Consider the following 55,872-nt stretch of genomic DNA (forward strand, 5'->3'; position numbering starts at 1 on the left):
CAAAAAATGGGTGGTCAGGCGAGTATCATCATGAATCCGCTTGAAACGCCTCGTGATGCCACGCGTATGCTGAGACAAGTGATCGATACGTGCGGAAAACTGGATATTTTGGTCAATCAAGCAGCACAAGGAACGGAAGCGGAGCTTGACGCCGCACACCCTAATGAGTGGATGGACGAAGTGGAAACCGCTGTGAATACTGTCTTTCTTTCCAGTCAAGCTGCCGTATGGCACATGGTTGACCAGAAAAAAGGCTGCATTATTAATATATCGTCATCAGGCAGTATCACAGGTGATGGCGGGATTTCACATGCGACATCGAATTCTATGCTGAATGCCATGACAAAAGGGCTGGCGCGAGAATTTAAAGACAAAGGGATTCGGGTGCTCGCTTTATTGCCGCCGCCTCTCCATTTGATTCCTAATGCAGAGCAAATCAAGGAGTCTGTGGCCCATATGACGGTCTTTTTAAGTACATCATATGGCGCATTTACTGATGGTGCAGCGATTATGCTTGACGGGGGTGAGAGTGCTGGCTAATGATCAAAAAACAGTTCTCATCGTTGGCGGTGCCCAAGGGATTGGAAAGGAAATTGCCGAGCGTTTTTTAAAAGAAGGTCACAGAGTGGCTGTGTCCGATATAGATGAACAAGGACTTTCGCTTTTAAAAAAACAGCACTCTGAGCTGCTGACATTTCAAGCTGACGTTTCATCGTGGGAAAGTGTTCAGCAGATGGTCTCAGCAGCTGAAAGGGAGCTAGGCGGCATTGCTCATCTTGTGTATTCAGCAGGGATGACAAAATCACTTCCTTTTTTAGAAGTCGATTTTTCACTTTGGAAAAAGACACTGGCTGTGAACTTGTATGGTCTTTACTATTGCATCAAAGCGTCAGCACCTTATATATGTGAGCGGCAAGAAGGAAGCATTGTCGTGATTGGATCAGGATCTGCTATAACTGGCTCAGGCGGTGGAATTCAGTATTACGCCTCAAAAGCAGGTGCTTTTGGCCTGATGCGCTCGCTTGTAAAGGAATTAGGGGCACACCATGTGCGTATCAATGTGATTGCACCCCGCGTGATTGAATCTCAAATGCTTGATACGCTCTATCCTACTGAGGTGGAGAAAAGGCAGCTACAATCGCTCATTCCTGTCGGGAGATTAGGAAGACCAGACGATATCGCAGGACTCACTTTATTTCTTACAAGTGACGAGGGAAGCTATTTACACGGACAAATTATTCTGTTAGACGGCGGGAGAACGTATCAGCCAAAATATACGGAGGGAAAAAGAGCGGAGAGGTAATCGCTCTTTTTGTCATTTTCATAACAATTGTGCCAATTAGAAACGAATGTTTGGTATACTGGGAATCATAGTATATTAAAAGGATGATGTCACATGCTGAATTGGGAAGAAAGACGACAGCTCGTCAAAGTTGCTCATCTTTATTATACAGACGGGTGGACGCAGCAGGAAATCGCAAAAAAGCTCAATGTCTCAAGACCAGTCATTTCAAAGCTCTTACAAAAAGCAAAAGATGTGGGAATTGTTGAGGTGTACATTAAAGACGAAAGTATTCATACGGTGGAACTGGAAAAGCAGCTAGAAACAACTTTTCAATTAACAGATGCTGTCGTTGTCCCAAGCGTCGGGACAATGTCTGAGATGGTGAAACGGGCAGTCGGTCAAGCAGGCGCCTATTATTTATCTAAAAACATGAAAGACGCGGAGAAAATCGGTATTTCATGGGGAACTACACTAGCTGCGCTTGTAAAGGAATACCCGTTCGAGCGAAGAAACGATGTGAAGGTCATTCCATTAGAGGGCGGAATGGGCAGGCAGGCAGTCGACATTCATGCCAATCAGCTGGCATATGAGCTGGCAAAGAAAATGAATGGCACGTGTTCCTATTTATATGCCCCGGCGATTTTAGAAACAGAAGAATTAAAAGAGCGGCTCATGGCAATGCAGGATATAGAAGCTGTGCTTGAAGAAGGTAAAAATGTAGATATTGCCCTCATCGGTATTGGCAACCCGCATAAAGGTTCAACGTTAAAAACAGTTGGTTACTTAAAAGAAGAAGATTTATCTGGTTTAAGGCAATCAGGGGCTGTTGGTGATATTGGCTTTCGTTTCTTTGACGGTCAAGGCAAACCTGTCCAAGATGAACTGAACCAAAAGGTCATTGGTTTATCACTGGAGCAGTTAAAGAGCGTCAAAACGGTCATCGCTGTTGTAGAAGGAACCCATAAGGCTGAAAGTATTTTAGGGGCTTTAAATGGCGGCTTTATTCAAGTACTGGTGACAGACGAACTAACGGCCGCAGCCATTTTAAAGGAAGCTTCCGTCCAATAAACGGCTAATACCCATCGAATTGTATAAAAAGAGCAACATCAAACGAGAAAGGAGCTGTGTATCTTGAAGAAAACCGAAATGGAAGCGAACCTACATTGTACTCGGTGCCAAGAAGAGACCCTCCACAGCATCGTTTATGTGAATGATCAGATGAAAAGCGTTGAGTGTACAGAGTGTCATCAGAAGATCAGTGTGAAAGTCGACATCATGAAGGAATTTTACAAAGAAGTATACGAAAAAATTGCGACAAAGCCAAAGCGGATGACGCAGGAATATAAGGCGAATTTGAATGGATTTATCTCAAGACTCCCAATCCGCGTGCTTAGTAAGCCATACCGGCTCATGAGATATTTAAACGAATCATACAAAGTGATTAAGCAATATAAAAAAAAGCAGAGCTGATTAGCGCTCTGCTTTTTTGTGTGTTTTTTTCATATAATAATAAATAGGCAGTCCAGCAATCCCGATCAGCATAGAGATGAGACAGCTTTTCCAGTCGGTGATCATGGTGCTGATTAAGACGAATAAAGAACCGATAATCGCAACGATTGGTGTGAGCGGATAAAGTGGTACGCTATAAGCACGCTCGATTCCTTTGTTTTGTTTTCTCAGTTTAAAGACTGCGAAAAAGGCCATGACATAAAAGATGTAGATCATGAAGATCGAAACCTCTGACAGCTTTTCTGGATTGCTGACGACCATAAACACAATGGCGATCAAAATTTGTACAAATACAGCAATCCACGGTGTTTTAAATGTAGGGTGAATACGTGAAATCGCGTTTGCGAAAGGAATTTGCTTTCGCTCTGCCATCGCGAAAATCACACGTGGGAATGAAAGAACCTTTCCGTTCAAACAGCCAAAGATACTAATGATGATGCCGATACTAATGACCTTACCGCCGATTGGTCCAAAGAGCATTGTCGCAGCAGTACTTGTCGCATTTTCTCCAAGCTGTACGATTTGATCTGCTGGTAACACGTGCAAAAGAGCGACATTAATAAAGAGATAGCAAGCCGTGACGATTAAAATCCCGCCTGCCATTGCACGAGGAAGCAGCTTCTCTGGGTTTTTCATCTCACCGCCAAGTGCTGCAAGCAATATCCAGCCGTCATAGGCAAACAACGTAGCCAAGATCGCTGCACCGAAGTTCATTTGAGCGATGCTATCGTTGACAGCCATAAAAACATTTTCGTTTCCTTTCCATAAGCCAAACACAATAATAGCGGCAATCGGGACAAGCTTTCCGATGGTGGTCAGCCCTTGAACAAAACCGCCGTATTTTGTTCCCATGATGTTAATGAAACATAAAAATAAAACAGTGATAATGCCAATTGTTGTCGACCATAAAGAAGATAGAGAAAATAAATTAGCTAACAATGAACCAAAATAAAGACCGAGCGCACCGATGATGGCAGGTCCGTAAATGATAATCTGCACCCAGCCGCATAAATAGCCCCAAAACTCACCATACACTTCTTCAAGGTAGGCATACAATCCGCCAGTCCGAGGGATTTGTGTACCAATTTCAGCAACAGTGAGTCCGCCTGCAAGGGTTAAAATGCCGCCTAGCAGCCAAGCGAATAATGCGATATCTGAGCTTCCTGAATAGGAAAGGACGTTGCCTGGCTTCATAAAGACGCCGGACCCGATAATAGTCCCGATGACAAGAGATAGGGCGAAAAATAAGCCGATGTCCTGTTTTAACGCTGGTTGTTCTTTGTTCATTACTCGCGACCTCCTGCATCACTTTCGTACGTTACTGTGACATGTATTTCGTTCATTGTAATACGATTTTAGGAAAACAAGAATTAAAAAAATTTTCTGATTTTCGTATTTGTATTTAAAAGTGTTCGTTTATTGGAGATATCAGGGTGAATGTTTCGTTAAAAACGAACAATAAAAGATTATTTTTGATTTAATGTTAATTTTATCGTTAGAAACCGAACATCTAGCCAAATGGTTGACTTTTCTTGAAAAATGACCTATTTTATTCATAAGGATATTATCTTGAATTCGAGATATTTAGAAATAGGAGTGAACGTAATGAAAATCAATGGAATTCACCACGTATCTGCATTAACAGCCAATGCTCAAAAAAATGTTGATTTCTACCGCCAGATTCTTGGCTTAAAACTTGTAAAGAAAACGGTCAATCAGGATGACCCATCTATGTATCATTTATTTTATGGAGATGAGGTCGCTTCACCGGGAACGGAGCTCACATTCTTTGAAATTCCAATGCTCGCTCGTCGTTTGAAAGGAACAAACGCGATCACAAGCACAGGCCTTCTCGTTTCTTCTGAAGAAGCACTTTCATTTTGGGAAAAGCGTTTTGAAGAGACAGACGTACAGCAAGAAACGGCTTCCTTGAGAGGGGGCAGACCTGCCTTGCGCTTTCAAGATCCAGAAGGGCAGCAGCTATTTTTAACAGTAGAACCGAACGCACAAGAAGCAGGCTCACCGCCAGTGCATGATGATATTCCGGCAGAGTTTGCCATTAGAGGTTTGGGTCCAGTGGAATTAACTGTTGCAGAAGCGGACAAAACGATCCGTGTTTTAACAGACATCCTTGGCTTCACCGAAAGAGCGCGTGAACAATCAAATGATGGTGAGATCGTGACCATTTTTGAGTCAGGAAATGGCGGTGCTGGAACAGAAATTCATGTGATCGAAAAAACTGAAGGGCCTTCTGAGCGTTCCGGCAGAGGAAGTGTGCATCACGTAGCCTTTCGCGTGGAAGATGCAGAGGAACTGGAAAAATGGTATGACAAAATATCAAAAGCAGGCTTCACGAACTCTGGTGTTGTGGAACGTTTCTACTTTAAAGCCCTTTACTTTAGAGAACCGAATGGTATCTTATTTGAAATTTCAACAGACGGCCCTGGATTTACAGTCGACGAAGGAGTAGATGAGCTTGGCGATCAATTAGCCCTTCCGCCATTTCTAGAGCACAAACGAGCAGAAATAGAACAAAGATTAACGCCAATTCAGTCATCATAAAAAAGCAGCTCATGATGAGCTGCTCAGCGTATAGACAAACCCTCGCATTCTTTGTCAGATCTGCAAAGGTTTTCTATCACGCTGAAAAGAAAAAAGGGCTAAAATCATCTTGATTTTAGCCCTTTTACTTTTTGCATTAGGAACTTACCTGCTTAGATTCAGTTTGTGTTAATGTCACCTTCTTCGTTTCTTCTTTTCCGTTTCGAATGAGTGTGATGCTCACGGTGTCTCCAACTTTCGTATTCGTGTATAGTTCATGACGTAATTCACTTCCGGTTTTGATTTGTTTCCCATTGATGGCGGTAATGACATCCTCTGACTTTAAGCCGGCTTTGGCGGCAGGTGAGCCTGCGGCGATTTCTTTGACGTATACGCCTTGATCAAGCCGACTATTTTTGAGACCGGGTGTTTCTTTCTGATACACGTCCGGGACTTGTTCGAGATCCAGCATGCTGATGCCGATATATGGACGCTCAATCTTTCCTTTTGCGAGAAGCTGATCGGCGATTGGTTTGACATCATTGATTGGAAGCGCGAATCCAATGCCTTCAACACCTGTTTCAGAAATTTTCATACTCGTGATCCCCACAACCTTTCCATCTGTCGTAAGAAGCGGGCCGCCGCTGTTTCCTGGGTTAATAGCTGCATCTGTTTGAATGACATTAATGCTGCTTTCACCTGAGGATGTGTTCATCGAGACTGTTCGGTCGACACCGCTGACAATTCCTTGTGTCACGGTTCTTGATAGATCTTCACCAAGCGGGTTTCCGATCGCGATGACGGTTTCCCCAGCACGCAGCGAGGAGGAATCGCCTAATGCCGCAACCTTCGTTACGTGACTGCTGCTAATTTCTACAACAGCTAGGTCAGTCAGCGGGTCAGCTCCAACCAGTTTACCTTTGGCGGTTTTGCCATCGTGTAAGGATACTGTGAGTTTATTTGCCCCTTCAATGACGTGGTTATTTGTTAAGACATAGGCTTTACTGCCGGATTTTTTGAAAATCACTCCTGAGCCTGTACCTGTTTTTTCCTCTTGACTGCTTTTATTTTGCTGTGATTCATCAAAAGGCGTATTGAAATCGCCGAAGCTCGTGTCTGTTTGACTTTGCGCTTGGTAGTTTGTAATGCCGACAATGGCTGGTGATACATTTTCCACCATGCTGGAGATGCTGCTCGATGAATGTGATGTTTGGACGGCGGTTGTTTTTGACGAATTGGCACTTGTATCATTTGTCGATACCACTGCTGAATTATGTGCTGTGTTGTCTGATGCGTGCTGGGCATATGGCGAAAGGACGTACACACCTAACGCCAGCGTACCGCCTACAACACCGCTGACAAATGGCTTAAACCAGCCGTTTGGCTTCTTCTTTCGTTTTTGTGGCTGCTCCGTTGTTTGAAGTTCTTGAGAAGGTTGTTGTTCATTTTTGTGATGTGTCATTTAAATCACTCTCTTTCATCATTTTTTCATGTATGGGTTTAAGGGGTTTTACCTTTTGTTGTGGATACTGACTTGATCGTAAGAAAAAAGTGTGGGATAAAAATGAAAACATTGTGGGAAATTGTTAAAATAAGTAGTGAATCTAAGCAAAATAGAGGAGATTAAACTGTGAAGACAATTGGAATCATTGGATATGGAAGCATGGCTGATATGATGGTGCAAAAATGGCTGGAAAAAGAAGTGCTCGATGCACATCAAATCATGATCCACACAAGAAGTGAAACGGACCGCCTGCTTCAACTTAAAGACAAGCATCAAGAAATAAACATCTGCTCATTAGAGGAACTTTCTGCGTCATGTGATGTACTTTTTATCTGCGTGCCGCCGCTTGCTGTACTTGATGTACTCGATCAACTGTCTTCAGCAGCCAAATCGGTGCATATTGTGTCAGTAGCCGCGGCTGTGACGTTAGACAAGTTATCAAAGCATACGACTCAACCAATATCCAGATACATCCCAACGCTCACGTCAGCTGTTGGAACGGGCGTTTCCCTCGTTGCGCATGGTGAAACTGCTGGAGAGGAAGAAAAGGCGCGTTTGCACCGCCTGCTTTCAGCTTTTAGCATCGTACGTGAAGTTGAAGAAGACAAGTTCGATGCGGCGAGTAACTTGACGAGCTCATCTCCTGGTTTTATCGCTGCTCTTTTTGAAGAAATGGCGAGAGCTGCTGTGAGAAATAGTGAGCTTTCCTTAGAGGAAGCGTATGAATTTTTAACGTATGCCCTTTTAGGCACAGGTCAAGTCCTTGTAGAACGGGGCCTCACCTTTGCTGAAACCGTCGATAGAGTGGCGACAAAAGGGGGCATTACAGGAGAAGGCGCCGAGGTTATTCAAAAGCAGGCACCTCAGATGTTTAATGATCTATTTACACAAACGATGAAGAAATATGAACAGCTGAAATCACAGATTAACGAAGCAGACAAACACCACTAAAGACATAGTTAGTGGTGTTTTATTTGTTAAAAAAATCCTTTGTCGTACAGTCTTTTGATCTATAATATCTGAGTCTAATTTCCTTATTTTCAGACATTGTATTGAAAAATCGATCAAGTAATCATATAATTTTTTAGAAAATTTAGAAAAATATACACAAATTTTAAGTTTAATTTAAGGGGGATGGGAATGAAGCTCTATGTATCTGTCGATATGGAGGGGATTACTGGTCTAGCTGATCATACATTTGTCGATGCCCGTCAGCACAATTATGAACGGGGCAGAAAGATCATGACGGGTGAAGTGAATGCCTGTGTGGAGGCACTTCTTCAGCATGGCGCAACCAATATTTTGGTCAATGACAGTCATTCTAAAATGAATAATTTGTTGATTGAAGAATTGCATGAAGAAGCATCTCTTATATCTGGTGACGTCAAGCCTTATTCAATGGTTCAAGGGTTAGATCAAACCTATGATGCTGCTGTTTTTTTAGGCTATCATGCGAGGGCGTCTATGAAAGGTGTGATGTCCCACAGTATGATTTTTGGTGTTAGACATTTTTACATAAATGATCATCCAATTGGTGAAATGGGCTTTAATGCGTATGTTGCAGGCTACTATGGTGTGCCGGTGATTCTTGTTTGCGGAGACGATCAAGCAGCTCTTGAAGCAGAGAAGCTGATGCCTGGTGTGAAAACAGTGGCAGTGAAAGAGACCATATCAAGATCTGCTGTGAAATGTCTCACTCCTGCCAAAGTCAACCAACAAATCTCACAGCAAGTGGAAGCCGCAATGAAACAGATTCATCACATCAAGCCGCTGACGCCTCCTGATCAGCCGCTGCTGAAGATTGAGTTTGCCAATTATGGACAAGCTGAATGGGCGAATTTAATGCCTGGTACTGCCATTATTGAAGGGACAACAACGGTGACGTATCAAGCAGAGAATATATTAGAAGCCTACCAAGCGATGCTTGTCATGACAGAGCTTGCCGCACGTACAACATTTTGTTAAGCGAGGGGGAGACGGCAGATGACCAGCTTTTTGCTCAAGCGTTTTATTGCGATGATTGCCACGATTTTAACGATTACGACGTTAACGTTTATTTTAATGAAGGTCATCCCAGGATCGCCCTTCAATGAAGAACGAAATACAAACGAAACCGTCCAGCGAAACCTCGAAAGCTACTATCACTTAGACGAACCACTGTATGTTCAATATGTCATCTATTTAAAATCCATCGTTACCTTTGATTTTGGTCCTTCCATTAAAAAGCCTTCTGAAAGTGTCAATGATCTATTGGCGAGAGGCTTCCCAGTCTCATTAGAACTTGGTCTTATCTCAATATTGATTGCTGTCATCTCCGGCATCCTGCTAGGGGTCATGGCTGCCCTCCGGCACAATGGCTTGATTGATTATATCGGCATGACCATTGCTGTTTTCGGTATATCCATTCCAAACTTTATCTTTGCTACCTTATTAATTCAGCAGCTTGCTGTGAATTTGAAGCTCTTTCCTACAGCGATGTGGACAAGTCCGATGCATATGGTGCTGCCAACCATTGCTCTTGCCGTTAGTCCGATGGCCATTATTGCCCGGTTAACAAGATCGAGCATGATTGAAGTGCTGTCTCAGGACTATATTCGCACTGCTAAAGCAAAAGGACTTTCTCCCTTTAAAATTGTGTTTAAACATGCACTTCGAAATGCGCTTTTGCCTGTTGTGACCATTCTTGGCACACTTGTCGCAAGCATTTTAACAGGAAGTTTTGTCATTGAAAAAATATTTGCGATTCCTGGCATGGGAAAATACTTTGTCGAGAGTATTAACAACCGTGATTATCCTGTCATCATGGGAACCACTGTTTTTTACAGCATCATTTTAATCACACTTCTTTTCATTGTCGATGTGGCGTATCGCCTGCTTGATCCAAGGATTCAGCTGCATCAGAAAGGAGGAAAGGCATGAGTATACATTTGCAGCAGGATCAACCGAATCCGCATCATGAAGTGCCGGACGAATGGTTTTCTCCGAGAGAGCAAAAGAAAACGGAGGCCCATGCCATTAAAAGACCCTCTCTTTCGTATTGGGCAGACACATGGAGGCGACTGAAGCAAAATAAGCTTGCGATGTTTAGTTTATCGGTATTGATTTTACTTTTTATCATGGCACTATTAGGCCCATTGCTTGCACCTAATAGCGTGACAGAGCAGCGTCTTTCGATGCAAAATCTGCCGCCATCCGCTGCTCACTGGTTCGGAACGGATGAGCTTGGACGAGATGTGTTCACGCGTACATGGTACGGGGCGCGTATTTCTTTATTTGTAGGCGTCATGGCAGCCCTGATTGATTTTGCCATCGGCGTGATCTATGGAGGCATTGCCGGTTATAAGGGCGGGAGATATGACCATGTCATGATGCGAATCGTCGAGGTGCTCTACGGTCTTCCTTATTTACTTGTTGTCATTTTATTGATGGTTCTGATGGGGCCAGGGCTCGTCACCATTATTGTAGCGCTCACTGTCACCGGATGGATTGGAATGGCAAGAATCGTGAGAGGTCAAGTTCTTCAGCTGAAAAGCCAGGAATATGTCCTTGCCTCAAAAACCTTTGGTGCAAAGAGCCTTCGTATCATTCGCCGCAACCTGCTGCCGAATACGATGGGGCCGATTATCGTTCAGATGACCTTAACTGTACCAACCGCGATATTTGCAGAAGCGTTCCTAAGCTTTCTTGGTTTAGGCATTCAAGCACCGTTTGCAAGCTGGGGCGTGATGGCAAATGATGCGCTGCCGACAGTGCTGTCAGATAACGGGCATTGGTGGCGTTTATTTTTCCCTGCGTTTTTTATTTCGCTCACGATGTTTTGCTTTAACAATTTAGGTGATGGCTTGCAAGATGCGCTTGATCCGAAGATGAAGAGGTGATGGCGCTTTGAAAAAAGTTCTACAAATCATCGATCTGCACGTCAGCTTTCGGACATATGGCGGCTCAGTTCGAGCGGTACGCGGGGTGAATGTGGATGTATATGAAAAAGAAACCCTTGCCATTGTAGGAGAGTCAGGCTGCGGGAAAAGTGTGACTTCACAAAGCATTATGAGGCTGCTGCCAGCTTACAGCGCTCATGTTGATCGGGGAGAAATCTGGTTTGAAGACCGAAATTTGCTGTCATTATCTGAAAAAGAAATGCGCGCCATACGAGGTGTCGATATTTCGATGATCTTCCAAGATCCAATGACCGCACTGAACCCAACCTTGACGATAGGGGATCAGCTCATGGAGGCGGCAAAGGAGCATCAAAAGCTGACGAAAAAAGAAGTGAAAGAAGCCGCCATTCGGATGCTTGATTTGGTCGGCATTCCGCAGCCGAAGGAAAGGTTAAAGCAATACCCTCACCAGTTCAGCGGGGGAATGAGGCAGCGGCTCATGATTGCCATGGCACTGATTTGCGAGCCCAAAGTGCTGATTGCTGATGAACCGACGACCGCACTGGATGTGACCATACAGGCACAAATATTAGAGCTGTTTAAAGAGATTCAGAGAAAAACAGGGGTCACCATTATTTTAATCACACATGATTTAGGGGTCGTCGCCCAAGTCGCAGACCGGGTAGCCGTCATGTACGGAGGGAAAATGGTGGAGGTCGGAACGAGGCGAGATATTTTTTACAGTCCGCAGCATCCCTATACAAAAGGACTTCTGCAATCCGTTCCAAGACTTGATATGAAAGATGAACTCATTCCAATTGAAGGAAGCCCGCCTGATTTATTTGCTCCGCCAAAGGGCTGTCCGTATACAGATCGCTGCCCGTCCGCCATGAAGGTGTGTGATCATATCATGCCGCACGAAACGCAGCGGTCACCTACCCACAAAGTGCATTGCTGGCTCCAAGATGAGCGAGCGAATCAAACCGTTTTATCTTCAACACAAAGGGGGAGTTTTTGATGAGAAAAAAGGGATGGATCATCAGTATATGTTTGTTCACGATCATGCTGCTCGCAGGATGTACAGCCAATGAGCAAGCAGGGAAAGGATCATCAAGCAATCAGGGTGAAAAGAAAATATTAACCTTAAATAACGAAAATGAACCGACGTCGTTTGATCCGCCGATTGGTTTTAATAATGTATCGTGGCAAGGACTCAATAACTTAATGGAGGGATTAACAAGACTGAATGAAAAGCACGAACCATCTCCTGCAATGGCGGAAAAATGGGAGATATCAGAGGATGGAAAAACGTACACGTTCCATTTAAGAGATGGCATCAAGTGGTCAAATGGTGATCCAGTGAAAGCGAGTGACTTTGAATATGCGTGGAAGCGGCTGCTTGATCCGAAAACAGGCTCATCTGCATCGTTCCTAGCCTACATGATTGAAGGCGGAGAGGCATTTAACAGCGGAAAAGGAAACAAAGAAGACGTGAAAGTCAGCGCTGTAAATGACAAAACGCTTAAGGTCACACTGGCATATCCGCAGAAATCGTTCTTAAATATGACCGCAAACCCTGCTTTTTTTCCTGTCAATGAACAGGTAGCTAAGAAGGACCCAAACTGGGCAAAAGACGCCAAAACCTTTGTCGGAAATGGACCGTTCAAGCTGACAGAGTGGAAGCATGATGAGAGCTTCACAATGGAAAAAAGTGAGACGTATTGGGACAAAAAAACAGTCAAGCTGGATCAAGTGAAGTGGCTGATGATCAGTGATCGAAACACAGACTATCAAATGTATCAATCAGGAGATTTAGATACTGCCTTTGTCCCAGCAGAGCAAAGTGAAAATCTGCTGAAAAATAAAGATATACAAATTGAAGACCAGGCTGGATTGTTCTTTTATCGTCTGAATGTGAACATGGAACCTTTTCAAAATAAGAACATCCGCAAAGCTTTTCAAATGGCGATCAACCCGCAAGATATCGTGGATTATGTAACGAAAAATGAAGAGAAGCCAGCACGTGCCTTCGTCTCGCCAGGCATTCTTGATTCAAAGGGTGAGGATTTCAGAAAAGCTGGCGGTGATCTTTTGAAGAATGATAAGAGTGAAGCTGCGAAGTTATTAGAAAAAGGGCTGAAAGAAGAGAACTATTCAAAACTGCCAGCCGTCACATTGACATACAGTACAAAGCCTGAGAACAAGAAAAAAGCTGAAGCCATCCAGCAGCAGCTGAAAGAAGCGCTAGGTGTAGATGTGAAGCTTGCAAACATGGAAGCCAATGTGTTTGCAGAAGATCAAAAGGCGCTCAAATTCCAATTCTCACAAAGTTCATTTTTAGCAGACTATGCAGATCCGATCAATTTCCTAGAGAGCTTTCAAACAGGGAATGCGATGAACCGGACAGGATGGTCAAACGATACCTATGATCAGCTGATCAAAAAGGCGAGCCAGGAAGCAGACGAGCAAAAGAGAAATAACATTCTTCATGATGCAGAGGCACTTCTCATTGAAGAAGCACCGATCATTCCGATTCATTTTTATAACCAAGTTCATTTACAAAAAGAAGGAGTGAAGGGGATTGTCCGTCACCCTGTTGGGTATATCGATTTGAAATGGGCACAAGTAGATGGAGAGTAATATTAGGATCAAAAGACGCTTTTAGATAAAAGCGTCTCAGCGTGTAGACAAACCCTCGCATTCGTTGTCAGTCCTGCGCGCTGGTGCTCACGAATGACAAATTCGCTCCGCGCCAGTGCTCGTCCTTCCTAGACTGCAAAGGTTTTCTATCACGCTGAAAAGAAGACAAAGGGCTAAAATAAACATCATTTTAGCCCTTTGTCAACAATCTAAGACGCTTTTAGATAAAAGCGTCTGTTCCTTTATTCGTTCATGTTATGAAGCAGAAACCCATAGATTGAAAGAAACAAAGAGAAAGAGGGGATATGGCATGAGCCAGCTGCCAGTGGCACTTCAAACAGGGGATACGGTGGGGATTATTGCACCAGCAAGTCCGCCTGATGAGCTGAAATTAGCAAAAGGGATTGCCTTTTTAGAAAGCCTCGGGCTAAAGGTGAAAAAAGGGAAGTATTTGGGCCGCCGGTATGGATATTTAGCAGGTCATGATCATGAAAGAGTGGAGGATCTTCATCGTATGTTTCAAGATCCAGAAGTGAAGGCGGTTATTTGTGCTTGCGGAGGATACGGGACTGGAAGACTTGCGGAAGTCATTGACTATGACCTGATTCGCCGGAATCCAAAAATCTTTTGGGGCTATAGTGATATTACGTTTTTACATACGGCCATCCAGCAGCAGACGGGTCTTGTGACGTTTCATGGGCCAATGCTTTCCTCTGATGTGGGACTTGAGGAGGTCCATCCTTATACGAAAGATACCTTTTTACAGCTGTTCGCACCGAAAGCCTTTACGTATGCGCACCACTTGTCACCCCTTCATACTTTCTATCCGGGCACCGCTTCAGGTGAGATTGCAGGAGGAAATCTTGCCCTCATCGTGACAACACTTGGTACGCCTTTTGAAATCGATACGAAGGGAAAGCTTTTGTTCATTGAAGATATTGACGAAGAACCCTATAAAATCGATCGAATGATGCAGCACCTCACATCTGCTGGAAAATTGGATGATGCGGCTGGATTCATCATTGGAGATTTTCATCAATGTGAGCCAAAAAAGAAAGATCAGTCCCTCACATTGAATCAAGTATGGGACACCTATATTGTCCCGCAAAAGAAACCTGCACTTGGGGGCTTCCGGATCGGTCATTCTTCGCCAAACTTTGCCATTCCAATGGGCACGCAGGCTGCATTAGATGCGACAGGAAAAAAACTGCACATTTCTCCAGGCGTTGCAGCGAAAGAGGCGATCAAATGAAAATCGTTGATGTTCGTACATGTAGAATGAGTGTACCGCTAAAAAAGCCTTTCAAAACCGCTTTACGAACGGTGTATGACGCAGCATCTCTGATCGTTATCATCACATATGATCAAGGTGACGTCAGCTACGGAGAGGCAGTCCCGACAACAGTGATTACAGGTGAAACGCTGGAAAGCATCGACTATGCCATCTGCGAAGTGATCAGACCGAGTTTGCTTGGAGCTTCCTTGTCAGAATATGAACAAATTTTTTCTCATATGAACCGGGTGCTCGCTTGCAACACAAGCGCAAAGGCAGCGGTTGACATGGCCATTTATGATGGCTTAGCGAAACAGGCAGGACTTCCACTTTATCAATACCTTGGCGGATATCGCAGTCAGCTTGAAACCGATTATACGGTCAGTGTAAACCGTCCGCTTGAGATGGCGGAAGATGCGAAGCAATACGCAGCTGAAGGCTTTCAGACATTAAAGATCAAGGTAGGAAAAGATGATATAGATACGGATATTCAGCGTATCAAGCGAATTCGAGAAAAGATCGGGCCGGATATTCAGATTAGACTCGATGCGAACCAGGGCTGGACGTGGAAGGAAGCGGTCGTAGCCATTCGGAAAATGGAGCCAATGAATATCGAGCTAGTCGAGCAACCAGTGCCAAAAGAAGATATCGAAGGCCTACGCCGTGTGACGGAGGCAACAGATACACTGATAATGGCAGACGAAAGTATTTTTAGTTTTCATGATGCGATCAAGGTGCTTGAAACGAGAAGCTGTGATTTAATCAATTTAAAATTAATGAAATCAGGCGGCATAAAAGAAGCCCTAAAAATCAATGCACTGGCAGAAGCATACGGCGTAAAGTGCATGATTGGCAGCATGATTGAGTCAAAACTTGGCATTACAGCAGCCGCTCATCTCGCCGCCAGCCAGCCAAATATCACCCGCTATGATTTTGATGCCCCGCTCATGCTAAAAGAGGACATGGTGGACGGAGGAATCGTGTACAAAGGAAAAGATATCTTTTTCCCGCCGCATCATGGGTTAGGCATTCAAGGAGTGAAAGGAGTCTCATGATGATATTTGAATCAAAGGTTGCAGTTGCGAACGTATGGACAGCGCCGCAGTCACCGAGAGAAATCGATCAAAAGGTACTTCAGAGCTCCTTCAAATTCAAAGAGTGGATTGACAAGCAAACATATGAAGAAAAACTGGCTTTATGTGAAGAAAATCTGATCCAGTCGCAAGTACTGCTCGGTGAACGAGTCATTGGCTTAGAAGAAACAGACGGCTGGATGAAAGTCGTTATTCCGCAGCAAGCCAGCCGGAAACACCCACAAGGCTATCCTGGCTATATACCTGCGAACCAACTAAAGCAAGTGACAGAAGGAAGTGCACCAACTATATCTCATATCGTTTGTCAGAAAAAAGCCATGCTCTATCGAAACGGGCAAGCGGACATGGAAATTAGTTTTTTAACAGAGCTCACAGCTGTAGAAGAAACGAGTGATTGCTTTCGTGTTGTCACACCAGCAGGGACGAGAGAAATCAATAAAGCAGATGTGCAGCCAGTTTCATCCATTTTTTCTATGGCCGGCAAAGATGTTGTAGACAAGGGAAAACAATTTATTGGTCTTTCGTATTTATGGGGCGGCATGAGCAGCTTTGGCTATGACTGTTCGGGCTTTGCTTACAGCATGTATAAAGCGTGCGGATATCTTTTGCCGAGGGATGCAAGTGACCAAGCAGTGCAAGGAACACCGGTCGCATCAAGCCATTTAGAACAAGGCGACTTATTGTTTTTCGCCAATGACAACGGAAAGGGAGCAGTCCGCCATGTTGGGATCTACGCAGGTGACGGTATGATGCTTCATTCGCCTAAAACCGGCAGAGAAATTGAACTTCTTTCCCTTGCTGGCACTTCATATGAAAAAGAATGGGCAGGTGCAAGACGGTATTTGCCAAGCGAGAGGAGCAAAGGTCATGGCAGTTGAACCACTTTTACAAGTAAACAATCTCAAAAAACATTTTCATCTATCGAAAGGAAGAACGCTAAAAGCGCTAGACGGTGTCTCCTTTCAGCTGAAACAAGGCGAAACATTTGGCCTTGTTGGCGAGTCCGGCTGCGGGAAATCCACACTTGGAAAAGTGCTTATGCGCCTTTATGAACCGACAGATGGAGAAGCTTTGTATGAAGGGAAAAGCCTTCATCACCTTTCACAAAAAGAATCCTTTGATTTTAATCGGCAAATTCAAATGGTGTTTCAAGATCCGTATTCCTCCTTAAATCCGCGGCTATCTGTAAAAGATATTATGCTGGAGCCAATGGAGATTCATAACCTTTATGGGAGTCAAAAGAAAAGGGTTGCCCGGGTGAAAGAACTACTGGAAGCTGTTGGACTTAGCTATGACTTTGCCACGCGCTATCCTCATGAATTCAGCGGAGGGCAGAGGCAGAGAATCGGTATTGCAAGAGCACTCGCCTTAGCGCCGAAATTTATTGTGGCAGATGAACCAATTTCTGCACTAGATGTCTCCGTTCAAGCGCAGGTCGTGAATTTGCTGAAGAAACTGCAAAAGGAGGAAGGGCTGACATTTCTCTTTATTGCGCATGACTTGTCGATGGTCAAATATATTAGCGACCGAATCGGTGTCATGTATTTAGGTCATCTCGTCGAATTGACTAGCAGTGATACGTTATATCAAACACCGCTGCACCCCTATACACAAGCATTGCTGTCAGCGATCCCCATTCCAGATCCTGACGTGGAGGACAAGCGCAAAAGGTTCATTTTAAAGGGAGAAATTCCAAGTCCAGTGAACCCGCCAAGCGGCTGTGTATTTCGAACAAGGTGTCCTGCAGCGATGGATGTGTGTGCTGAAAAAAAGCCAACATTACAAGCAGTAGAAGAAGGGCATGATGTCGCCTGTCATTTATACGATCGGACATAAAAATAGGCAGATAAAAAGCCAGCAAGTAGACAAACTGTTCTACACGCTGGCTTTTTTAGTGAACGTACGCCGAATCGGCAATGTGCAGCATCTAAAAGAGCCGCCAGATTTAATGATTTCTGAAAAATCCACTTCAATGACAGTGTAGCCGTGAGCGGTTAATGCAGCATTTGTTTCTTGATTGATGGGCAAACTGATCACTTTTTTCTGTCCAATGGATAAAACGTTTGGGCCGAGTGTGAATTGCTCTTGTTCGCTTATTTCAATTAGATGATAATGCATGTTGAGCAGGTGAAGATCCTCTTTTTTGAACGCTTCTGGATAAATCAATATCTCATCATGAGAGAGAATATTCATCACACAATCGAGATGCAAAATGTGAGCAGGAAGATGAATGGGAATGATATCATGATCCGGCAGTTCTTTTTTAAGCTCATGAATAGCGGCTGGATTTGTTCTTTTGCTCGTTCCGACAAATACGCGTCTTTGATCCACAAGCACATCGCCGCCTTCAATCGTTCCATTTGTCAGGGTAACAGTCTTCAACCCATTTCCCTGTGCCCACTCTTTTAACAATTGTTCTTCTCCTTGCCTAACTGGAGCGGCCATGCTTGAAACAAAGAGTGTATGTCCAATCGTAAACCCAATATCCCGGGTAAACACTTGTTCAGGAAAGCGGTCATTTGCAGGAAGCATAATGGGGCGTACTTGATGGTCTTTTAGGGTTTGGATCAATTGCTTATGCTGAGTAATGGCTTTCATTTGAGAAATATTTTCTCTTGCAAAATGTTTTTGGGTTTCGTTGATGATCTGTTTGATTTCCATATAGATGGGACTGCATAAAAGGACTTCTTGTAAATCGTCATATTCACTCATGCATTGCGGCATTTTGTGTATTTGTTCTGCTCTCATAGAATCCATCAAATGGCCTCCTTGTTTGTTCATAGTTCTATTATTCCTCGTTCTAGTCATAGTTGAAACATTTCCGAAAGAAAATCTCTCACAGGAGACTAAAGCAAAATGTTTAGACAAACCTAAAAGAATAGTGTTTAATAAAAGTCGTTCCGCATTCACGAAAACAGCAAGAAGGAGCTATGATGATGAGTGAAGAAAATTTTAAATACTGCAAGGAATCAAAAGTTGTCAAAACCAGCAGGGTATTCCCTCTCGATACGAATAATCACCAAACCTTATTTGGTGGAAAATTAATGAGTTATATAGATGACATTGCCTCCATCTCGGCAGCAAGGCACAGCCGATGTGAAACGGTCACGGCATCAATGGATTCAGTTGATTTTTTAGAGCCGATTGGACAAAAGGAGTCGGTATGTTTAGAGTCCTATGTCACATGGGTGGGTACGTCTTCTATGGAAGTGTTCGTCAAGGTCATCAAAGAAAACTTGATGTCTGGAGAGCGCAGACTCGCAGCGACTTCATTTCTTACCTTTGTGTCGTTAGATGACAATGGGAAGCCTAAGAAAGTCCCACAAGTCATGCCGGAAACAGAGGAAGAAATCATGCTGCATCAAACCGCAAAACAGCGGGCTGAAGAAAGAAAAAGCCGCCGAAAGCATAGCAAGGCACTGGCTGACGCACTTGGGACAGATAAACCATGGGCGTAAAAATCACCCTTTAAGCGGTGATTTTTTTCTAGAACGGTATCTTGCATGGCAAGATAGTGTGTGGTAAGATGATGCTATCTTGTGATGCAAGGTACTGGAATCGGAGGAACAAAGATGACAACATCCACACAAATGCTAAAAGGAATTTTAGAAGGCTGCCTGCTGTCGATTATTTCAGAGGGTGAGATTTATGGATATGAAATGACGAAGAAGCTCGCTCATTATGGATTTGATCAAATTAGTGAAGGCAGTATCTACCCGATTCTGCTGCGTATGCAAAAGGAACAGTTTGTGACCACTGTCACAAAAGCATCAGCAAGCGGGCCGAAAAGGAAATACTATACGCTCACACAAGCTGGAGAACAAGCGCTCACAGAGTTTATGACCCGCTGGAGTGAGCTTTCAAAAAATGTGAACTGTTTACTACAAAAAGGGAAGTGAGATTATGGTATCAAAAGAAACAAGACACATCTTACTAGAGCTGAAATTTTATCTCATATCAATGGGAAAAAATGAGGGCGAAATTGATGAGCTGATGGATGAGCTAACGACACATGCGGTTGAGGCTGAAAAAGATGGCAAAACAGGGGAGGCTGTGTTTGGCGGAGATCCGAGGGGCTATGCTGATGAACTCGCAAAAGAGCTGTCAGGAAACCATAAAGACTGGGTTCCTTTCGTCAGTGCCTTCTTAATTGGTTCACTCTTTTATATGATTTTATCAGATGCGATCAGTCAAAGCTTATCCTATTCTTGGTATGCGTTAATTGGCTATCCGCTCGTTTTAGTAGCCAATGTCATCATGATTATTGTGATGTTTAGAGCGTCTGCCTTTCAGACAGGCGGCCGGGCATTTCTTTATTTTTGGATCTTAGGAATCTTTCAACTGACTTCAATGGTCACAATCAAACTATTGGATCAAAAGCTCGGCACACCATTACTTGTGCTGACCTCAGGTCAAAGATTGGGCGTCATCCTGCTTATGCTGTTATGTATCATTGTCTTTAATGCAATCTTAAAGGCGAATGTCGTTTCATTGATACCGGTTATCTTCTTCGGACCGCAGCTCATATTCGAATGGCTTGGCTGGACATCACCAAGCGTGCTTCTCATGCAAAGTCTACTATCGGTTGTGATCGTAATAGGGCTTATGCTCATGGTCTTACGCCGGGCGAACAAGAAAAATGAAAACACGATGTAAAAAATAGAGCACATCCATCCGGTGTGCTTTTCTTTTTCTAAAAAAATGTAGAAATGGTAGCGTATTTTTCATTACAATGGGAAGAGGACAAAAATGAAAAGGGGTTCTATGCTTGGATATTTTATGGGGATATGTACTTGTTTTTGTATTGGCTGCTTTGCCTTTTTTTGAAGTGGTTGGTGTTGTTCCACTGGCCATCTTAGGTGGACTGCATCCTGTGACAACGGCTGTAATTGGATTCATCGGCAACTTTCTCACAGTCTTGCTCCTCATTGTTTTCGTAGACCGCTTCAAAGCATGGCGGTTGAGAAGAAAAGAGGACAAAAGTGATGAAAAAGGAGAAAAAAAGCAACTGCGAGCCAGAAAAATTTGGGAACGATATGGTCTCCCGGGATTAGCGCTTATTGGTCCTTTTATCATCGGCAGTCATCTAGCGGCATTTATGTGCATGAGCTTCGGGACGAAGAGAAAGCAAGTTGCGGTGTGGATGACAGTCAGTTTAATGATGTGGACGGCGCTGGCAGCTAGTTTAACCGGTGCGGGAATCCATTACTTTGCCCCAGATTCAAATGGATTGTTCGGTGATATTTTTAATCAGTAAGTGAGAGGGGGATCATAAATGAAACTTCAAACACGCACAGTGCTTGAAACAGAGCGCCTTAGACTGAGAACGATGAATGAACATGATGCACCATTTTTATATGACATGTTGTTCCAAGATGAAGAAGTAATGAAGTATTATCCTTCTTTGAAGGATGAGCAGCAGACGAAAGAGTGGATTGCATGGAATCAAAAGAATGACCGTATGTATCATACTTCTCTCTGGATCATTGAAGACAAAGAAACGAATGAACCACTTGGACAAAGCGGGATTGTTCTGCAAAACATTGAAGGACAAACAGAACTTGAAATCGGCTACATGCTAAAAAAAGCAGCGTGGGGAAATGGCTATGCTGCTGAAGCCGCAAAAGGCTGTCTCACCTATGGTTTTGAAGAAATGAAGGTCAGACGAATGGTGAGCTTAATCCGCCCAGACAATGAAGCATCGGTAAAGGTCGCTTTAAAAATGGGCATGAAAAAAGAAAAAACCATTTCAAAATGGGACCAAATCATTGATGTATACAGCATCACCCGCAACGAAGAAAACGGCTCGCTTACAAAATAAGCAGAGCCGTTTTTATTTTATATCCGCTGTTCTAGCTGAAGTAAATATTTCTTACGTTCAACCCCGCCGCCGTAGCCGCCAAGCTCACCACTTGTTTGAATGACGCGGTGGCATGGAATGATGATCGCCAATTGATTGGCACCATTTGCATTCCCTACCGCCCGGACCAAATGCGGATCGCCCAGCATCACAGCAAGATCTCGGTATGAACTTGTTTCGCCTGATGGAATGCGTGTGAGCAGGTCCCACACCTTCATTTGAAAAGGGGTGCCATGCATGGAAAGTGGTACGGTAAACTGCGTCAGTTTTTTCTCGAAATATAAGGTCAATTCCTTTACCAATTGTTGGTGGACGTTTGTTTCCCCAACTAAAATACGCGCATGATGCTTTTCTCTCATGTTCTCAATTTCCTTTTCTAGTCCCCGCCTGTCCATAAATTCCAGTAAATACACATGCGCGGCATCTGTCACGCTGATCATGCGTCCAATCGGTGTGGAAATAAAATTGGCATGGAGAATCTTAGTCTGCGCCTTTTTAGGGGGATTTCCCATGATTTTCGTAAAGGCATCATTGAAGGCACTCGAAGAATCATAGCCCAAGGCGACCTGCTGATCAATCACTTTTTTTCCATTCATAATTTCTTTAAAGGCAAGCCCCATTCGGCGTGATCTCGCATATTGAACAAAGGTCATGCCGTAGATTTCTTTGAATTTCCGTCGGGCCGTTGCAGAGTGAATCCCTAACTCGCGAAAGTCCTCTTCTTTCCAGCGTTTTTCAGGATGTGTTTCAACTGCTGAAACGAGTGTTTTGACTTCTTCTGGAATGCTGTTTGGATAGGTTAATGGAGTGCAGCGCTTGCACGGACGATACCCTGCTAACAGTGCTTCCTCTGCTGTAAAGAAAAACTCACAGTTCTCATATTTTGGTTTTCTAGCGGTACATGTGGCATGGCAGAAGATACCGGTCGTCTTAATGCCGGCGAAGAATGTGCCGTCATATTGCGGATTCTTGTCAACCAGTGCTTGATAAAATTCATGTTTCTGTACGTCGGTTATCATCATACGATCCACCTCTTGGTTTCATTATTTGGGCCGATACAACGGATGATCTATAAATGCAGCATCCTAAAGTTGAACGTTCATCACATCAATCTGAGTTCATTATACCAGCGATATGATCGTTCCTTTAACGTCTGAGCGTGTCTAACTTGGTCCTTCTTCCATATTTTTTCTGTTTTAGTTCATATACTTTAGTTGTTTCTGTTTCATTTCTTCATAAAATGTTTCAACTTCTTGTTCGTAAAGAACGGTCTCCATGTCCTTGTATTTACGCTTGATCGTCAATGTAATAAAAAATAAATGGATTGTCATATACGTTCATTTCCCTTCGGTTAGCAGCACGCAAATATCCCGCAGATCTTCTTTATCAGTTGATCTGTTTCTAACACTTAGTATACGCCGGTCCGAAACCATTTCTTTCGAAAAATGAACAAGTATATTTGAAGAGGGAGAGCAAACTGGTAGACCGGCATATCGGGGTGTGATAAGATTTTTAATACAGAATCTGCTCTAAGTCAGGTCTGTTTATCATGAATTGGTTTTCTAGGGTTCCGTGCGCTGGCGCAGTCTGGACCGAGAGAAAACACATAGGGTCTTAGAAGAGGCCATATGGACACGGAGGGATAAAAGCCCGGGAGATTTGATCAAACGATCGATTTCCAGGCTTTTTTTGTTGGTTGGAATCGTTCAGAAAGGAGAAGATCAGATGAAATGGGGAAATGTCTTTATTGCGGCCATCTTTGAAGTCGGCTGGGTGATGGGGCTGAAATATGCCCACTCGCTCATAGAATGGGGCGCAACCATCGTTTGTATTATCGTGAGCTTTTATTTACTCCTGAAAGCAACAAGTGTACTCCCAGTTGGCACACTTTATGCCGTTTTTACCGGGCTTGGGACAGCAGGAACCGTCGTCATAGGCATGGTGCTTGGTGAGCCGGTTCAGCTTGTCAAACTGCTTTTGATTGTCATGCTTTTGTGCGGTGTATTAGGACTGAAGCTGACAACAGGTGAAAAGAAGGGAGAGGCTGAATCATGAGCTGGCTTTTACTTATTGGAGCAGGCATCTTAGAAATGTTTTGTGTGACCATGATGAACCAATTCCAAAAAGACAAGCATGTCAAATGGATTTTATTCATTGCGGCTGGCTTTTCGATGTCCTTTCTGATGCTGTCTCTTGCGATGAACACGATTCCGATGGGAACGGCGTATGCCATTTGGACTGGAATCGGAGCTGCTGGAGGCGCCATCGTCGGTATGCTGTTTTACGGAGAATCGAAAGACGCAAAACGTATTTTCTTCATCGCACTGATTTTATCTGCGGCAGTAGGATTGAAAATCATTGAATAAGAAAAGGCTGGCAGATAGATGCCAGCCTTTTGTTACATCGAATGATGATTGGAATCGTTTTCATTTTTGCGGTAAAGCTGGCTAACAAGCAGAAAACACACACCAAATGTGAGAAAAGGAATGAGTCTTTCACCGGCTATAAAAAGAGAAATACCTGTGATCAGACAAATGATGCCGAGCCAAAAGCTCACTTTTCCAAACAAAGTCATACTTTTCATCTCCATCACTCCTTTTATGATAAAAGGTCTATTCACATTATATCACGATAGGTGCAGAATTGAATGAATATTCAATGAAAAATAGGGCTCTACATTGCTTTTTCTCTTTCCAGTCCAGTATAATATTTCATTAGAATGAAAACGTAAATGAGGTCATGATACATGAGAACTTTGATAACAGAGAAACTTGAATTACACAGACAAAAGCATGAGCAAAAAGGAAGATTACTTGTCAGCTGCCCGGATCAGCCTGGAATTGTATCAGCTGTCTCTTCCTTTTTATTTGAGCACGGAGCAAATATCATTGAATCCAGCCAATACACAACAGATCATGAAAGCGGCCGGTTCTTTTTAAGAATTGAATTTGATTGGAAAGACATCTCGGCAAATATGGATCAGCTGAAGCAGCAGTTTGAACCAATTGCAGCATCTTTTCAAATGACGTGGAGCATGTCGCGTGCAAGTGAGCTGAAAAAGCTGGCAATCTTTGTGTCAAAAGAGCTTCATTGTTTACATGAGCTGCTATGGGAATGGCAAAGCGGCAATTTGATGGCTGAAATTGCGGTCGTGATCAGCAATCATGAAACGGCAAAAGATACAGTAGAAGCGCTTGGAATTCCGTTCCATTTTGTGAAGGCGAACAAAGACATTCGCAAAGAAGCGGAAAAACAGCAGCTCACATTATTAGAAGAGTATGATATTGATGCCATTGTGCTTGCTAGATACATGCAAATTTTAACGCCTGGATTTATAGAACAACACCCGAACAAAATCATTAATATTCATCATTCCTTCCTGCCAGCGTTTATCGGTGCGAATCCATATAAGCGGGCATATGAGCGAGGAGTCAAATTAATTGGCGCAACCTCTCATTATGTGACCAATGATTTAGACGAAGGACCGATCATTGAACAGGATATTGAGCGTGTAGATCACCGGGATGATGCGGAAGCTTTAAAAAATATTGGCCGAACAATTGAGCGGAGTGTGCTTGCACGTGCCGTCAAATGGCATCTAGAAGATCGAATTATTGTGCATGAGAATAAAACGATTGTATTTAATTGACCGCTTGACTTTTCCTTAGCAATTGGTGATAATATAAAAAAATTAACGAGCGTTGAAAAGGAATAGTAAGCAGGAACTGATGCGTAAAGAGAGCAAATGACATGCTGAAACATTTGCCGCAGACAGCTGCTGAACCTGCCCTTTGAGCCTTAGAGGAAAAATCTAAGCGCGTGCCTGGCGTTACAGGAGTTGAGTGGAATAAGCTAGAAGTATGCTTATTCAATGAAGGTGGTACCACGGAAAATCCCTTTTCGTCCTTTACATAAGGAGAAAAAGGGATTTTTTTGTGCCTAAAGGTATAGCGGAGGGAATCAATAATGAAAAAGCAAAGGATCGTCATCAAAATTGGCAGCAGTTCATTAACAGAGCAAAAAGGAGCCATTGATGAACAAAAAATGCAGGATCATGTGAAAGCGATAGCAAAGCTGAAAGAGGCTGGGCATGAAATTATTTTAATTTCATCAGGAGCCGTGGCAGCAGGGTTTGGCAGCTTAGGGTATCCATCAAGACCTGTGACCTTAAAGGGAAAACAGGCAGCAGCAGCCGTTGGTCAGGGCTTATTAATGCAGAAATATACAGAACTATTTTCACAGTTTCACATGACACCTGCACAAATGCTTTTAACCCGTAATGACTTTTCAGATCGAACAAGATATCGAAATGCTTATGCAACGATGATGGAGCTGCTAGAAAGAAAAATTTTACCGATCATTAATGAAAATGATTCTGTCTCCATTGAGGAGCTTACCTTTGGTGATAATGACATGCTGTCAGCTCTTGTCAGTGGATTAATTCATGCAGACCAATTGATCATCTTAACAGACATTAATGGTATTTATAATGCAAATCCAAATGAGCATCCTGAGGCGAAGCGTTTTGATGTACTAACACACATTTCAGAAGAATTGTTTTCATATGCGAAGAGCACAGGCTCAAAAGTGGGAACAGGCGGGATGAAATCAAAGCTGTCTGCTGCACAAACGGCACTTTCACTAGGCGTGAAAGTCTTCATTGGTACAGGTACTGGTGAGGATAAGCTGCTTCATATTCTAGCGGGTCAAGGAGACGGAACGTATATCGGAGAACAGGACTTATCAGCTGTTAACAACCGCCGTCAATGGATTCAATTCCATTCACCCGTTTCTGGGAAAATTATGATAGATGCAGGAGCGGAAGCGGCGATTTTGCATCATGGCAGAAGTCTTCTTCCAGCTGGCGTCATTGATGTCGCTGGTGACTTTTCTAAAGGAGAGGTCGTTGAAGTCGTCGGTCCGAATGGGCTAGTAGGTAAAGGACAAACCTTGTACGCATCCGATGAGCTTCTCAGTATTAAAGGAATGCGAAGTGATGAGCTTTCAAATGAGAAGCCTGAAGTCATACACAGAGATCACTGGGTACAGCATGTACAAAACTGAGGAGGGAATACGATGAATGAAGTTCTTGAAAAAGCAAAAAAAGCAAGTGTAGCCAAAGATCAGCTGCTCCTAAAAACGACGGAGCAAAAAAATGCAGCTTTACATGCCATCGCAACGGCACTTAAAGCATCTTCCGCTTATTTACTCGATGAGAATAAAAAGGATGTGCAGGCTGCAGAGGAAAAGCAGTTCACGCCTTCTGTTATTGACCGGATTAGACTCACGGAAGAGAGAATTGAAGCCATCGCAGACGCGACCCTTCAACTCATTCACCTAAAAGACCCAATTGGTGAAACATTAGAAACCATTCAAAAAGAAAACGGTCTGTACATCGAAAAGGTGCGTGTGCCTCTTGGAACGGTTGGAATGATTTATGAAGCAAGACCAAACGTGACTGTAGATGCTGCCACCCTTTGTTTGAAAACTGGGAATGCTGTTATTCTTCGCGGGAGCTCCTCTGCCATCCATAGTAATAAAGCGATTGTGAAGGTGATCCATGAAGCGCTTCACACAACGGATATTCCAGTAGACAGTGTGCAATTGATTGAAGATACAGGCCGTGAAACGGCGAAAACGCTGTTCACTTTAAATGAATATCTGGATGTCCTTATTCCGCGCGGCGGGAAAAATTTAATTGATCTTGTTGTGAGAGAGTCTACCGTGCCAGTGCTTGAGACAGGTGCAGGGAACTGTCATATCTACATTGATGAAACAGCGAAAAACGAAATGGCTGAGCAGATTGTGCTGAATGCTAAAACCCAAAGGCCGTCTGTTTGCAACGCGATCGAGAGCATTGTCATTCATGAAGCATGGGCAAAAACATATGGCGCTTCGTTATGTGAAGCCCTTCATGCAAATGGGGTAGAGATACGGGGCGATGAAGCTGTATGTGTTCTTGCGCCAAGTGCTTCATTAGCGACCACAGAGGACTATGAAACAGAGTTTTTAGCGCCGATTGTCAGTATTAAAATCGTAGCCAATATAGAAGAAGCGATTCAGCATATACAAACGTATAGCTCCAAGCACTCTGAAGCGATCATTACGGAAAATGATCAAAATGCGTCACTTTTCTTAACAGCTGTCGACGCTGCCGCTGTCTATCATAATGCCTCTACTCGGTTCACAGATGGCTTTGAATTTGGCTACGGAGCAGAAATAGGGATTAGTACACAAAAACTGCATGCAAGAGGACCTATGGGTCTGCCTGCCTTAACCTCTGAAAAGTTTGTCATTCGCGGTCAAGGACAAATAAGAGAATAACGAATTCAAAAGAGAGTCTTGTGACAAAAGGGCTCTCTTTTTCCTTTCATTTTTGTATTTCTTCGGTCAAGTATGATAAAATATGGTAATGTTTTATATTTTGAGAAGATTGGAGAAGGCAACGTATGGCGAAAATCATTCCCTCTTCGGATATTGGAGTGAAAATCAACAAGTGGTATGAATTAATCCGCAGATTTGATTCAGAACAAGCAGAACAACTAAAGCAGGAAATTCGCACCTCTCTTGATTCAATGGAAGAAGATCAGAATTTGCTTCTCTATTTTTCTTTAATGGAATTCAGACATGAGGTCATGCTCGATTATTTAAAGCCATTAAAGGAAGGAAAGCTTCGCGCCAACTTTTCCGAGCTTTCGAAAGAAATAGATGAGCATCAAACACATGTCACAGGCATGCTTGAATACTACTATCATTTTTTCAGAGGCATGTATGAATTTGGCCGTAGGCAGTATATTGCTGCCATCTCGTCTTATCAAAAGGCAGAGCACAAGCTTTCTTTTGTGTCAGATGATATTGAACGTGCGGAATTTCATTTTAAAATGTCAGAAATATATTATCACATGAAACAAACACATATCTCGATGCATCATGCCAAACTGGCGCGAGATGTCTATATTCAACATGAGCTATATGCGCTTCGCACGATCCAATGCGAATTTATTGTGGCAGGTAATTATGATGATATGAGAAGACATGAAAAGGCATTACCACATCTCGAGAGAGCGCTTGCGAGATCAAGAGACTTTCAAAATGTGCGTTTTATTGCTTCCTCTTTGTTTAATATGGGCAACAGTTATTACCGAATGGGCGATCTTGACCGCGCACTCGAACTAATGAAAGAATCCATCTCGTTATTTGACCAAAATCAATCCGATCATCTTCGTCGATCCATAGACCCTCTTTATACAGCCGCTCAGATATTATACAAACAAGGCAAACACGAAGAAGCCTTACACTACAGAGAAGAATGTATGAAGCGAGCAGAAGCGCTTCAAGATGACATTCATATTCAAAAGACGATATTTTTAGAAGCATTGTATTTAAAGCAAGATGCGGAGCATATTAAACGAATTTTTCATTTTTTAGAGTCTGCCTATGCATATCCAGATATAGAGGAGCTGGCATTAGACACCGCAAAGTATTATAATGAAATGGAAGATTATGAAAAATCTTCCATGTTCTACGGAGAAGCGGAACATGCTCGAATCTATATTCAGAGAGGGGATTGTTTATATGAATTTTAAAAAATGGGCAGTCGTCTGTACAAGCATCACCATCCTGGCGTTATGGCTGGCAGCAGCAAATGCCGACCCGGATAACAGAAATCATACGCTACAACAACCAAATGCGCAGCATGACATCATCTAAAAGCCCTTATTAAGGGCTTTTTTTACTGTTTACATAAAATAGAGGAGAAAGGAAATCTTAAAAAAAGAGTGTGTATTCGTTGACTCTTGAATTTTAATTGTGTACAATTCAATTGTAGAAAATATTATTGGAGAGAAAGAGGGTTATATACATGTCAGAAGTTTTATTTACTGCAACGGTATCAGCTGTAGGAGGAAGAGAAGGAAAGGTTGTTTCAACTGATGGTGTGCTTGAGCATGATGTAGCAATGCCTGGAACACCAAGAGCGAAAAAAATTGAAAAAGCAACAAATCCAGAGCAATTATTTGCAGCAGGCTACTCTGCATGTTTTGATTCAGCCCTTCAAATGGTCGCAAGACAAGAGCGTATCCGTTTTGAAAGTGAAGTAACAGCACATGTGAGCTTAGTAAAAGACAGTTCAGATGGCGGCTTCAAACTAGGCGTTAAGCTAGAAGTAAAAGGAACTGGAATTGAGCAATCAGCATTGGATGAGCTTGTTCATAAAGCACACGGCGTATGCCCATATTCAAAAGCGACTCAAGGAAATATTGAAGTAGAATTAGTAGCTGTCGCACAATAATTGATATCATAAAAGGCTGAGGGAATGTTCCCTCAGCCTTTTGATTGTGTTAATTTTTGCAAAAGCTCATGCAAAGAGGCGCGCAGCGTTTTTAACTCTTCTTCCGATCTGCCTGTCCCAGACAGCATCTGAAATGGAATTGCAGTAGCCTTCTCTTTTAGTTGCTCGCCATATTCCGTTAAACGAATTTGCACAGAACGTTCATCCTCTTTCGAGCGCTCGCGGATGATGAGTCCGTTTTGCTCCATCCGTTTCAGCATAGGTGTGAGTGTACCGGAGTCTAAATATAAAAGCTCTCCCATCGTTTTCACATTTAATGTCCCATGCTCCCACAATAAAAGCAGTGCCAAATATTGCGGATACGTAATGTCTAACTCTTCTAATAACGGTTTATACTGCTTCGTCATCTCTCTTGAACTTGCATATAACAAGAAACAAAGCTGATTTTCCAGCTTCATATGCTCGAATTCATTTGTCATGTCAGTCACCAACTATTTTTTGTCATACTTATCATTGTATAAGATTTTCTTCTTTTTTAAAATAAATACAGCCCAAAAACGAAAAAATTCTTTAATGTGCGATAAATGTTTGAGAAATGGATAGAACGTGAAAGGAATAAATAGATAAAGGAGGAGATGAAGATGAAACCATTATTCACAGCAAAAGTAAAGGCACAACATGGAAGAGCTGGACATGTTCGTTCAGAAGATGGTGTGCTCGATCATAACATTGTCATGCCTAATGCAAAGAAAGACGGAGAAACTGGTACGAATCCAGAGCAATTATTTGCAGCGGGCTATGCAGCTTGTTTCGGAGAGGCACTTGAACAAGTAGCGAAAAAGCAAGGGGTCAACATTGAATCAGAAGTCGAGGGACATGTCAGTCTTTTAAAAGATGAAAGTGATGGCGGATTTAAGCTTGGTGTCAAGCTGATTGTATCTGCAAAGGGCCTTGACCATGACAAGGTGAAAGAGCTTGTTGAGGCTGCGCATGAATTCTGTCCATATTCAAAAGCAACAAGAGGGAACATCGAAGTAGAGCTTGAAGTGGCTGAATAAAAAAGGTCCTCTATCACGCTGAAAAAAAGAAACACCTGCTGATGAGCGCAGGTGTCTTTTTTTAATATTCTTTCTTTTGTTCGTATGTTTCCCATGCTTCAAATGGTGCAAGGGTTTTTTGAAGTGTCAGCTGATAAAATGGAATATTTCTTGATTCGTAATCTTTATTGATTTCTTCATAAATAAACGAGTCATCAAAACCGGAAACTGCTGCATCCTGATGTCCAGCAGCAAAATAGACCGCTTTTGGTCTAGCCCAGTAAATAGCACCAAGACACATCGGACAAGGCTCACAGCTTGTATATAAAATACAATCTTCTAATTGGTATGTATTCAGCGTTTGGCACGCCTTTCGAATGGCTGTGACTTCAGCATGTGCGGTTGGATCATTTGTTGTTGTCACATTGTTGCTTCCCTCGGCAATAATCTGTCCATCCTTGACAATGACTGCTCCAAAAGGGCCGCCAGTACCACTATTGACTCCTTCTACTGCAAGATCAATTGCGCGTTGTAAAAAATCTTCGTGATTCATTGTCTTCCTCCCTTTGTTCGACTGACTTCTCTAGTATAAACGAATCATGCTAGAAAAGGAAACCTCCTAGTAGATGGTCAAGCAGGACAATTTGCACATAAAAATCCCCCGCCATGATAGCAGGGGAGAGGAAATCAATTATGCATGCTGCGACAGCTTTTTACGAGCGACTTCAGCCGCCGTCACCATGTTTTTCAAAGCAGCAATGGTTTCAGGCTCTTGTCTCGTTTTTAGTCCACAGTCAGGATTCACCCAGAAGCGATCTGTCGGGCATACGTTCAGCGCATCATCAATGATTTGACTCATTTCTTCGACAGATGGAACGCGCGGGCTATGGATGTCATATACACCAAGTCCGAGGCCTTTCAAATACGGATGCTTCTCTAGGTAATCGAGGAATCCGCCATGACTGCGTGAATGTTCAATTGTGATCACGTCGGCATCAAGGTCTTCGATCGTATCGACAATATCCTCGAAGTTACTGTAGCACATATGTGTATGAATTTGCGTTTCATTTTGAACAGATGATGTTGATAGACGGAACGACTCTGCTGCCCAGTTTAAATAGTCTGCCCAATCACTTTCTTTGAGCGGAAGACCTTCTCTTAGCGCAGGTTCATCCACTTGAATAACTTGAATCCCTGCTTCCTCTAACGCTTCTACCTCTTTACGTAATGCGAAAGCAATCTGGAAGGCAATGTCTTTTCGGGTGATATCTGTTCTTGGGAAAGACCAGTTTAAGATGGTGACAGGACCTGTCAGCATTCCTTTGACCTTTTTCTCCGTTAAGCTTTGTGCATAAACCGTTTCTTTCACGGTCATTGGCGCTGTAAACTCGACATCTCCATAAATGATTGGCGGCTTCACGCAGCGTGAGCCGTAGGATTGTACCCAAGCAAATTTTGTAAAGGCAAATCCGGCTAGCTTTTCACCAAAGTATTCAACCATGTCTGTACGTTCGAATTCTCCATGTACGAGAACGTCCAGACCGATTTCCTCCTGAATATCAATCCATCTTTTTGTTTCTTTCTTAATAAATTCATCATATTCTGCATCTGTCCATTCATTTTTACGCCATTTTTGACGAGCGCTTCGCACTTCAGCAGACTGCGGGAAGCTGCCAATGGTTGTTGTTGGCAAGAGTGGCAGTTCAAGAGATTCGTTTTGGATACGAAGGCGCTCTTCAAAGGCAACTGGACGCTTAAAGTCTTTCGATGAAAGATTGTTGCGTTCTGCTGTGAAATCCGCATTGGTTCCTTTTGCAAATTCTTTTAAAGTAAGAAGTGCTTGCTTGGCTTCATTGATGGCGGCTTCAATCGCCGCAGCTCCTTTTGTTAAGCCCTCTTTTAATGTTGTTAATTCAGCCAGCTTTTCAGTAGCATAAGAAAGTCCGTTTAATAGTTTTTCTTCAAGCTGTTCGCTTGGGTGTTTTGCAACTGGTACATGCAGCAAACTGCTTGATGGCTGCAGCCATACTTCCTTCGGCTGAGCGTCAGCAATGACCTCAGAAACGAATGATAATCTTTCACCAAGATCTGATCTCCAAATATTTCTTCCATCAATGACGCCTGCTGCTAAAATTTTATCTTTCGGGAAGCCGTGCTTTTTCACTTGATCAAGATTGCGTCCTTGATCATGGACAAAATCAAGACCGATGGCTTCAACAGGATATGTGACAAGCTCTTCATAGGCATCTACTGAATCAAAGTAGGTTTGAAGAAGAATATTTAAGGCAGGTACGGCTTCTTTGATTGTTTGATAGATTTCTTTGACGGCTTTCACGTCTTCATATGAAGCTGTGACAAGTGCTGGCTCATCAATTTGTACCCATTTGACGCCAGCTTCTTCAAGTTCTTTTAAAACTTGAGTATAAAGCGGGACGAGACGCTGCTGAATCTCTTTTACTTCATTTGGTTCATAGCCTTTAGAAAGTGAGACAAATGTATAAAGACCAAGTACGACAGGTTTTGTTTCAACACCAAACGCCTTTTTCACCTTTTCGTAAGCTTCAAGCGGTTTGTTATGTGTGAGTTTGAATTCGGTGGTTTTTTCGTATTCTGGAACGATGTAGTGATAGTTTGTATTAAACCATTTTGTCATTTCACTTGAGACAGCATCTTTTGTTCCTCTTGCCATCGCGAAGTATGTATCTAGCGGGTCTTTTAAGCTGCGGAAGCGCTCTGGAATCCAATTGAACATGACAGCAGTATCGAGCACGTGATCGTAGAAGGTAAAATCTCCAGAAGGAACAACATCAATTTGTTGATCAATTTGCGTTTTAATGGCAGTTAAAAATTGTTCATCCAGTGTGCTTAAGAGGGTTTCACGGTCAGTTTGACCTTTCCAATAAGACTCAAGTGCTTTTTTCCATTCTCTGTTTAAACCAATTCTCGGAAAACCTAGATTACTTGTTTTAACAATTGTCAATTCCAATTCCTCCTCTAAATATAAAAAGACATTTACACTCATGGTGAAGATTGATGAGGGCAAATGTCTGGTTTAAAAAGACAAAATGTGTGTGCGAAATAAGGCGTGAGCAGAACTGACGCTTTTTTTCGACATCTCCTATCAACCGTAGGGGGTTTGATGTGATAGAGCGGCTGGTATCCTGGCTGGTGAATCTGCAAGCTTTTCATCCTTCCCGTCCTTATGACAGTGGATTCATAAGAAAAGCTCTCCTCACTCACAGTGGCGGGACCGCGCCGGATTTTCACCGGTCTTCCCAATTAAAATTCGACGTATGATCGAATTACCGACTCTCAAACTATGAATTTATTGTGTTCGATTATATAACGTCCATTTCATTTCGTCAAAGTAAATTTTGAATAATTTTAATTAAAAAAATCCTGAGAAAATTCTATCTATTCTCAGGACCTCTATTCAAGCTATAGAGATAAAAGATCTGCTTCCAATGTTTTTTCTAAAAGGACATCAGGCGCAGTTAAATATAAAAATCCATTTCCGACGAGGGCTTTAGATTGCTTCAGTGGAAGGGTTCTTCTGACAAGCTGAGCATAGACCTCAGGCTCTGTCAGCTTACGCTGGAACGCTTCTTCTTCGGCATTTTTAATAATGGCTAGTGCACCGCTCACGTGAGGGGCAGCCATTGAGGTGCCTGTGAGTCTGCCATATTTATGGTTAGGAAGAGTGGATAAAATGTCTTCTCCTGGAGCGACGAGGTCGATTTCTTTATTGGCGTTGGAGAATTCAGAGGATTCTCTTGCAAGGGATACAGAGCCGACGGCAATAACTTCATTGTATGCTGCTGGGTAGGAGAATTCTTCCGTACGCTCGTCTCCGTCCCCTTCATTTCCTGCTGCGCACACAACCAGTACACCGCTTTTCACCGCGTTTTGAATGGCTTCCTGTAAGGCAGGCTCATTGCTTGGACCACCGAGAGACATAGAGATAATATCCACCTTCTGCTCAGCGGCATAGTTGATGCCATTAATGATCCATTCGTATTTCCCGCTGCCATTTTCACCGCCAAGAACTTTCACGATCAGCAGCTTGGCTTCAGGGGCAACCCCTAGAATTCCGCCATTTTGATCTGTTGCTGCAATCGTTCCTGCTACATGGGTACCATGCCCGTTGTAGTCTTTTACATTTTCAGCATCTCCGTTGTCATCATCGGTAAAGTTCTTGCCTCCGATAATCTGATCTTTTAAGTCGGGATGCTCTGTGTCACAGCCTGTATCAAGGACAGCAATGGTTATGCCTTTTCCTTTGAAGCCACTTGACCAAAGTTCGGGTGCTTTAATCTCCTGAATACTTTCCGGCGTCTCTTTCGCTTCCATCACATTGGCTTTTACTTCATACGGAATTAAGCGAATTTCACCTTTCATAAGAAAGCCCTCCTTATTTTGTTTTCAAAGTAGATTCAGGCTGCGTAATGTTATTGTATAAAAGAAACTTTTGATCGGAAAGGGTCAATTGTAATAATTTTTCAAATAATCAATCTATTATTAAAAGTGCAGTTCTCCTCACATCTTGACGAAAGAACTCAGCTTTTGAGGAAAACTCTTAATATCATATGAAAAAGGAGGAAATGCTGCATAGTGAGCTTGCACCTGTATAGATGAAAATGGGTGGAAAGAACTAAAAAGGCTTTCTGATTAAACAACGAAAATAAGTGATAGTTGAGAAGTGAGAAGAAGGAAGGTTGAGCGGAAATATTTTTGTTCTAAAATACTTTTCACTCTAGTACCCGTTTGGTGAACAGTTAGGATAACCATAAGCTCATAATCAACTGTTCACCAATTGGACCGATTTTTCTTTTACCTGTATCCTTATAGCCTACTTGTGAGTACAGAGTCTGAGCGGGAATATTTTGATGATTTACAGCCAGTACGATCTCGTTACAGTTAGGGAATTCAGAGGTGACAAATTGATTTAATAAGAACATTGCTTGTTTAGCAAATCCTTTTCCTTGCTGCGTCTGATGAATAGATAATGAAGTTAACAACATAGCGTTTGGGTTATCTGAATAATCCTTAACACGATCTGTTGCATGTAATACAAAGAATCCAACCGGTTTATCTTCATTGAGTATGACAATTCTGTATTGCCCTTCGGTAAACTCAAAATATGAGCTAGGTAAAGCAGTAAATTTTGCTTGTTCTTCCTCTAGAACAAAAGACGATAAGCCTTCTATATATACATCTGAAAAGTGCGTTAATTTCACATTGTTTTTGCTTTTCATAGAATGGTGTTCCTCCTTGTATCTTTTATAAATGAGTGCGATTTGCATATTCTATAGGTATGTTTATAAAAACGAATGAAATGGGATTACGTTCAGGTGCTTACAATATCAATAACTGTTATGATGATAACCTCATTATAGAACAAATGTTCTTTTTTATCAATGTTCAGATGAAAAATAACATGTGAAGTTTGTGACTGTTCCAAATGGGAAAGGCAACATATAATAATGGAAAGACAAGCTTGCCTTTTAGATAGGAGAGATAGAGATGAACAAAGGGAAGATACTCGTAGTCGAAGATGAAAAGAAAATTGCAAGGGTGCTGTCACTAGAGCTTGAATATGAAGGATATGAGGTCAAAGTCAAAGATACAGGTATGAGCGGACTCCAGGCTCTTGAAGAGGAAAGCTTCGATTTGGTGCTGCTTGACGTCATGCTTCCAGAATTAAGTGGTCTTGAAGTGCTGAGAAGGGTTCGAAAGACAAATACAGCGACACCTATTATTTTGATAACAGCAAGAGGGAGTGTGCCTGATAAAGTAAGCGGCCTCGATCTTGGGGCGAATGATTATATTACAAAGCCTTTTGACATAGAAGAATTACTAGCGCGAATTCGTGCGCAGCTAAGGTTGAATATAAAGGCGCAAGAAGAAAAGGAAACAGAGCTTAGCATAGCAGATTTGACCGTCAACGAGAAAACAAGAGACATACAAAGGGCCGGGCAAATGCTTGAGCTCACACCGAGAGAATATGACCTGCTTGTCCACTTGCTGAAGCATCAGCAGCAAGTGCTTACAAGAGATCAGCTTTTAACAGCCGTTTGGGGCTTTGATTACTTCGGTGACACAAACGTAGTGGATGTCTATATTCGTTATTTAAGGAAAAAAGTCGATTACCCATTCGAAAAACAGCTGATTCACACAGTGAGAGGTGTGGGTTATGTGATGAAAGGATAAAGAATGAGATTAAAAAATAAAATTCAGCTTTATACATCGTTGTCCTTGTTTTTAATGGTGCTGCTGTTTCATACAGCCATTTATTTTATTTTTTCGATGACCTTGACGCAAAAAGATATGTCCAGGCTGTCTGAGGTCGCTGAAAATATTGCCATTGCTTTAAAAAAATCAGAAGAAGAGGGTCTTCCATCCTCGGAGCTGCTGAAGGCGTACCTGCCTCAAAATGGCATGATCCGTGTCGTGACAGAAAAGGGTGAGTCAAAGCTGACTGTCACAAAGGAATCAACGTTTAGCTCACTGCCTTTTACATATGAAACTGGTCAGACAGCAGAAATCAAAGAATACAACAAGCATATGGTTGCGTTCGCTGCGATTCCGGTTATTTGGACAAATGGCGAGATTGTGTCGCTCCAAGTATATGAAGAAATCGAAAATACGGAAGAGAATTTGGCGTTATTAAGAATGATTTTAATCGCTGCTGGCGTTTTAATTATAGTGCTTTCCTATTTTGCTGGCCACATTTTAACAAAACAAATCGTACGCCCTATTAGTAGAATGACGAGCACCATGAAGGCAAGTATGAAGGAGAAGGCGTTTAAGCGAATCAAACTAGCAGGCGATTCAAAGGATGAATTGTATCAAATGGGACAAACCTTTAATGAAATGTCAGAAATCCTCGAGAAGCATTATGAGAAAGAGCAGCAATTCTTGCATGATGCCTCTCATGAATTGAAGACACCGATTACCGTCATTATGAGCTACAGCAATTTACTAAAGCGCTGGGGACAGACACGTCCAGAGGTTATAGAAGAATCCTCTCAAGCGATTCATGATGAAGCGAAAAAAATGAAAAGGCTGACAGATCAATTATTAACACTTGCGAAAAATGGTCAGCCGCTTTACTTGGACATGAAGCCAGTTGATCTTGGTCATTTATGCAAGCAGGTATGTCATACACTTGAAGTTGCAACGAATCGAACCATTGATCCTGATGTGCAAACAGATCAGCCGCTCGTCGCTGAGGGGGATGAAGAGAAAATCAAACAGCTTTTGACCATCTTGATTGATAATGCAGTTAAATATAGTACAGAGGCCGTTGATGTGACCTGTGGATGGGCGGGAGAGAAGCCGTATATTTCAGTCGTTGACCATGGGATTGGCATAAAAGAAGAGGATCTGCCGAAAATCTTTGACCGCTTTTTCCGTGTGGATGAAGCGAGAAACAGTGAGACGGGCGGAACCGGACTTGGTCTTTCAATTGCGAAGCAAATTGCGGAAGAGCACGGGGCCGAACTGAAGGTGGACAGTCGTATCGGCGAAGGGACAACCATGACCATTCTTTTTCAGAAATAAAATAGGTCTTTTCTTATCAATTTCTCATTTCCTCCTTATAAAATAGGAAATAGGAAATAGGAAGGAGGCGCTGCATGTCTAGAAAAACGAAAATGGTGCTTGCGCTCGCAGGATGTCTCGTCGTTCTTGCAGCCTTTGCAATGCTCATGATTCAAACCATTGATCAAAAAATATTAAGTGAAGCAGAAATCAAAAAAATCATCGCAAAAGACTACAATGGAAACATTACAAATATTGATTTAATCAATCATAAACAGGACTATACCTTGACCCTAGAAAATTCAAATGGGATCTATCAAATCATTGCATCTTCTGCAAGCGGTCAAATGAAAGAAATCAAGCAGTTAAAAAGCTATCAAAAGCCAAATGAAAAAAATGCTGAGCTTCTGGCAGAAGAAGCGGCTGTTAAAAAAGTAAGCGGTACGGTCATTCAAAAGAAAGAAAAGTCCGATCGTTTTATTTTTACGATCCAATCAAAAAAAGAATTATATCAAGTCGATGTCGACAAGCAAACGTTTAAGGTGCTTGAAGCAGAAAAGAAAAACCCAACCTCTAAAGAAAAGAAAATGACAAAAATCACGGTCGAAGAAGCCATCCGAATTGCAGTAAAAGAAGTCGGAGGGACAGTGGATGATGCTGATCTTGAAACATTTAGCGGTATGCTCGTCTTTGAGGTGGAGCTGGATTTGCCTGATGGGCGAGAGGCAGAGGTGCTTGTGAACGCATATACAGGAGACATTGAAGGTATTACGTACGAAAACTAATCCTTTTCTCATGATTTTCTCATGTTTCTTTCCTTCCTTTATCATCTTGTTTCTTTAAGATAAAGGAGAAATCAAATAGAGGAGGACATGAACATGATGAAAAAAGTACTAGTAGCTACTGCATTAACAGGAACTCTTGTCGCAGGTGGTTTTACACTTCAAGCGCAAAATACAAATCAAACAGCAAACGCCGAGCAGGTGGTGCAAAAGAAATCATCGTTTGTCTCAAAGAAACAAGCTGAAAAAGCAGCATTAAAAGTTGTGAAAGGCTATGTGGACGATGTGGATCTTGAGCGTAAAAAAGGAAAATGGGTGTATGAGGTCGAGATTAAAAAAGGCGGCTTTGAATATAAAGTATATGTCGATGCCAAAACAGGGAAAGCGCTGAATGATCCAGTCAAAGAAAAGAAAAAGAATGTGAAAATCACTAAAAAGCAGGCTGAACAAATTGCCCTTGCAAAAGTAAAAGGAACAGTCACAGATTCTGATTTAGATAAAGAAAATGGTGTGTACTTGTATGAAGCAGAAATCACCACACCAAACGGCGAGGAAGTTGATTTTGAGATTTCCGCTAAAACAGGCAAAATCCTGAAGCAAGAATGGGATGATTAATACGGCAGCAATCCTAAGATATATTTGTATGCGGTCTGAACCGATGGTTCAGACCGTTATTTTAGTTTAAAAGATGATATTCAAGTACAAATGAATATCATCTTTTAAACTAAATAGCGTACTTCCATGTATCTGTCCACCAAGCGTGTTAATGCTTTTTATGTTGATTGCTTATCATTTCAGTTGTTCTTAAAAACGTCTCAATCTCTTGAATAGTATGACAATGGAGAGGTGATATTCTAATAGCCCCTTTCATTCCAAAGGAATCCAGCATCCTTTTAGAATAAATGCTTGTATTCAACCTTTCATATACGATCACACCGTGCTGTTCATATTGTCTTACTGCATCCTCATGGTTTGTTCCTTCTATCGTTATGGCTACGATGAAATCTCTTTTTGATAAATCATGGTCATCAAGATGCACGGTAACTCCTTTGATTTCTCTTAGCCCTTTTACGTTGGGTGTCCCGTCTAGCATTATTTTTAATAAAGACCTTTCCTGTTTTCCGATAGCTTCCATACCTGCTGCGAATAACTGCCGTCTGGCATTCACTGTTGTAAAATGACCTCCAAGCCAGCACACATAATCAACAATTGCGCTAATAGCCGCATAATGAGCAGGTGCTGGAGTTCCTAGACCCCATTCAGTTTCTTTCTTTCCTTTTAACTTATGATGAGGGAGAAGAGCAGCTCTTTCTGATAAATAAGCAATCCCGCAGCCTCTAACACCAAAAAATTTATATGGGGCAAAATTTATCACATCCACAGGTGTTTTTTCAATATCAATTAAACCATGAGGTGCATGTTGAACGGCATCAACCATGATAAATAAGTTTGGTTTCTTTTTTCTTGCCTCTTGTACAATTTGTTCAATGTCTAAAATAGCACCAGAGATATTCGAAGCATAGATGACGCTTAGAAGAACAGTATCTTGATCGATTAATGCCAAGATGTCTTCTACGTTCACTCCACCTGTTAAAGGATTAGACTTGGCCACTCTCAGCTCTTTGTTTAATTTATTTGCATAAAAACTAGCTGCGTCATAGGCTGCTGGATGTTCTAAGGATGTTGTGACAATATTTGTTCCTTGAATATGTTCTGCAATGATACCCGTAGTTTGAAAGATAGCCTGTGATGCTGTCAGATATGTGGCGAAGCTTCCTTGTTTCACGTTAAAAATGGTTTGAAGATCAACAATCCCCTTTTTTTGGATATCAATCAAGTGTTTTGCAGCTTTATGATTTCTTTCAGAACAATCTGGGATGCCATCAATGATTGAAAATATATGATTTGCCTGTTTTAAACGAAGAGAGCCACCTGCATTGTCAAAAAAGAGTCGTTCCTTTTTTAGGATAGGATCCTCATCAATATATAAAAATTGTTCTCTTACTTTTTTTAATAAATCATTTGAAAAGTGCATGTTCAGTGTAGATTCGCTCATCATCATATCCCCCAATATTCATTTCTTATACTTAGTATTATACATTGTGTTATCAATCAATGGCTGTACCCTAATCAGAGAGAGCTTTTTTCTGTAAACAATCATTCATTTTTAGCTAAAGCGACGGTTATCAGCGCATTGCCAATGGTGACATTCGCCGCACCTTTATGAGTTCAGCTGTTTTGTACTAATCACTCCTTACACTTTCATGTGTAAGGTTTTTTCATTGGGACAAACTACGGGAAAGGAGGCGAGAGAATATGAAGAAAAAAGAAGAAGAGCAAACAATGGACCATGCGGAATATGTTCCGCATCCTGATGGAGAAGGATATGCTTTGTTTTTGCATGATTCCTTTCATCTCCTCTCCCAAGAGGATATGAATCAGCCAGAAGAGGAATAAAAGACATGAAAGGGCGATGGTCTACTTTGTCTATCGCTCTTTTTTTCAAAAGTAAGCGAATACATAAGGGAAATTGGCATCTTGCTTATTGACATCACTGCGCTTTTTCTGTAATCTCAGTGTGTCAACAATATGAGACTTCGTTAGGTGAGGCTCCTGTATGGAGATACGCTGCTGCCCAAAAATGTCCAAAGACGCCAATGGGTCAACAGAAATCATCGACATAAGGTGATTTTTAATGCAGCTGGATTTTTCCTATGCCATACAGTGCTAAAGCTCTACGATTGAAGGAGCAAGTGTTTATTTGTCATGCTTACAAAGCGCCTTCATTCGGTTGAAGGTGCTTTTTTATGAGAAAAGGAGGTGTGGGGATGGATCATCCCGATTCGAGACACATAGAGGATATGTCAAAAGATCAGATTGAGACATCAGATAGAGGAGATCCTGACCCCCGCACATTCTAAGGGATTCGGGTATCTCCTGACTTTGGGGAGGTAACAGCGATGATACAAAATATTACGTATGATGAACTCATTTTACGCATCATTATTTTACTAAGAGATGGAAAACGAAAAGAATTTAAAAACATCATGGAAGAACTTCAACCATATGATATGGCCTATTTATTTAAAGAGCTTCCAGAGAAACACCGCGGCCGCTTCCTCAGCTTTTTACCAGTCGATGACGTGACAGAAATGATGGGTGAGCTGGAGCGGGAATATCAAGAAATTGTTCTTGAAAAAGTAGGTAAAGACAAAGCGACCTTCGTCACAAACAAAATGGATAACGATGATCTAGCCAACTTGTTTGATGAGATGGAGGATGAGCTAAAGGATCAGCTTTTATCTAACATGGAAGCAGAGGAATCCAAGGCCGTCCAGCTTCTTATGAATTATCCTGCTGAGACAGCGGGACGGATCATGACCAACCGTTATGTTTGGATTCCTCAGCATTTTACAGTGCAGGATGCCGTTGTGAAGCTGAAAAGCTTTGCTGAAATTGCGGAATCAATCAACTATTTATATGTGATTAATGATCAAAAACAGCTTGTAGGCGTTCTCTCATACCGGGATCTCATTTTAGGTGAACCGGATGAAAAGGTACAGGATCTCATGTTTACAAGAGTCATTGCCGTTGGAGCCTTTCAAGATCAGGAGGAAATCGCAAAGCTGATTGAACGATATGATTTCCTTGCGATTCCTGTTGTGGAAGAGAACAATGTCCTAGTCGGAATTGTTACAGTCGATGATATCATTGATGTTGTGATTCAAGAGGCGGGCGAAGACTATGAAAAGTTTGCTGCCTCTGGTAAAGATATCACGTTCGACACGCCGGCATTTGTGGCGGCATACCGCCGTCTTCCGTGGCTCATTTTGCTCTTGTTCATTGGGCTGATTTCAGGCAGTATTTTAAATTATTTTGAAGGTACCCTTCAGCAAGTCGTTGCTTTAGCGTTCTTCATGCCGATGATTGCCGGGATGACAGGGAATACAGGGACACAGTCTCTTGCCGTCGTCATTAGAGGGCTTTCAAAAGAAGAATTAACGAAAAAAACCATCATGCGCCTTATTTTTAGAGAGCTGAGAACGAGTATTTACATTGGGATTGTCTGTTCCATTATTATTACAGTCGTCGCAATGGTGTGGCAGGGCAATATGATTTTAGGTTTTGTTGTCGGTTCCTCACTGCTTGCAACACTGATTATTGGGACAATGGCAGGTACGGTTGTACCGATTATTTTACACAGATTAAACGTGGACCCAGCCATTGCATCTGGGCCGCTAATCACAACATTGAATGATATTTTATCCTTACTGATCTATTTTGGAATTGCAACTGCATTCCTTCATACACTGATGTAGCAAGAAGACTGTAAAACGTGACGTTTTACAGTCTTTTTTGAATAAAGATTGCATATAGCGCTTCCATCCTTTACATTTTAAGGAGAAGGTGGGAGAGAAAAATGAAGAAGTTTTTATTCATTTTAATGTGCATTGTATTGCTAGGTGCATGTTCAAGGGAAGACGAGGGGAAAGACAGAAGACTAGTGGCTGCAGAGCATATGATTGAAGCGATTACCGAAGGAAATAAACAAAAAATAGAAAACATCTATGTTGAAGGTGCTGTCCCAAGCCCAAATGACATTCTAAAGCTGAAAAAAGAATGGGGCATAGAGACGCTTTCTTATGATGATTTTCAATTGGAAGAAGCCAGCATTCACGTCTTTCATGCGAATTACGAAGATGAAAAAACAGGGGAGAAAAAGGCACTGGCCATGCGGGTCATAGAAGATCCCGAAAAAGGCGGTGTACGGATTGACTTTGTAGGACTCGTTGAAGGAACTGACACTTCCTCTCAATGAAAGCTAAAATAATTTTATGTAAAAAGGATAGAAGAGCTGAAAGAATGTCGCTCTATCTATCCTCTTTTTTACCACAAATGACCCGATCACATATGAGTTATGCCCAATAATTCCATAAACCGTGAGAGGGCACTGGTCATGTACGAATCGCGGCGCCTTATAAACACAGTTGGCACGATTCTGTGTGGTTCCGGTAAAGGATGACAGGTAAATCTGCCTTGCACCCGAGATTCAACCATAGATTTTGGTAATACGGTAACCCCTAGCCCGTTTTCAACGCATTTAAGCACGCCCTCTAAAGTGCCATATTCCATTACCTTCATCGGAGCAAAGCCATTGCTCTCTAACCATCGTTGCCAACGCCCCAAATAGATGCAATGCGCAAATGACGAAAGCAATGGTTCATGTAAAATTGATTCTACCTGGAATTCCTCCTGGGAGTAGCTTGTAATGAGAACAAGTGATTCTTCCAATACCGGATATTCAATAATGTCGGGATGAAGAATGGGCCCATCAACCAATGCACCGTCTACCTTGTAGTTGAGAATAGCATGAACCTGATCTACAGTAGGTGCCATATACAAGCTCAATTCTACTTGTGAAAATGTCTTGTGATATGCTGCGAAAATGCTGGGCAATCTTGTCGAAGCGGTAGACTCTATAGATCCAATGTGCAAAGTACCTCGCGGAGTAGAGGAAAGCTTTACGGCCTCTATCGCTTCTTCAAAATCGTAGAGTAATTTGTTTGCATATGGCAACAGTTCTCGCCCTGCAGGCGTTAAGGATATCTTTTTGTGATATCGATAGAAAAGAGGAACACCTAATTCTTGTTCAAGACGCTGGATTCGTGCAGTGACATTGGACTGTACATAATTTAATTTCTCAGCAGCTTTTGTAACGCTTTGTTCAATAGCTACTGCTTTAAATATCTCCAAAGATGTAATATCCAAAACAATGCTCCTTTTTGTATCACAAATTGTGATGAACTATACATTATTTTTTGATTTTACGTGATCCAACAGAATAAGTAAACTTAATAATATAAGAGGTTGATGCTCATTGTGTCCCTTGATGTTTATCATGAGGAGGAGAATTTGCAAGGTAGGGAGTTCTAGCTTAAGAAAGATAAAAAAGACGTTTCCAAGTAAATGAGGAGGGAATCTATTGATTTCAAAGGTTAATATCCAAGAGAAATTTTCGCAAATAAATGATTATTGGAATCCTAGAATAAGTGGAGAGTTGAACGACTCATACATGAAAATGGTAAAAATTAAGGGTGAATTCATTTGGCATCACCATGATGACGAGGATGAAATGTTCTTTGTATGGAAAGGAAATCTAGTCATCCGTTTTAGGGATAGAGAAATAGCGCTTAATGAAGGTGAGTTTCTTGTGATTCCAAAAGGAATTGAACATCAGCCAATTGCTGAAGAAGAAGTTCATTTGCTCTTAATTGAACCAAAAACGACGTTAAACACGGGGAATGTGATCAATGAACGAACTGTTTCGATTCCTGAACGAATGGATAAACGCTAGATCGCCTGCACTTAACAATATACCTAAAACGCTATTTGATATAATGTTGTTTCTTAGAATGAAATGTTGTGGAATACCGCCTAAAAAAAGTAAATTTAAACGGATGTCCTTGCCTATATAGCTTATTTCACTGAGTATGATTTGGCATTGCCAAGGGCTTTGGTTTGATAACGGAGACAGCAAAAAAAGCTGTCTCTTTTTCATTAAGCCATGACCAAAAATCAAGTACGAACAAAGCCTAAAAGAGTCAGCTAAACTTTATTTGTTTATCGATTTTTGTACCGGAAGTGTGCGTTAATTTGACCTTCCAGCATTTTTTTCTTATATTGTCCGCTTTTTAATGCCTGTTCCTTTTTCTTCATGTCTTTCAAAATCTCCGCTGTTTGCACACCGTCTTCTCGTTTGTTGGCGATGTCCATTAATCGTTCTACATCAGAAAAAGAATATTTACGCGTGCCTCTTGTTGAGCGCTGGGGGTAGATGAGTCTGCGTTCCTCATAATATCGGATTTGCCTGACGGATAGCCCTGTTAATTCACTGACAATCCCGATTGAAATGACTTTTTTATCTTTATAAGATGCATCTTCCTGCGTCATATACTCACCCCTGCAAGTCTTTTCTTCATATTATACAGAATGACAACGAAAAAAACCTATCGTTTGTTAGAAAATATAACATAAAAACATAAAAATGAAAAAACGATGGAAGGAAAGTTGACAACATATGTGAAGTGATTGCTACGCTTGCATATAATGATGATGAGTTGAAATAGGAGGAGGAGCATATGATGGAGCAAACACGGATCATCTGTATGGCAAAAGAAATCATCGCATTAGATATGAAGAGGGATGAATTACTGGAGCGATTCATGCAGGCTGCAGGTCAGAATGCGCATGCTCTTCTAAGAGCTGTACAAAATGATTTGTATAAAAGGTCTTCATAAGCACCTGCTCCAGATCAATTGATAGGAGGGGATAATCGGTGCGGCGTATCCTAACAGAAGCTTTAGCAAAGGAAAGACATTATTATACGAAGCAGCTCTGTTCATTAGGAGTGTACAGTCCTAGTGCGGCCAAGAACATGACAATTAGTGACTTAAAAAAAGAGTATCACTTCTTTTTCAACAAAACAAAGCGTGATTTGTGAAAATCCCTTGAAATGTGCGCATGTCACATAAAGGGTTCTTTTTTTGTTTAATGTTATAGCAATATTGAATTTTGTAGAAATTTGACGAATACAGTGTAAAGAAACATAGAGTCTTTACAGATTATGTTAAACTGTGTCGTATCTTGATGGTTTGCTAAAAAACCTTTTTTTCGAGATGGTTGTGAAAAATAAGAAGGATTTTAAAAGTTTATATCGAAATCTTATACATAACACGAATGGAGTCACTTATGTGGTTGAAAGGGTTTTCAAAAACGTACTTCTATTTTTTACGAAAGGCTCCAACTGCACCGCAAGAAAGCCTTGAAGTTAAAAAAATATTATAAGAGGTAGATATGTGATGAGACTATCGTTTAATGAAGAAGAAGTAGAACGTTCAATGACACTTTACAAGGTATTTGCAAGAGCATTTAAAAGCGTTTCAGAACACAGCATTAGAGACAGCAAAGAGCATGGATTTAATCCAACTGAATTTGCGGTTCTTGAATTGCTGTATACAAGAGGTGCTCAAAAACTTCAGCAAATCGGCTCAAGACTCCTGCTTGTCAGCGGGAATGTGACGTACGTAATTGACAAATTAGAACGAAATGGTTTCATTGAAAGAGAGCAGGACCCAAAGGATAAAAGGTCGGTTTATGCCCATTTAACAGATAAAGGGCGCAGTTATCTTGATAAAATTTACCCGATTCATTCTCTCCGGATTGCGCGTGCCTTCTCAGGCCTCTCGCGAGAAGAACAAGAACAATTGATTAGTCTATTGAAAAAAGCAGGTATTCACAGTCAACATTTATTATTTAGATAGAACGAAAAGGTGCCATGATTGGCACCTTTTTTATGTGTCCAGCTGATGCGCTGGATAGGCAATGAATTTTTCGATATCGTTTGCTGGAAGGGGCTTTGCATAATAAAAGCCTTGCAAGTCGTCACATCCTTGCGCAGATAAAAGCTGCGCCTGCGCAAAGGTTTCAACACCTTCTGCTATGACCTCGAGAGATAGTTGATGTCCCATCGCGATAATGGCACCTGTAATCTGTTCAGATTTTGAATCATTTAAAATATCTTCGATGAAGGATTTGTCGATTTTTAGGCGATGAATGGGCAAATCCTTTAAATAGCTTAAGGAGCTATGCCCTGTACCAAAGTCATCAATACTAATGCGAACGCCCAGATGTTTCAGTGAGGTCAGTACCTGTTTTGATTGCTTGATATTGTCCATTGTCATACTTTCTGTGACTTCAAGCTCGAGCAGTGACGGTGTCATATCGTATTTTTTCAGTGTCAGCTTAATCAAATCAATTAAGTCTTCAGAATTGAATTGTTTTGCAGATAAATTGACAGCCACGGGAATTTTCAGCCCGTTGTCATACCACGTTTTAGCCTGCCTGCATGCGGTATCAATCACCCATCTGCCAATATCAATGATCAGTCCTGATTCCTCTGCCAGCTCAATAAAAGCCTCGGGTGATTTTAACGAACCATCTGGTGCTTTCATTCTTAGAAGAGCTTCTACGCCAGTCATCTGTCTTGTTTTCGCACTCACTTGCGGCTGGTAATGAAGCACAAACTGTTCTCTTTGAATGGCATCTCGTAACTCAAGCTCTCGGTTCAACCTATCTTCACTTGATCTTTCCATTGATTCGGTGAAAAACTCATAACGGCTTTGCTTATGTTTTTTGGATAAATACATCGCCATATCGGCTTTCCTCATTAACTCCATCCCATCTTTGCCATTTTGAGGTGAGATAGCGATTCCAATGCTGATAGAAGTAATGAGCTGATGATTCTGGATGAAAAAAGGACGCTCAAATTGCCGAATGATATTTTGAGAAAGTTGTTCAATTTTCTGTGTGTCATGCCCCATGTCAGGGAAGATCATTAAAAATTCATCCCCGCCTAGTCTGGCTATAAAGCCGTTGTCTGGTAAACATTGCGTCAGTCTGTTTGCAGCTGCTTTAAGAAGTAAGTCCCCTATGTTATGACCAAGTGCATCATTGATAATTTTAAAACGATTCAAATCAAGAAACAGAACAGCCGTCGATGTTCCTGTCTCTTCTTGAGCGGAGAGAACATCACTTAAATGGTTGATGGCGTGGCGCCGATTAGGAAGCTCGGTTAACGCATCATAATGTGCCATGACATGAATTTCTTTTTCTGCAATCCGCTGCTGCGTTAAATCTTTTAAGACAAGATAAATACTGTCAAGCGTATTGTTGACATGAACAGGTATGTAAGTGACATGATAATAATAAAAGCGATCTGCTGCTTTTAGTTCTGCTTCACGTGTGATGGCTTTTTTTGACTCGTAAATAAATTCTTCCCACATGTCAGTCGGCATGACGTATTGGCTGACATCATCACCAATCCAAGAATTGCACATTTTTAGAATTTGTTTACCTGAGTCGTTCGCAGAAAGCACCTTTCGATTGACCGATAACACGATAATGCCATCGATATTATGTTTGATGAGCGATTGGAACCGCTGTTCATTTTCCTTTAGCTTATCTGCCTGCTTCATGATTCGGTGATCTATATAGGCTCCAAAAATCATCAGTGTTTGGACAATCAGTGTCATTAAGCCGATGAAAATCGACAGACTGAATGGTGATAGTTCAAGAGAACCACCCCCAGGGGACTGTCCGTCTGAATGAAAAAACATAGTAGAAGCAGCCATACCGGTATAGTGCATGCCAGAAACAGCACCGCCCATCACGAGTGCACCAGCTATTTTTAACAGATGATCCTCCTGCTTTTTCCCGGATCGATGGAGCCGAAAAAAGAGATGAAGCGAAAAGAAAGACGCTATCGCAGCAATGAAAAACGAAAGAAAAAAGAGGACTGGATCATAGCTGATTGAGACATTGGCCATTGATTCCATTCCAAGATAATGCATGCTGCAAATAGCTGAGCCCATGGTGATTGAACTAATGAGCAGCCGCCTTGTGGAGAGCTGCTCTTGAATGCATATTGTGAATGCGATCAAGGACCCGACAAAAGATGCCAAAATCGATAAAATGAGCAAGGGTGTTTCATATGTGATACCAGCACGCACGTGAAGTGCCATCATGCTGATAAAATGCATCGACCATATCCCCATTCCCATGATCAAGGCACCAACGATCAGCCATACCTTTTTCTTTGCACCGCTTGACTGTGCCACTCGGCTGGCTAAATGAAGAGCTGAGTAGGAGGCGACAGCGGCGACTGCGATTGACAGAAAGACAAGCCATCCATTGTAGCTTCCTGTTAAATGGGTCATGTAAGAAAACCTCCAGTATCTTAAAACAGACGTATACCTAATATATCGGATCGAATGGCTTCTGTGTTCACTTTTCCTTCACATAAATACCACAATCAACTTTTTTTTCACCTGTCTTTTATAGTAAAATCAAATTTAATGTAAAAAAACGACGAAAAGTGAATCGTTTCTTCGGTTTTATTCGTTTAATATATGTGCGATTCTAAAAGAGATAGAATCAGTTAAACGATTATGTGTGAAAGGGATTGATAAACATCGAAGATTTTATTATTTCTTTAGCTGATGCCTTTAAGAACTTGTCGTACTTTGGCATCTTCCTTGCATTATGTATTGAATTTGTTCCTGCTGAAGTGGTTCTGCCTCTTGCGGGTTACTGGGTCTCAGAAGGGGACATGGCCTTCATTGGTGTTGTGGCAGCCGGCTCTATTGGCGGCGTGGCTGGCCCTTTGACCTTGTACTGGTTAGGACGTTATGGCGGTAGACCCTTTTTAAATAAATATGGGAAGTACTTTTTTGTTAAACCGGAGTCGCTTGATAAATCGGATGCCTTCTTTGAAAAGCATGGTGGATTCGTCGCATTTAGCGGCCGGTTTATTCCAGGAGTCAGAACGCTTATTTCCATCCCGTGCGGTATTGCCAAGATGAATGTGTGGGTCTTTTGCCTGTACACGTTTTTAGCGATTACGCCTATTACATTTGTATATGTGTATCTTGGATTTGTGCTCGGGGAGAACTGGAAAGAGGTTGGCGCAATGTTAGATCCATATCTTCTGCCGATTGGGATCGGGATTGTGTTGTTGTTCGTGATGTATATATGGCTGAAACGTAGAAAAAGAAAAGCAGAAACGCCAACTGCCTAATTACTGGACCCGAGGTGAAAGTCCCCTGTTGACAATACAGTGTCTATTGATTAAAATATAAGTAATCTAAATATTCTTAAATCCCACCAAAGGGGAGTAGCGTCCGGTTTTTACCGGAAACAAAGTCGTCATTACATGGACTTAAGTTCCATCGGCTTTGTTGGCATGATTCTACATATCACATGTCTAGCAAGACCTTTGCCATTACAGGCAAAGGTCTTTTTTGCATTCATAAGCCTTTGACTGTTGTGGGACAATAGATAAAACAAGGAGGAATGATGATGGATGCAGCAATTATTTTAGAGTACGGGTGGGTTCTTCTCGTACTGATTGGATTAGAAGGAATTTTAGCCGCTGATAATGCGCTGGTCATGGCTGTAATGGTGAAACACCTTCCAGAAAAACAAAGGAAAAAAGCATTGTTTTACGGACTTGCGGGTGCGTTTGTCATGCGATTTGGTTCCCTGTTTCTTATTTCGTTTTTAGTAGATGTGTGGCAAGTTCAAGCCATTGGTGCAATTTATCTTCTTTATATTTCCATTCACCATATTTTAAAATCGCACGTATTTAAGAAAAAGGAATCAGACACAAACATGAAGCAAAGCGGCTTCTGGGCAACAGTCGTAAAAGTCGAGCTTGCTGATATTGCTTTTGCTGTCGATTCCATCTTAGCGGCGGTCGCATTAGCCGTAACTTTGCCGAAAACAAGTCTTCCGCAAATCGGTGGACTTGATGGCGGTCAATTTATTGTCATTCTATTAGGGGGAATCATCGGTCTTGTCATCATGCGATTTGCAGCAACTGTCTTTGTGAAACTTCTTAAAACAAGACCAAGCCTAGAAACAGCAGCTTTTGTTATTGTCGGATGGGTTGGTGTGAAGCTCACGCTTTATACACTGTCACATCCAGCCATTGGCGTCGTATCGTCTCATTTTATTCATTCAACATTATGGAAAGTGATTTTCTGGACAGTGCTTCTCGCAATTGCAGCATTTGGTTGGTTTTTATCAAATCCATCAAGAAAGGGTGGGCAAGAAAACAAGGAAAAACAAGAGATGCGCGCCTAGAAGAGTAGGGTTTTTGAAAGAAATATCATTTCATTTTCATAACACGTATATTACAAATAAGGGGGAGATACCCCCTTATTTCTTTGCATTTAGACGAAACACTGTAAAGTAGATGATGATATGCTTGTCATAATTGAGTAACAGGAATTGAATTCCTCATTTCTTCCTTTGCGCTTCCCTCATAAATTAGCTATCATAAATGAGTAATATAGGGAGAACTGAGGTGAAACCATTGCTTAGCCTTTTGTTTAAAAAAGGAAAGAAAAAGCAAACATTAGAGCAGTCGGCTATCAGTATTCAACAAGGTGATATCGAGCTGCAAAATGCATTAATAGAGCAATACAAACCATTTGTCGCTAAGACGGTTTCATCCGTTTGTAAACGATATATAGATGAAAAAGATGATGAATTCAGCATAGGCTTAATTGCCTTTAATGAAGCGATAGAAAAATACTCTGCCGAAAAAGGAAACTCACTCCTTGCTTTCGCAGAATTAATTATTAAAAGAAAAGTGATCGACTATATTCGAAAAGAAGCGAGAAATGCGCCAACGGTTCAAATGGACCTGCAAGAAAGTGAAAATGGCGAGTACTCTCAAAGCATGATTGAAGCAGAGCTGTCTGCAAACGAATATAGACGTTTAATTGAACAAGAACACAGAAGAGAAGAAATTGAACATTTTAAAGAACGATTGAAAGTATACGGTCTCACGTTTCAAGAGCTGCTTGAACATTCACCGAAGCATGCAGATGCAAGGCAAAATGCCATTAAAGTAGCTCACACACTCGTTGAACACGATGAGCTCAGAACCATTTTATTTCAGAAAAAACAATTGCCAGTCAAACAGCTTGAAAAGCTAGTGGAAGTCAGCCGGAAAACGATTGAGAGAAATAGAAAATATATCATTGCGATGGCGATCATTATGACGGGTGATTATGTGTATTTGAAAGATTACCTTAAAGGGGTGCTTAATTCATGAGAAGAGGCATTATAGTAGAGAAAAACAAAAAATATGTCACGCTGCTGACCCCTGATGGACAATTTCTGCGGACAAAATATGAACAGCAAGATTATAAAATCGGTCAAGAAGTGACATTTCCGAATGAATCACGTCTCGAAAGAAAAAAAGCCGGTTTTTTTGACTTGCTTCGTTTACGTCCATTAAATGCAGGAATCCTATCAATCGCAGCGATTATTGTCGTGATTTTTACTATGATGCCATCTTTCTCAAGTCAAAAAGCATATGCATATATGACGATTGACATTAATCCAAGCTTTGAACTGAAGCTTGATCACAATTATCAAGTGATCGGTGTCACACCACTGAATAAAGATGCGAAACAAGTACTGGCTAGTATGAAGGATTTAGAAAAAAACGACATGACCAAGGTTGTGCAGGAAATCATAGATGACTGTGACAAAAAAGGTTATGTGAACCACTCTAAGAGCATTTATATTTCAACGGTTTATGAAAACAAGCAGGACCATACATATAAAACCAACGTCAAAAGTAAAATTAACACCATCTCTGGTGAATATCAAAAGCGCGATTACAAGCTAGAAACTGTAGAAAGTGACCTGGAAACAAGAGAAAAAGCTCAAAAGGCAGGCATTTCAACAGGCACATATATCAGAAATCAAGAAATCCAAGACAAAGAACAAGAAGGCATTCAAAAGGATGAAGACGCAGCAGAGAGTGATGCTGTCAAAGAAGAAGAGCCTAAAAAAGATGATGAAGATCAAGCAGACAAAGACAAACAAGAAGACGTCAAGACAGACGATAGCGAAGAGATGAAGCCAGATCAAGAGGCTCCTGAAGCTGAAGACAAAGAGCAGAAGGATCAAGAGAGGGAAGAGCAAGGATCTATTCAAAAGCCTCACCAAACAAAACCTGATGATAAAAACAAAGACAATCAAATAAAGGAAGAAAAGGATCGTTCTATCGATAAAGAACAAAAAAAAAATCACTCAACGGAACCTGGTGACAAAAGGAATCCAAACGGCACATCACGTGGTGGTGCTGAAAAGCACGCAAAAAAAAACGACAGGGATCAGAAACAGCCGTCCGCTGAACGAAAAAAAGACCATATGAAGAAGCAAGGAAAAGGTGCACCGTCCCCGTATCGTGAGAACCGGTATGAGCACACATATGAACAATAAAAAAACGCCAGAATAGCTCCGGCGTATTTCACCATGTTTTTATTTAGATTGATTGCCCATTTGTGATTGAGCCTGTTGAACGAGTCGTTTTGTAATTTCACCGCCAACAGAACCATTTGCACGTGCGACTGTATCTGAACCGAGAGTCACGCCAAATTCTTGAGCGATCTCGTATTTAAATTGATCTAATGCTTGTTCTACTCCAGGAACAAGAAGCTGATTTCGATTTGCCATGTCCATATTCCTCCTTTCACCTCATCTTTGTTGCGCCTTCTTATTTTGAAAAAAACGGCGTACAATTATGCTGGCAATTGCTGCACAAAAAAACCGAGGTGACCTCATCACCTCGGTTTTCTTTTATCCTTATTTAGCCGCCTGTAGCGTATTAAACATCATTTCTTGCGCTGTACTTTGCAAGTGGGAAGTGAACACAGAGAAGACGGTAGAACTGATAATGCCTTTAATCAAATTCCATTGATTCTTCGTTAATTCTGTAAACTCTTCATGGAGCATGTCGGTCTGCTCCTCAGTCATTTCTCGTAAATTTGTTTCCTTTAACGGAAAATGTGTATGGTGATAAATAAAATCTAGGACGTGCGCATATGCTTCATAAAAACGGATTGGACTAATAATATCATCTGTTCGATCTGTGATCGTGTTAAATAAGGCAGATAAGATCATGCGAATGGCATCAAAGTCAAAAACTGATTTTAAATCCCTGACAATTAATAAAATAACGACCTGATCAATGGAGTACTTCTTGCCAAGCTCTGGATGACCAATCATATCTTTAATATCACGCTTGATCCAATTTTGAATCGCCGTCGATTTAAGAGACGTTAGCTCACACAAGTTGCCAAGCTCAACAATTTCATTTGTAGAAAGACCGTGCTCTGATTTTTGCTTCCGCCGTTCGAGCTTCTCAAAAAACGAAGGGATCTTTAACTCATCATATTCATGATCCTTATCGCCCTTTACAGATAGATTCAAAAGCTGAAGCGGAGTCAGATCTCCCTCTCCTTTTAGAGAATATAGAAGTCTCGTCATGTCAATTCTCGTTAATTTAAAAGTCACCATGTTCCACCTCATTTGTACGTCAAAAACGTGATTATTGATCTAATTCAACATCATAATCTCTTTTTGATGAAAATGCAAAATAAACTAAAATACAGAACGCGGCGTCACAATTTGTTCACTTTTCAGCTGTGGCAAAGTCGTAAATATTGAAGTGACGGGGCTTAAGCCGTTATGATAAACAGAAGGAATGATTCCTTTTTCCTTGCAATTTGAGACGTTTATTTTTATAATTTTATTAATAAGTTCAAATGAACTTAATATGACAGCGGAGGTTATGTATGGGTAAAAGAATATTTCTGTTTATATTAACGAACATTCTTGTTATCACTACGATTGGTATTGTACTGTCGGTTATTAGTGCAGCAACTGGTGTTGGTTCTTATATAGGAGCAGACGGTGGAATTAATTTGGTGGCACTGCTAGTATTCAGTGCAGTTGTTGGTTTTGTTGGCTCGTTCATGTCACTTGCGATGTCTCGCTGGATGGCAAAAATGATGATGGGTGTGCGTGTGTTAAACCCTGAAAAGGATTCATTAACATATGATGAGCAGCAGCTTGTTGACCGCGTGCACAGATTATCAAGAGCAGCAGGCCTTTCTAAAATGCCTGAGGTTGGTATTTATCAATCATCTGAAGTAAATGCTTTTGCGACAGGTCCTTCTAAGAGAAGATCACTTGTTGCCGTTTCAACTGGATTG

62 protein-coding genes, 4 riboswitches and 1 other annotated feature (2 of these 67 running past the window's edge) are annotated in these 55,872 nt (G+C 41.7%); of the genes, 45 read left to right on the forward strand and 17 right to left on the reverse strand.

Going from position 1 to position 55,872, the window contains the following annotated elements; genetic code table 11:
- The 4 genes from MHH54_RS06220 to MHH54_RS06235 all read left to right on the forward strand — a co-directional run.
- Positions 1-540 carry the 3' portion of an SDR family NAD(P)-dependent oxidoreductase gene (locus MHH54_RS06220; protein WP_213019662.1) on the forward strand. It extends 162 nt beyond the left edge of the window, so 540 of the gene's 702 nt are visible here — the last part of the coding sequence; the start codon falls outside the window, past its left edge; it ends in the stop codon at positions 538-540.
- Complete coding sequence (locus tag MHH54_RS06225; RefSeq protein WP_034619980.1) at positions 497-1,303, forward strand: SDR family oxidoreductase; 807 nt, start codon at positions 497-499, stop codon at positions 1,301-1,303. The genes MHH54_RS06220 and MHH54_RS06225 overlap by 44 nt, the downstream gene beginning before the upstream one ends.
- 93 nt (positions 1,304-1,396) lie before the next feature.
- Positions 1,397-2,353, forward strand: coding sequence for a sugar-binding transcriptional regulator (locus MHH54_RS06230; RefSeq protein WP_003211594.1), 957 nt, complete (start codon positions 1,397-1,399; stop codon positions 2,351-2,353).
- Between the two features lie 63 nt (positions 2,354-2,416).
- Entirely contained in the window at positions 2,417-2,755 is a 339-nt protein-coding gene (locus tag MHH54_RS06235; RefSeq protein ID WP_034619978.1) for a bh protein, read from the forward strand.
- Here MHH54_RS06235 and MHH54_RS06240 read toward each other — a convergent pair whose 3' ends face one another.
- A complete protein-coding gene (locus MHH54_RS06240) occupies positions 2,756-4,081 on the reverse strand; it encodes an amino acid permease (protein ID WP_321999088.1) in 1,326 nt (441 codons plus the stop codon).
- Positions 4,082-4,399: 318 nt separating this feature from the next.
- Here MHH54_RS06240 and MHH54_RS06245 point away from each other — a divergent pair, with 318 nt between their 5' ends.
- Positions 4,400-5,356 (forward strand): ring-cleaving dioxygenase, encoded by a 957-nt coding sequence (locus MHH54_RS06245; RefSeq protein ID WP_003212217.1) that lies wholly within the window; start codon positions 4,400-4,402, stop codon positions 5,354-5,356.
- A gap of 136 nt (positions 5,357-5,492) precedes the next feature.
- Here MHH54_RS06245 and MHH54_RS06250 read toward each other — a convergent pair whose 3' ends face one another.
- Positions 5,493-6,797 (reverse strand): trypsin-like peptidase domain-containing protein, encoded by a 1,305-nt coding sequence (locus MHH54_RS06250; RefSeq protein WP_342500794.1) that lies wholly within the window; start codon positions 6,795-6,797, stop codon positions 5,493-5,495.
- A 168-nt stretch (positions 6,798-6,965) separates the two neighbouring features.
- Between MHH54_RS06250 and proG the strand changes: the two genes are divergently transcribed.
- The 10 genes from proG to MHH54_RS06300 all read left to right on the forward strand — a co-directional run bounded on the left by proG (position 6,966) and on the right by MHH54_RS06300 (position 17,560).
- A complete protein-coding gene (proG, locus tag MHH54_RS06255; RefSeq protein ID WP_340989333.1) occupies positions 6,966-7,790 on the forward strand; it encodes a pyrroline-5-carboxylate reductase ProG in 825 nt (274 codons plus the stop codon).
- A 189-nt stretch (positions 7,791-7,979) separates the two neighbouring features.
- A complete protein-coding gene (locus tag MHH54_RS06260) occupies positions 7,980-8,804 on the forward strand; it encodes a M55 family metallopeptidase (protein WP_003211925.1) in 825 nt (274 codons plus the stop codon).
- Positions 8,805-8,822: 18 nt separating this feature from the next.
- On the forward strand, positions 8,823-9,758 hold the full coding sequence (locus MHH54_RS06265) for an ABC transporter permease (RefSeq protein ID WP_321999080.1): 936 nt from the start codon (positions 8,823-8,825) through the stop codon (positions 9,756-9,758).
- Positions 9,755-10,717 (forward strand): ABC transporter permease, encoded by a 963-nt coding sequence (locus MHH54_RS06270; protein ID WP_003211386.1) that lies wholly within the window; start codon positions 9,755-9,757, stop codon positions 10,715-10,717. The genes MHH54_RS06265 and MHH54_RS06270 overlap by 4 nt, the downstream gene beginning before the upstream one ends.
- A gap of 7 nt (positions 10,718-10,724) precedes the next feature.
- A complete protein-coding gene (locus MHH54_RS06275; protein ID WP_003211032.1) occupies positions 10,725-11,735 on the forward strand; it encodes an ABC transporter ATP-binding protein in 1,011 nt (336 codons plus the stop codon).
- Positions 11,735-13,357, forward strand: coding sequence for a peptide ABC transporter substrate-binding protein (locus MHH54_RS06280; RefSeq protein ID WP_342500795.1), 1,623 nt, complete (start codon positions 11,735-11,737; stop codon positions 13,355-13,357). Before MHH54_RS06275 ends, MHH54_RS06280 begins: the two co-directional genes overlap by 1 nt.
- A gap of 310 nt (positions 13,358-13,667) precedes the next feature.
- Entirely contained in the window at positions 13,668-14,609 is a 942-nt protein-coding gene (locus MHH54_RS06285; protein ID WP_034619974.1) for an LD-carboxypeptidase, read from the forward strand.
- Positions 14,606-15,685 (forward strand): dipeptide epimerase, encoded by a 1,080-nt coding sequence (locus MHH54_RS06290; RefSeq protein ID WP_106029836.1) that lies wholly within the window; start codon positions 14,606-14,608, stop codon positions 15,683-15,685. Before MHH54_RS06285 ends, MHH54_RS06290 begins: the two co-directional genes overlap by 4 nt.
- Complete coding sequence (locus tag MHH54_RS06295; protein WP_342500796.1) at positions 15,685-16,602, forward strand: NlpC/P60 family protein; 918 nt, start codon at positions 15,685-15,687, stop codon at positions 16,600-16,602. Before MHH54_RS06290 ends, MHH54_RS06295 begins: the two co-directional genes overlap by 1 nt.
- Positions 16,592-17,560: an oligopeptide/dipeptide ABC transporter ATP-binding protein gene (locus MHH54_RS06300; RefSeq protein WP_003211497.1), complete on the forward strand. Its 969-nt coding sequence runs from the start codon at positions 16,592-16,594 to the stop codon at positions 17,558-17,560. The genes MHH54_RS06295 and MHH54_RS06300 overlap by 11 nt, the downstream gene beginning before the upstream one ends.
- 39 nt (positions 17,561-17,599) lie before the next feature.
- Here the strand turns inward: MHH54_RS06300 and MHH54_RS06305 are convergent, their stop codons facing one another.
- Positions 17,600-18,481, reverse strand: a complete 882-nt coding sequence (locus MHH54_RS06305) for a dimethylarginine dimethylaminohydrolase family protein (RefSeq protein ID WP_226805087.1) — start codon at positions 18,479-18,481, stop codon at positions 17,600-17,602.
- Between the two features lie 179 nt (positions 18,482-18,660).
- Between MHH54_RS06305 and MHH54_RS06310 the strand changes: the two genes are divergently transcribed.
- The 5 genes from MHH54_RS06310 to MHH54_RS06330 all read left to right on the forward strand — a co-directional run bounded on the left by MHH54_RS06310 (position 18,661) and on the right by MHH54_RS06330 (position 21,545).
- Complete coding sequence (locus tag MHH54_RS06310; RefSeq protein ID WP_034619972.1) at positions 18,661-19,182, forward strand: acyl-CoA thioesterase; 522 nt, start codon at positions 18,661-18,663, stop codon at positions 19,180-19,182.
- Positions 19,183-19,296: 114 nt separating this feature from the next.
- Positions 19,297-19,623, forward strand: a complete 327-nt coding sequence (locus MHH54_RS06315; RefSeq protein ID WP_003211220.1) for a PadR family transcriptional regulator — start codon at positions 19,297-19,299, stop codon at positions 19,621-19,623.
- A 4-nt stretch (positions 19,624-19,627) separates the two neighbouring features.
- Positions 19,628-20,380 carry a hypothetical protein gene (locus MHH54_RS06320; RefSeq protein WP_003211870.1) on the forward strand — a complete coding sequence of 251 codons (753 nt, stop codon included), beginning with the start codon at positions 19,628-19,630 and terminating at the stop codon, positions 20,378-20,380.
- Between the two features lie 112 nt (positions 20,381-20,492).
- The gene (locus MHH54_RS06325; protein ID WP_003211008.1) at positions 20,493-20,981 is read left to right on the forward strand and encodes a small multi-drug export protein; all 489 of its coding nucleotides are present in this window, start codon (positions 20,493-20,495) and stop codon (positions 20,979-20,981) included.
- Positions 20,982-20,999: 18 nt separating this feature from the next.
- Positions 21,000-21,545: a GNAT family N-acetyltransferase gene (locus MHH54_RS06330; RefSeq protein ID WP_003210777.1), complete on the forward strand. Its 546-nt coding sequence runs from the start codon at positions 21,000-21,002 to the stop codon at positions 21,543-21,545.
- Positions 21,546-21,562: 17 nt separating this feature from the next.
- Here the strand turns inward: MHH54_RS06330 and MHH54_RS06335 are convergent, their stop codons facing one another.
- Positions 21,563-22,606, reverse strand: coding sequence for a trifunctional transcriptional activator/DNA repair protein Ada/methylated-DNA--[protein]-cysteine S-methyltransferase (locus tag MHH54_RS06335; RefSeq protein ID WP_003212344.1), 1,044 nt, complete (start codon positions 22,604-22,606; stop codon positions 21,563-21,565).
- Between the two features lie 174 nt (positions 22,607-22,780).
- Entirely contained in the window at positions 22,781-22,915 is a 135-nt protein-coding gene (locus MHH54_RS06340) for a YrzI family small protein (protein WP_003212325.1), read from the reverse strand.
- A gap of 220 nt (positions 22,916-23,135) precedes the next feature.
- A riboswitch (guanidine-I (ykkC/yxkD leader) is annotated at positions 23,136-23,243 on the forward strand.
- A 66-nt stretch (positions 23,244-23,309) separates the two neighbouring features.
- On the opposite strand from MHH54_RS06340, the gene MHH54_RS06345 reads away from it, so the two are divergent.
- Entirely contained in the window at positions 23,310-23,639 is a 330-nt protein-coding gene (locus MHH54_RS06345; protein ID WP_003211810.1) for a multidrug efflux SMR transporter, read from the forward strand.
- Complete coding sequence (locus tag MHH54_RS06350; RefSeq protein WP_003212530.1) at positions 23,636-23,950, forward strand: multidrug efflux SMR transporter; 315 nt, start codon at positions 23,636-23,638, stop codon at positions 23,948-23,950. Before MHH54_RS06345 ends, MHH54_RS06350 begins: the two co-directional genes overlap by 4 nt.
- Positions 23,951-23,982: 32 nt before the next feature.
- Here MHH54_RS06350 and MHH54_RS06355 read toward each other — a convergent pair whose 3' ends face one another.
- The gene (locus MHH54_RS06355) at positions 23,983-24,168 is read right to left on the reverse strand and encodes a hypothetical protein (protein WP_003211372.1); all 186 of its coding nucleotides are present in this window, start codon (positions 24,166-24,168) and stop codon (positions 23,983-23,985) included.
- 162 nt (positions 24,169-24,330) lie between these two features.
- On the opposite strand from MHH54_RS06355, the gene purU reads away from it, so the two are divergent.
- From purU to MHH54_RS06385, 6 genes are all read left to right on the forward strand, one after another.
- Positions 24,331-25,233: a formyltetrahydrofolate deformylase gene (purU, locus tag MHH54_RS06360; protein ID WP_003212058.1), complete on the forward strand. Its 903-nt coding sequence runs from the start codon at positions 24,331-24,333 to the stop codon at positions 25,231-25,233.
- A 43-nt stretch (positions 25,234-25,276) separates the two neighbouring features.
- Positions 25,277-25,495, forward strand: a binding site (T-box leader).
- A 55-nt stretch (positions 25,496-25,550) separates the two neighbouring features.
- Positions 25,551-26,648: a glutamate 5-kinase gene (gene proB, locus MHH54_RS06365; RefSeq protein ID WP_003211523.1), complete on the forward strand. Its 1,098-nt coding sequence runs from the start codon at positions 25,551-25,553 to the stop codon at positions 26,646-26,648.
- A 12-nt stretch (positions 26,649-26,660) separates the two neighbouring features.
- On the forward strand, positions 26,661-27,908 hold the full coding sequence (locus MHH54_RS06370; protein WP_106029828.1) for a glutamate-5-semialdehyde dehydrogenase: 1,248 nt from the start codon (positions 26,661-26,663) through the stop codon (positions 27,906-27,908).
- 125 nt (positions 27,909-28,033) lie between these two features.
- The gene (locus MHH54_RS06375) at positions 28,034-29,170 is read left to right on the forward strand and encodes a Rap family tetratricopeptide repeat protein (protein WP_003212073.1); all 1,137 of its coding nucleotides are present in this window, start codon (positions 28,034-28,036) and stop codon (positions 29,168-29,170) included.
- A complete protein-coding gene (locus MHH54_RS06380; RefSeq protein WP_003211284.1) occupies positions 29,160-29,294 on the forward strand; it encodes a hypothetical protein in 135 nt (44 codons plus the stop codon). The genes MHH54_RS06375 and MHH54_RS06380 overlap by 11 nt, the downstream gene beginning before the upstream one ends.
- 151 nt (positions 29,295-29,445) lie before the next feature.
- The gene (locus MHH54_RS06385; protein ID WP_044138892.1) at positions 29,446-29,874 is read left to right on the forward strand and encodes an organic hydroperoxide resistance protein; all 429 of its coding nucleotides are present in this window, start codon (positions 29,446-29,448) and stop codon (positions 29,872-29,874) included.
- Between the two features lie 32 nt (positions 29,875-29,906).
- On the opposite strand, the gene MHH54_RS06390 is transcribed toward MHH54_RS06385, so the two are convergent.
- On the reverse strand, positions 29,907-30,353 hold the full coding sequence (locus MHH54_RS06390) for a MarR family transcriptional regulator (protein WP_003212097.1): 447 nt from the start codon (positions 30,351-30,353) through the stop codon (positions 29,907-29,909).
- 162 nt (positions 30,354-30,515) lie between these two features.
- On the opposite strand from MHH54_RS06390, the gene MHH54_RS06395 reads away from it, so the two are divergent.
- Positions 30,516-30,932: an organic hydroperoxide resistance protein gene (locus tag MHH54_RS06395; protein WP_342500797.1), complete on the forward strand. Its 417-nt coding sequence runs from the start codon at positions 30,516-30,518 to the stop codon at positions 30,930-30,932.
- A gap of 61 nt (positions 30,933-30,993) precedes the next feature.
- Here MHH54_RS06395 and MHH54_RS06400 read toward each other — a convergent pair whose 3' ends face one another.
- From MHH54_RS06400 to MHH54_RS06415, 4 genes are all read right to left on the reverse strand, one after another.
- Positions 30,994-31,464 (reverse strand): nucleoside deaminase, encoded by a 471-nt coding sequence (locus MHH54_RS06400; protein WP_003212370.1) that lies wholly within the window; start codon positions 31,462-31,464, stop codon positions 30,994-30,996.
- Positions 31,465-31,602: 138 nt separating this feature from the next.
- Positions 31,603-33,891, reverse strand: coding sequence for a 5-methyltetrahydropteroyltriglutamate--homocysteine S-methyltransferase (gene metE, locus MHH54_RS06405; RefSeq protein WP_050945189.1), 2,289 nt, complete (start codon positions 33,889-33,891; stop codon positions 31,603-31,605).
- 153 nt (positions 33,892-34,044) lie between these two features.
- A riboswitch (cobalamin riboswitch) is annotated at positions 34,045-34,236 on the reverse strand.
- Between the two features lie 113 nt (positions 34,237-34,349).
- Complete coding sequence (locus MHH54_RS06410; protein WP_003210884.1) at positions 34,350-35,309, reverse strand: S8 family peptidase; 960 nt, start codon at positions 35,307-35,309, stop codon at positions 34,350-34,352.
- 377 nt (positions 35,310-35,686) lie between these two features.
- Positions 35,687-36,166, reverse strand: coding sequence for a GNAT family N-acetyltransferase (locus MHH54_RS06415; RefSeq protein WP_342500798.1), 480 nt, complete (start codon positions 36,164-36,166; stop codon positions 35,687-35,689).
- Positions 36,167-36,434: 268 nt separating this feature from the next.
- Between MHH54_RS06415 and MHH54_RS06420 the strand changes: the two genes are divergently transcribed.
- The 4 genes from MHH54_RS06420 to MHH54_RS06435 all read left to right on the forward strand — a co-directional run bounded on the left by MHH54_RS06420 (position 36,435) and on the right by MHH54_RS06435 (position 39,850).
- Positions 36,435-37,121, forward strand: a complete 687-nt coding sequence (locus MHH54_RS06420) for a response regulator transcription factor (protein WP_106029825.1) — start codon at positions 36,435-36,437, stop codon at positions 37,119-37,121.
- A gap of 3 nt (positions 37,122-37,124) precedes the next feature.
- A complete protein-coding gene (locus MHH54_RS06425; RefSeq protein ID WP_113386957.1) occupies positions 37,125-38,474 on the forward strand; it encodes an ATP-binding protein in 1,350 nt (449 codons plus the stop codon).
- 74 nt (positions 38,475-38,548) lie between these two features.
- Positions 38,549-39,238: a PepSY domain-containing protein gene (locus MHH54_RS06430; RefSeq protein ID WP_003211196.1), complete on the forward strand. Its 690-nt coding sequence runs from the start codon at positions 38,549-38,551 to the stop codon at positions 39,236-39,238.
- A gap of 93 nt (positions 39,239-39,331) precedes the next feature.
- The gene (locus MHH54_RS06435; RefSeq protein ID WP_342500799.1) at positions 39,332-39,850 is read left to right on the forward strand and encodes a PepSY domain-containing protein; all 519 of its coding nucleotides are present in this window, start codon (positions 39,332-39,334) and stop codon (positions 39,848-39,850) included.
- A 148-nt stretch (positions 39,851-39,998) separates the two neighbouring features.
- Here MHH54_RS06435 and MHH54_RS06440 read toward each other — a convergent pair whose 3' ends face one another.
- The gene (locus MHH54_RS06440; RefSeq protein WP_342500800.1) at positions 39,999-41,291 is read right to left on the reverse strand and encodes an aminotransferase class V-fold PLP-dependent enzyme; all 1,293 of its coding nucleotides are present in this window, start codon (positions 41,289-41,291) and stop codon (positions 39,999-40,001) included.
- Positions 41,292-41,551: 260 nt separating this feature from the next.
- Here MHH54_RS06440 and MHH54_RS06445 point away from each other — a divergent pair, with 260 nt between their 5' ends.
- From MHH54_RS06445 to MHH54_RS06455, 3 genes are all read left to right on the forward strand, one after another.
- Positions 41,552-41,692 carry a hypothetical protein gene (locus MHH54_RS06445; RefSeq protein WP_003212346.1) on the forward strand — a complete coding sequence of 47 codons (141 nt, stop codon included), beginning with the start codon at positions 41,552-41,554 and terminating at the stop codon, positions 41,690-41,692.
- A gap of 132 nt (positions 41,693-41,824) precedes the next feature.
- Positions 41,825-41,988: riboswitch (M-box (ykoK) riboswitch) on the forward strand.
- 207 nt (positions 41,989-42,195) lie between these two features.
- Complete coding sequence (gene mgtE, locus MHH54_RS06450; protein ID WP_003212108.1) at positions 42,196-43,554, forward strand: magnesium transporter; 1,359 nt, start codon at positions 42,196-42,198, stop codon at positions 43,552-43,554.
- A gap of 101 nt (positions 43,555-43,655) precedes the next feature.
- On the forward strand, positions 43,656-44,054 hold the full coding sequence (locus tag MHH54_RS06455) for a hypothetical protein (protein ID WP_003211828.1): 399 nt from the start codon (positions 43,656-43,658) through the stop codon (positions 44,052-44,054).
- An 86-nt stretch (positions 44,055-44,140) separates the two neighbouring features.
- Here the strand turns inward: MHH54_RS06455 and MHH54_RS06460 are convergent, their stop codons facing one another.
- Positions 44,141-45,004 (reverse strand): LysR family transcriptional regulator, encoded by an 864-nt coding sequence (locus tag MHH54_RS06460; protein WP_003211886.1) that lies wholly within the window; start codon positions 45,002-45,004, stop codon positions 44,141-44,143.
- A 214-nt stretch (positions 45,005-45,218) separates the two neighbouring features.
- On the opposite strand from MHH54_RS06460, the gene MHH54_RS06465 reads away from it, so the two are divergent.
- Positions 45,219-45,590 (forward strand): cupin domain-containing protein, encoded by a 372-nt coding sequence (locus MHH54_RS06465; protein ID WP_003211130.1) that lies wholly within the window; start codon positions 45,219-45,221, stop codon positions 45,588-45,590.
- Between the two features lie 266 nt (positions 45,591-45,856).
- Here the strand turns inward: MHH54_RS06465 and MHH54_RS06470 are convergent, their stop codons facing one another.
- Positions 45,857-46,186, reverse strand: coding sequence for a MerR family transcriptional regulator (locus tag MHH54_RS06470; RefSeq protein ID WP_003211516.1), 330 nt, complete (start codon positions 46,184-46,186; stop codon positions 45,857-45,859).
- Positions 46,187-46,377: 191 nt separating this feature from the next.
- On the opposite strand from MHH54_RS06470, the gene MHH54_RS06475 reads away from it, so the two are divergent.
- The 3 genes from MHH54_RS06475 to MHH54_RS06485 all read left to right on the forward strand — a co-directional run bounded on the left by MHH54_RS06475 (position 46,378) and on the right by MHH54_RS06485 (position 47,556).
- Complete coding sequence (locus tag MHH54_RS06475; protein ID WP_095117785.1) at positions 46,378-46,533, forward strand: hypothetical protein; 156 nt, start codon at positions 46,378-46,380, stop codon at positions 46,531-46,533.
- A gap of 38 nt (positions 46,534-46,571) precedes the next feature.
- Positions 46,572-46,736 (forward strand): hypothetical protein, encoded by a 165-nt coding sequence (locus MHH54_RS06480; RefSeq protein WP_003210757.1) that lies wholly within the window; start codon positions 46,572-46,574, stop codon positions 46,734-46,736.
- A gap of 355 nt (positions 46,737-47,091) precedes the next feature.
- A complete protein-coding gene (locus MHH54_RS06485; protein ID WP_088004396.1) occupies positions 47,092-47,556 on the forward strand; it encodes a MarR family transcriptional regulator in 465 nt (154 codons plus the stop codon).
- 30 nt (positions 47,557-47,586) lie between these two features.
- Here MHH54_RS06485 and MHH54_RS06490 read toward each other — a convergent pair whose 3' ends face one another.
- Positions 47,587-50,010, reverse strand: a complete 2,424-nt coding sequence (locus MHH54_RS06490) for an EAL domain-containing protein (RefSeq protein ID WP_106035828.1) — start codon at positions 50,008-50,010, stop codon at positions 47,587-47,589.
- Between the two features lie 245 nt (positions 50,011-50,255).
- Here MHH54_RS06490 and MHH54_RS06495 point away from each other — a divergent pair, with 245 nt between their 5' ends.
- From MHH54_RS06495 to MHH54_RS06510, 4 genes are all read left to right on the forward strand, one after another.
- Positions 50,256-50,870, forward strand: a complete 615-nt coding sequence (locus tag MHH54_RS06495; RefSeq protein ID WP_003210834.1) for a DedA family protein — start codon at positions 50,256-50,258, stop codon at positions 50,868-50,870.
- Between the two features lie 79 nt (positions 50,871-50,949).
- A riboswitch (yybP-ykoY riboswitch) is annotated at positions 50,950-51,121 on the forward strand.
- A 30-nt stretch (positions 51,122-51,151) separates the two neighbouring features.
- On the forward strand, positions 51,152-51,937 hold the full coding sequence (locus tag MHH54_RS06500) for a TerC family protein (protein WP_034619964.1): 786 nt from the start codon (positions 51,152-51,154) through the stop codon (positions 51,935-51,937).
- A 223-nt stretch (positions 51,938-52,160) separates the two neighbouring features.
- Entirely contained in the window at positions 52,161-52,916 is a 756-nt protein-coding gene (gene sigI, locus MHH54_RS06505; protein ID WP_003210952.1) for an RNA polymerase sigma factor SigI, read from the forward strand.
- Positions 52,913-54,097, forward strand: a complete 1,185-nt coding sequence (locus MHH54_RS06510) for an anti-sigma factor domain-containing protein (RefSeq protein ID WP_003212335.1) — start codon at positions 52,913-52,915, stop codon at positions 54,095-54,097. Before sigI ends, MHH54_RS06510 begins: the two co-directional genes overlap by 4 nt.
- Positions 54,098-54,136: 39 nt before the next feature.
- Here the strand turns inward: MHH54_RS06510 and MHH54_RS06515 are convergent, their stop codons facing one another.
- A complete protein-coding gene (locus tag MHH54_RS06515; protein ID WP_003211343.1) occupies positions 54,137-54,331 on the reverse strand; it encodes an alpha/beta-type small acid-soluble spore protein in 195 nt (64 codons plus the stop codon).
- 129 nt (positions 54,332-54,460) lie between these two features.
- Complete coding sequence (locus MHH54_RS06520; RefSeq protein ID WP_003211160.1) at positions 54,461-55,174, reverse strand: DUF1836 domain-containing protein; 714 nt, start codon at positions 55,172-55,174, stop codon at positions 54,461-54,463.
- A 278-nt stretch (positions 55,175-55,452) separates the two neighbouring features.
- On the opposite strand from MHH54_RS06520, the gene htpX reads away from it, so the two are divergent.
- Positions 55,453-55,872, forward strand: the start of a protein-coding gene (gene htpX / locus MHH54_RS06525) for a protease HtpX (protein ID WP_003212518.1). Its footprint extends 480 nt past the window's final position; only the first 420 of its 900 coding nucleotides appear in the window; the start codon lies at positions 55,453-55,455; the stop codon falls past the right edge of the window.

This window comes from Bacillus sp. FSL K6-4563, from assembly GCF_038630405.1.
Classification (GTDB): Bacteria; Bacillota; Bacilli; order Bacillales; family Bacillaceae; genus Bacillus; species Bacillus pumilus.

What these genes read in the sequence shown, in the direction of transcription:
- MHH54_RS06225 (WP_034619980.1), top strand. Translation starts at nt 497, where the DNA reads ATGGTGCAGCGATTATGCTTGACGGGGGTGAGAGTGCTGGCTAATGAT.
- MHH54_RS06230 (WP_003211594.1), top strand. Translation starts at nt 1,397, where the DNA reads ATGCTGAATTGGGAAGAAAGACGACAGCTCGTCAAAGTTGCTCATCTT.
- MHH54_RS06240 (WP_321999088.1), bottom strand. Translation starts at nt 4,081, where the DNA reads ATGAACAAAGAACAACCAGCGTTAAAACAGGACATCGGCTTATTTTTC.
- MHH54_RS06245 (WP_003212217.1), top strand. Translation starts at nt 4,400, where the DNA reads ATGAAAATCAATGGAATTCACCACGTATCTGCATTAACAGCCAATGCT.
- MHH54_RS06250 (WP_342500794.1), bottom strand. Translation starts at nt 6,797, where the DNA reads ATGACACATCACAAAAATGAACAACAACCTTCTCAAGAACTTCAAACA.
- MHH54_RS06260 (WP_003211925.1), top strand. Translation starts at nt 7,980, where the DNA reads ATGAAGCTCTATGTATCTGTCGATATGGAGGGGATTACTGGTCTAGCT.
- MHH54_RS06265 (WP_321999080.1), top strand. Translation starts at nt 8,823, where the DNA reads ATGACCAGCTTTTTGCTCAAGCGTTTTATTGCGATGATTGCCACGATT.
- MHH54_RS06270 (WP_003211386.1), top strand. Translation starts at nt 9,755, where the DNA reads ATGAGTATACATTTGCAGCAGGATCAACCGAATCCGCATCATGAAGTG.
- MHH54_RS06280 (WP_342500795.1), top strand. Translation starts at nt 11,735, where the DNA reads ATGAGAAAAAAGGGATGGATCATCAGTATATGTTTGTTCACGATCATG.
- MHH54_RS06285 (WP_034619974.1), top strand. Translation starts at nt 13,668, where the DNA reads ATGAGCCAGCTGCCAGTGGCACTTCAAACAGGGGATACGGTGGGGATT.
- MHH54_RS06290 (WP_106029836.1), top strand. Translation starts at nt 14,606, where the DNA reads ATGAAAATCGTTGATGTTCGTACATGTAGAATGAGTGTACCGCTAAAA.
- MHH54_RS06295 (WP_342500796.1), top strand. Translation starts at nt 15,685, where the DNA reads ATGATATTTGAATCAAAGGTTGCAGTTGCGAACGTATGGACAGCGCCG.
- MHH54_RS06300 (WP_003211497.1), top strand. Translation starts at nt 16,592, where the DNA reads ATGGCAGTTGAACCACTTTTACAAGTAAACAATCTCAAAAAACATTTT.
- MHH54_RS06305 (WP_226805087.1), bottom strand. Translation starts at nt 18,481, where the DNA reads ATGGATTCTATGAGAGCAGAACAAATACACAAAATGCCGCAATGCATG.
- MHH54_RS06310 (WP_034619972.1), top strand. Translation starts at nt 18,661, where the DNA reads ATGAGTGAAGAAAATTTTAAATACTGCAAGGAATCAAAAGTTGTCAAA.
- MHH54_RS06315 (WP_003211220.1), top strand. Translation starts at nt 19,297, where the DNA reads ATGACAACATCCACACAAATGCTAAAAGGAATTTTAGAAGGCTGCCTG.
- MHH54_RS06320 (WP_003211870.1), top strand. Translation starts at nt 19,628, where the DNA reads ATGGTATCAAAAGAAACAAGACACATCTTACTAGAGCTGAAATTTTAT.
- MHH54_RS06330 (WP_003210777.1), top strand. Translation starts at nt 21,000, where the DNA reads ATGAAACTTCAAACACGCACAGTGCTTGAAACAGAGCGCCTTAGACTG.
- MHH54_RS06335 (WP_003212344.1), bottom strand. Translation starts at nt 22,606, where the DNA reads ATGATGATAACCGACGTACAGAAACATGAATTTTATCAAGCACTGGTT.
- MHH54_RS06340 (WP_003212325.1), bottom strand. Translation starts at nt 22,915, where the DNA reads ATGACAATCCATTTATTTTTTATTACATTGACGATCAAGCGTAAATAC.
- MHH54_RS06345 (WP_003211810.1), top strand. Translation starts at nt 23,310, where the DNA reads ATGAAATGGGGAAATGTCTTTATTGCGGCCATCTTTGAAGTCGGCTGG.
- MHH54_RS06350 (WP_003212530.1), top strand. Translation starts at nt 23,636, where the DNA reads ATGAGCTGGCTTTTACTTATTGGAGCAGGCATCTTAGAAATGTTTTGT.
- MHH54_RS06355 (WP_003211372.1), bottom strand. Translation starts at nt 24,168, where the DNA reads ATGAAAAGTATGACTTTGTTTGGAAAAGTGAGCTTTTGGCTCGGCATC.
- purU (WP_003212058.1), top strand. Translation starts at nt 24,331, where the DNA reads ATGAGAACTTTGATAACAGAGAAACTTGAATTACACAGACAAAAGCAT.
- proB (WP_003211523.1), top strand. Translation starts at nt 25,551, where the DNA reads ATGAAAAAGCAAAGGATCGTCATCAAAATTGGCAGCAGTTCATTAACA.
- MHH54_RS06370 (WP_106029828.1), top strand. Translation starts at nt 26,661, where the DNA reads ATGAATGAAGTTCTTGAAAAAGCAAAAAAAGCAAGTGTAGCCAAAGAT.
- MHH54_RS06375 (WP_003212073.1), top strand. Translation starts at nt 28,034, where the DNA reads ATGGCGAAAATCATTCCCTCTTCGGATATTGGAGTGAAAATCAACAAG.
- MHH54_RS06380 (WP_003211284.1), top strand. Translation starts at nt 29,160, where the DNA reads ATGAATTTTAAAAAATGGGCAGTCGTCTGTACAAGCATCACCATCCTG.
- MHH54_RS06385 (WP_044138892.1), top strand. Translation starts at nt 29,446, where the DNA reads ATGTCAGAAGTTTTATTTACTGCAACGGTATCAGCTGTAGGAGGAAGA.
- MHH54_RS06390 (WP_003212097.1), bottom strand. Translation starts at nt 30,353, where the DNA reads ATGACAAATGAATTCGAGCATATGAAGCTGGAAAATCAGCTTTGTTTC.
- MHH54_RS06395 (WP_342500797.1), top strand. Translation starts at nt 30,516, where the DNA reads ATGAAACCATTATTCACAGCAAAAGTAAAGGCACAACATGGAAGAGCT.
- MHH54_RS06400 (WP_003212370.1), bottom strand. Translation starts at nt 31,464, where the DNA reads ATGAATCACGAAGATTTTTTACAACGCGCAATTGATCTTGCAGTAGAA.
- MHH54_RS06410 (WP_003210884.1), bottom strand. Translation starts at nt 35,309, where the DNA reads ATGAAAGGTGAAATTCGCTTAATTCCGTATGAAGTAAAAGCCAATGTG.
- MHH54_RS06415 (WP_342500798.1), bottom strand. Translation starts at nt 36,166, where the DNA reads ATGAAAAGCAAAAACAATGTGAAATTAACGCACTTTTCAGATGTATAT.
- MHH54_RS06420 (WP_106029825.1), top strand. Translation starts at nt 36,435, where the DNA reads ATGAACAAAGGGAAGATACTCGTAGTCGAAGATGAAAAGAAAATTGCA.
- MHH54_RS06425 (WP_113386957.1), top strand. Translation starts at nt 37,125, where the DNA reads ATGAGATTAAAAAATAAAATTCAGCTTTATACATCGTTGTCCTTGTTT.
- MHH54_RS06430 (WP_003211196.1), top strand. Translation starts at nt 38,549, where the DNA reads ATGTCTAGAAAAACGAAAATGGTGCTTGCGCTCGCAGGATGTCTCGTC.
- MHH54_RS06435 (WP_342500799.1), top strand. Translation starts at nt 39,332, where the DNA reads ATGATGAAAAAAGTACTAGTAGCTACTGCATTAACAGGAACTCTTGTC.
- MHH54_RS06440 (WP_342500800.1), bottom strand. Translation starts at nt 41,291, where the DNA reads ATGAGCGAATCTACACTGAACATGCACTTTTCAAATGATTTATTAAAA.
- MHH54_RS06445 (WP_003212346.1), top strand. Translation starts at nt 41,552, where the DNA reads ATGAAGAAAAAAGAAGAAGAGCAAACAATGGACCATGCGGAATATGTT.
- mgtE (WP_003212108.1), top strand. Translation starts at nt 42,196, where the DNA reads ATGATACAAAATATTACGTATGATGAACTCATTTTACGCATCATTATT.
- MHH54_RS06455 (WP_003211828.1), top strand. Translation starts at nt 43,656, where the DNA reads ATGAAGAAGTTTTTATTCATTTTAATGTGCATTGTATTGCTAGGTGCA.
- MHH54_RS06470 (WP_003211516.1), bottom strand. Translation starts at nt 46,186, where the DNA reads ATGACGCAGGAAGATGCATCTTATAAAGATAAAAAAGTCATTTCAATC.
- MHH54_RS06475 (WP_095117785.1), top strand. Translation starts at nt 46,378, where the DNA reads ATGGAGCAAACACGGATCATCTGTATGGCAAAAGAAATCATCGCATTA.
- MHH54_RS06490 (WP_106035828.1), bottom strand. Translation starts at nt 50,010, where the DNA reads ATGACCCATTTAACAGGAAGCTACAATGGATGGCTTGTCTTTCTGTCA.
- MHH54_RS06500 (WP_034619964.1), top strand. Translation starts at nt 51,152, where the DNA reads ATGGATGCAGCAATTATTTTAGAGTACGGGTGGGTTCTTCTCGTACTG.
- MHH54_RS06510 (WP_003212335.1), top strand. Translation starts at nt 52,913, where the DNA reads ATGAGAAGAGGCATTATAGTAGAGAAAAACAAAAAATATGTCACGCTG.
- MHH54_RS06515 (WP_003211343.1), bottom strand. Translation starts at nt 54,331, where the DNA reads ATGGCAAATCGAAATCAGCTTCTTGTTCCTGGAGTAGAACAAGCATTA.
- MHH54_RS06520 (WP_003211160.1), bottom strand. Translation starts at nt 55,174, where the DNA reads ATGGTGACTTTTAAATTAACGAGAATTGACATGACGAGACTTCTATAT.